Source organism: Rhizobium sp. 05L419 (genome assembly GCF_056397845.1).
Window position 1 is genome coordinate 1 of record NZ_JBFTOF010000004.1, and the last position, 56,528, is coordinate 56,528.

Sequence of the window (56,528 nt, forward strand, 5' to 3'; positions counted from 1 at the left end):
GTGAGGATCAATTCTTAGGCACCTTGTCGGTCAGAAATTTATGATAGGCAATAGCCGGATTCTCTACCGGGCACAGAGAAAGCGCAAGTGACGGGACAGCGAAAAGAAGCTGCCGTCTCGGTGCCGGTACTACTCTTCGTCCGATTCTCGCACGCGTCTGTTTCATTGAATCTGACCTCAGGCGGCGACGGACGGGGTTCAAACGACCGGCCGCATCAACGGAGCGAATGACCCCACAGGCTGGTCCGCGCCAACATCGTCAGTTCCCGGAGCCATCAAGAACTGGCGCAGTATATTTATAAATGCTAATACGTGTGGCTTGTGAATCCTGACAACCAGATCTCGTGGTTAGTCATCCGAGAAACGCGAATCGCATGTCGCCTAGTCGCCTGAGCCTTCGAGTGAACCGCTCGATCGGGAAAGCTGTTTTCAACGATATCATGTGGAGGAGGCACCAATGGCCAGCAATCTTGTTTCCTATATCATGCAAATACTGACACCTGACGTGGTTGGGCGTATTGCCACTGCGCTGGGGCTTGATAGCAGCAAGGTGCAGAGCGCCGTCAGCGCTGCGGTGCCGGCGGTTCTGGCAGGGCTCGGCAGCATTGCCGCGCAGCCAGGCGGGGCACAGAAAGTCGCCGACGCAGCGAAACAGCAGAGCGGATCGCTTGGCGATCTCGCCGGGATGCTCACGGCCGGCGGCCAGGGATCGCTTGCCCAGAGCGGGTCCCAGATCATTTCGTCGCTGTTCGGCGCCAAAGACGGGGGGTTGCTCGCGAATGCCATAGGGGCGTTTTCAGGCATCGATCAGAATGCAAGCGGGTCGTTGCTGGGAACACTTGCGCCGCTGGTCATGGGCGGCCTCGCGCAGCACAGTGGCGGCGACCTCAGCGCAAACGGCATCGCCGGATTGCTCGCCAGCCAGAAAGACAATATCGCCGCTGCATTGCCGTCGGGGGTGAGCGAGCTGCTTGGCGGCACTGGCCTGCTTGGGTCGCTCGGCGCTTCGGCGCGAACGACTGCGACCGCTGCTAGCCAAACCGTTCGCAGCGCCGCCTCGTCAGTCTCTTCCATCAGCGGCGCCGGGCAGCGCGCGCCAGTGACCGCGCCGCCCCCATCACGCAATTGGCTTTATTGGCTGGTTGCCGCCTTGGTACTCGCCGGCGTGCTTTTCTATCTTTTCGGCAGGCAAAGCGAACGGGTTGCCCCACAGGTCGCGACAGGTGAACAGAGCTTGACGGTCGGCGGGCTCGACGTCGGCAAGCAGATCAAGGACAGCCTTGCCAGCTTACAGACGACGGTCACCGGAATCACCGACGCGACCTCTGCCAGCGCTGCGTTGCCAAAGCTCCAGGATGTCGCGGGCCAACTCGACAAGGTCAGCGGAGTGGTCGGGCAATTGTCTGCCGGGCAGCGGGCTACACTGACCGCTTTGATCACGCCGATGATGCCGACGCTCAATGCGCTGTTTGACAAGGTCTTGGCCATCCCCGGCGTTTCGGAGATCCTAAAACCGACGATCGATACGCTGAAAACAAAACTGACAGCCCTGTCCACCTGACGTTTCGCCTGATGGCCAATTGTGCTTGTGAACCGAAATAAGCAAAGGAGTGCCAGTCATGGCTGACAGGTCGACGTTTTCAACAGACGAATGGAACCTCTTGCTGGAGAGCGCAATGATGGCCGGCATAGCCGTCACTGCAGCAGAACCGAGCGGCCTGTGGGGCATGCTCAAGGAAAGTATTGCCAACAGCAGCGCGCTCCTGCAGGCGAAGGCCGACGCTGCGGCAAACCCGCTCATCAAAGCGATCGTTGGCGACTTCGAAACGTCGGAAGGGCGAGGTGCGGCGCGCGATGGTTTGCAGGCGAAGCTCAAGGGAGCCAAACCACAGGAGATCAAAGCCAAGTGCATCGAAACGCTCCAGCAAGCCCGAGCGGTCGTCGAGACCAAGGCGCCGGGCGATTTGGCCGCCTTCAAAGCTTGGTTATATCAGATCAGCCAGAAAGTGGCCGAAGCCTCCAAAGAGGGGGGCTTCATGGGCATAGGGGGCGTTACCGTCAGTGAGGCGGAGAAGGCGACGCTTGGCGAGATATCGACGGCGCTGCAGCTTGGCTAGTGCACGGAAGGCATTCTCATTCGCTGGGGTCGGCATCGATCTCGGCGACCTGAAATCTGCGGTATCTTCCCGCGCCCCGGACGCTGATCTCGGCTATCTGCCGCGTTTCTCCTGATCAGGCATTACCATGACCACGATCTTCGTTTTCGATATTTTTGAGATGCAAAATCCGTTGTCTCCGTCGTGCCGGAGCCAAGTTGCATTCCATCCGATCTTATCTTTAAAATACTGCTTTATTCTGCCGTCCGCAGCCTTGTCACTAGCCTCCACAAAACGCCGTCTTGCACAAGTGCTAAAGGGCTTCACGATTTCTATTATCGGAAKGAAGTGTCTGAATTGATCGAAGTGAACAGAGGTATTCGGCCGTCGCGCCGTATGAATGGGTCGATTGATCGATTGCACATCGGTCGACGAGTGTAGGGGCCTAATCTGACGGCGAAGACCATGGCAGCCAAGACAACCCTCAACGCCAAAAACCTGGAAGCTCTCGGTGCAGAGCGCCTGTCTGAACTTCTAATCGAGATCAGCACCGGTAGTGCCGCCCACAAGCGGCGCCTTCGGATGGAGCTGGCTGGCAATCATAGCAGCGCCGAGGTTGGTCGCGAGGTGCGAAAGCGGCTGGCCAGCATCGCCCGTGCCCGCACCTTCATCGACTGGCGCAAGGTGAAAGCGCTCAAGGCCGATCTGGAAACCCAGCGGAAAACGATTGTCGACGTCGTGGCTGCCGATGATGCGAAAGAGGCTTTCGAGCTCATCTGGCAATTCCTCGCGATTGCCGATTCCATCTTCGAGAGATCCGACGACGGCAGCGGCTCGCTGATCCAGAGCTTCCATCAGGCGTGCATCGACGCAGGCTTCATCGCCAAATCCGCGTCTGGGAACACCGCCGTCCTTGCGAACAGGATATTTGCGGCGGTACAAGGCAACGGTTACGGCCAGTATGACAGGCTGATTACCGCCATGGTCCCAGCACTCGGCCAGCAAGGGCTGGAACAACTGAAGGCAGAGCTCGTGCAGTGGTCGAAGGAGCCACGGGAAAAGCCCATAGAGCGCGATCGCCAGGCTATCGGCTGGAGCAGCAACGGGCCAATATATGTCGATGATGTCTATGGCAATCATCGGGAGCTGACGGTGCGCATCGCCCTGCAGGAAATCGCGGACGCTCAGGGCGACGTCGATGCGTATATCGCCCTGCAGCCGGCAAAGACCAGGACGGTGCCGCCCATTGCCACAGAGATTGCCAATCGTCTTTTAGCCGCAGGCAGCGCGGCGCAAGCGCTGACAACTCTGGACGCGGCAGAGATGGCCGGGCGGGAGGCTCCTTTCGAATGGCAGCAGGCGCGTATCGATGCGCTGGAAGCGCTCGATCGTAATGAGGAAGCTCAGGCATTTCGCTGGCTGTGCTTCGAGCAGGCGCTCGATGACGAGCACCTACGTGAGTTCATCCGCCGCCTGCCCGACTTCGATGATATCGAAGCCGAGGACAAGGCTTTTGCCTATGTCCAGGCATTCTCGGACGTTCATGATGCCGTTGCTTTCTTCCTGCGCTGGCCCGCGCTTTCCGAGGCGGCAAAGCTCATCATGAGGCGACGATCCGAGCTGGACGGCAATCTTTATGAATTGATGACGCCGGCTGCCGAAGCTCTGGCGGAGAAGCATCCGCTCATGGCAACCATTGTCTTGCGGTCGATGATTGATTTCACGCTCGATATGACACGGTCAAGCCGCTACAAGCATGCGGCGCGGCATTTTGCTGAATGCGCGTCTCTTGCCCCTCGAATCGGCGACTTCTGCGACGTCGGATCCCACGATGCCTATGTCGCAGAACTAAAGCGCAGGCACGGCAAGAAGCATGGCTTCTGGAGCCTGGTGCCCTAGCTGGCGCGCGGACACGTCTTTGCCTGCCGGCGTTCGCACGCCCTCTAAGCTTCCGGATCGTCGCCATGTGATCTCCAATCGATATTGAAGATCACGCGTAGGATGCCCCCGGTGGGGAGCCAAGGGCTATTCCTAAAGGTTGCACTTCGTCACTTACTTGATGCCGGATAAGATGACAGGGCAACATTACCCCTTCCCGATCGCTTGAGAAGTCGTTAGCCATTGCAGCAAAAATTGAATCTATTTTGGCTATACGGCGATCTAAAGGATTGCCGGAATTCACAGCAGCTGGCATTTGGCCGCATACAATAATCAACCCGCAGATGTGAATATGCCATCAAATACTTCCAACGATGAATTGAAGCCACTCGCGCAAGAATACCAAATTGAGAAGGCAGAGGGGGGCCTCGAAATGGAGGAAAGCGTTGATTTGCCGGATGAGGGGTGCGCTCCGGCTACAGCTTCCCAACTGGAGTCATCGAATGAGCCGAAGCTCTTTCCTGACAAGGTTGCCGACTTCAATAAATCTGTGAATGATTGGGTGGGGTGCCTAACACGGATCGCGTTTTTACTTCTCGGCATCGGTGTGGCCGCGAAAATTCTAATAATGTTGCCGGCGTCAGCAGATCCATGGATCGTTCGATACCCTCTATCAGCAACGTTGATATGCCTAATAGTTCTTACATTTGTATTTATTGTATCCCTGAGCGCTCAGACCTTCTTCACAGCCATGAAATATCTCCCTGACGCGGTGTCTGAGAAGAACATACTTCTGCCTTTGACGTTTATTTACTACTTCTCCGTGAGTGTTATGATGCTTTTGATTTGGTGGGGCGCAATACATATGACCGTTTTTGCTTGGAGCGCGGACGCCATGGCCTGTATGAGTAGCCAGTCATCAACCGCATGTGCGACCGCCCGCGACCAATTTCGTTCCGATCTCCAAAAGTTGGATATCTGGTAGCCGAGGCGCTCCATCCTTTGGAGTTATCCTCAAGAAGCAGCGCCCTTCATCGAGACGGATCACATCCTGGCATTTCGGCGCAGCATGATGCGATGTTTCACCTACAGCTCGTCCTCGTCACCGCATGTTGGCTGCTAAAACGATTTGCCGCACCAGCGAAACTGGGCTTGCCAGCGTCGTCCGAGTTTTCGATCGTCGCAATGTGCTTCTCCAATAGTTGAAGATCACGAATAGGACGCCCCTGAAGGGGTGCCAAGGGTTATCCCGGCACGTTGCCACAGATCGGGATGGCGGGCCTTGATACCTGATCGAAATGCCTTCCGCGCTGGCGTCAATCCCGCGATCCTATTCTCCGCACGGATCGTTTACTCACCCCCTTCGCTCGCATGCCCGGATCAGCTAGAGGTTGATGAAAAATTAGGAGAACGAAGACATGCGGATTGTGCCTGAACATCCCAACAAGCTCGCGAGAATTGGTGCGTGCTTAGCAGTCATGGGCTCCCTCATCTGGGTGCAGTGACCGATTGACGTCGAGAATTTCAACCTGGCCGCTGGGATGATATTTGTTGCCTCATTCTTGACATGGGCGAGCATGGAGCTCGCCGACTTTGACGCCGAACGCAGCGCGCACGACAATGTCTTGGTTGATGACGTTAAAAAGATTAACTCGCTCCTGAAGATCATTGACCGCAAACAAGCTTACGTTCTGCGAGAAAATGCCATCCAGACATATGCTATGGATACCGACTACAATGGGCTTCGGGATCTCTTGTATTTTCGTGACGACGACATCTTCCCATTTCACAATGAGAAAATTCAGGCCGCCTATGAGCAGTTTTATAAAGACTCTAAGGAGTTCATCACCGATTTCTATAAGCTATACACATCTGATGGCCGCGATCGCATGACCTGGCGCATGAGTGGTCAGCATTGGGTGCCGCAGCCTCAATTCGATGCTGTCATGGTCCAGATTGCTAAATTAGATCAGCAAGCGTCTGGATTAAGCAAATCCTGGGAGGCGCTGATCGGCCTGGCGCGACAAGAGCTGAAAAGTGCGTCTTTGGGCATCGATCGCTATCAGCAGTGAGTTGACCTGCCATACCTGTTTGCCAGCACCCTCTGAGCTTTCTTATCGTAGCCATGCGATCTCCAATCGATATTGAAGATTGTGCGTAGAACGCCCCTGGAGCGGAGCCAAGGGTTATACCGGCCCCGAGAAGCGGTTGCTTGACAGCGTCCAACAGAGCTATTTCAGCGGTTAAGCGCTTCTGAAGATCTCCTTATGCAAGCTACCATGAATTATAATTGCTCGATCGTGTCGGAGGATTGCGTCGGATTGCGCATTGGAACCATTTCCATTTACGTTTGTTTCATTCATTGCGTTTATTGCGATTAATGAGTGACAATAATGGTCGAAGGTAGTATCACTGATTTGCACGAGGCTCACCACCTCGGCGACCACCACAGGAGATTGAAATGCTTGCACTCATGGACCAAACGCGTGAGCCGTTTGTCGCTGATGAGGCGGAAGCGGTTATCGCACGAAAGGCTGCCGATAAGCTGAAAGCTGTGGCAGAAGCTAATGAAGGCGTGAAGATCACGTTAGATGGAAAAGAGGACAAGAAGATCATTGTCCCTTTGCCAGCGCGTGCCGTGGCCCTCATTTACGAAGTATTGGAGGCTATGGCTAATCGCACGCCAATGTCTCTAATCCCACACGATGCTGAGCTTACAACACAGCAAGCGGCGGATTATTTAAATGTTTCGCGGCCGCACCTAATACGTCAACTTGAAGCAAACAAACTTCAGTATCGTAAGGTTGGAAGCCATCGTCGAGTTAGGTTTTCTGACCTGATCGAATATGAGAAGGCTTGCAAGCACGAACAGAAAAAGGCGCTTCTCGATCTAAATGAAGAAGCAAAACGGCTTGGGCTTGAATGATTTCGACCTTTACTGCGCTTATTGACGCGAACGTATTCTATGGCGCGAGGCTGAGAAGCCTCGTGCTTTTTATTGCGCAATCGAAGATATTCCGAGCCCGTTGGTCCAATGACATCCACGAAGAATGGGTCCGAAATCTTATAAAGAACAGGCCAGATTTGAAGCCGGCAGATTTGGATCGAACAAAACAGCTTATGAACGCTGCGGTCCCAGACTGTCTCGTCGAGGGACATGAGCCCCTAATAGCGGGCCTCCAGTTGCCCGACCCTGATGATCGCCATGTCCTTGCGGCGGCGATAATGACGCGCGCGAACGCTATCGTAACGTTTAACGAAAAAGATTTCCCTGCTGAAGTAATTGCACCTTTTCGACTGCACACGAAGCATCCTGACGATTTCCTCGTCGAGGCATACAGCCTCTCCCCCGAAGACTTCGCAGACGCAGTTCGGAATGACTTCATGCACTACGGAAATCCCCCACAGGTCTACGAAGATTATCTCGCGAGCCTTGCGAAAGCTGGCGTTCCAAAAATCGCTAAAATCCTGGAGCCGTTTAAGGTCCTCATGCCCTCTGAAAATAACGGTGCGTAAGCGCGTAGGTGATTATGTGCCTAGCCCATCCGGAAGCGGACCGAGCGCGTCGATCTCGGCGATCTTCTCAAATTCACCGAGATATTCCTGCCTGTAGTTTGCGAGCCAAGACTACCGGTGCTCCTGGCCTCGTCTGTTACCCAGAGTTATGATGTCGGCGTTTGGGGGGATGACATCCATGAACGAGATGACGCTGAAGGTCTGGCGCGAAAAACTTGCCGAAAGCCTCTCCAAGAGAGGAAATAGGTCCAGCATAGAACGATCATCGAATTATCGATGCTCGCCGCGACAGCTCTTTCTGCCCTGGCAACCGCATTTACCGGCGCTGTCGCAGACCGATCGGAAGACCGCGATATGAACCGTATTTTTGACGCTTACCTGAATCGTTTTAATCGAGTCAGCTCGCACGGGATCAACCACTGGCGAGACGACCCACACCAGGCGTCATCGTGGATCACCGGTCTTCTTAACGTGAAAGACGTCTGCCTCTCGGGAGGCAGAGAACAGTTGGTAATCCCCCCGGTAATTAACGGGCTTCAAAAGTAGAATTTTCTCGGGCTTTATGATCGAGGAGATTTTGATGAAGACGAGCAGATTCAGCGAACCCCAAATCCTTGCCATCCTGCGCCAGGCAGAAGGCGGCGTTCCTGTGCCGGAGTTATGCCGGGAACACGGGATGAGCACTGCTAGCTTTTACAAGTGGCGTTCGAAGTATGGCGGCATGGACGCCTCGATGATCAGCCAGATGAAGGCTCTGGAGGATGAGAACCGGCGGCTGAAGAAGATGTATGCCGAGATGAGCATGCAGGCAGAACTGCTGAAGGAAGCCTTGGGAAAAAAATAACACGGCCGTCTCAACGCCGAGAGATGGCCGGGAAAGCAGTGGCGTTGCACGGGGTGAGCATTGCGCTTGCCTGCCGCACCTTCGAGGTCAGCGAGACCTGCTATCGTTACAGCGCCAAGCTGAACGACGAGAATGAGCAGATCGCCGATCTCCTCATCGGACTGACGCGGGCAAAGAAGACCTGGGGCTTTGGCCTGTGCTTCCTTTACCTGCGGAATGTCCGAGGACATCGCTGGAACCACAAGCGCGTATACCGCATCTACCGCGAGCTGGAGTTGAACCTCAGGATCAAGCCACGCAAGCGTTTGAAGCGGGACAAGCCCGACGCTCTGACTGTGCCGGATGCGCCGAACCTGGTCTGGTCAATGGATTTCATGGCGGATCGTTTGGAGGATGGTCGGCAATTCCGACTGTTGAATGTCTTGGACGACTTCAACCGCGAGGGGCTGGGCATCGAGGTGGACTTTTCGCTGCCTGCTGAACGCGTCATCCGCAGCCTGAACCAGATCATCGAATGGCGAGGCAGACCATTCGCCATTCGTGTGGATAACGGACCTGAGTATGTCAGTGGCAAACTGATGGAGTGGGCAGCAACGCAAGGAATAGCCTTGAGCCATATCCAGCCCGGAAAGCCGCAACAGAATGCCTATGTCGAGCGCTACAACCGCACCGTCCGACATGAATGGCTTGACCAGTACATCATCGAAAGCATCGAGGAGGCGCAGGAATTCGCCACGCAGTGGCTCTGGACGTACAACAACGAACGGCCCAATATGGGCATCGGCGGCATAACGCCCGCACAAAAACTGAAAATGGCCGCGTGAATTCTACTGCCGAGCCCCGTTAAGAATGGGGGGATTACCAGTTGGTCAATTGGTTTCGGGATCATACGCGATACGAAGGATTTCAGTTCAGGGTGAACATCGTGGCTCCGGAACAATGGGCAAAAATAAAGGCGCTGCCGAGGCGCTAGGCCGTTTGTAAACCTGAATGAAAGGCGAACCGCAGACCGATGAGCATGTCGAGGCTAGACTCAAGGACCACCTCCTCGGAAATGTATGATATCGGTATCGAGCTAGGTCACGAGGAAGAGACATGGCCACATACGCAGAAATACAACAGTGGGTTAGAGACAGTTACGGCTTCACGCCCAAAACCTGTTGGATAGCGCACATCAAGGCTGAGAACGGGAAAACTGACAGGATCGCGGCGAACAGAATCGACAACGGTGCTCGCAAGCATCCCTGCCCGCTCGACAAACGTCCGGCAGTGGAAAATGCGCTTCGACATCTCTCGGTCATTTGATCAGCGGAACCGATCGACCCAGCTTCAAGTTCGCGTGCCCGTCTTCGAAACGGTTTCGCTGATCTCGTCATAATATGTAGCGCCTGCTGGACTGACACAGCCCGCGAGGCGAAGGACAGGAAGTTTATGGACGATGATATTTTGGTCGAGACGGAAATAGCCAAACCCTTTTCGCCATCGCTTGTTCAACACCTCGAAATGTTCAACAGAAAGGAGCGGTATTGGCTGCTCAGAAATGCACTCGGCGAACTGCATTCCAATCTCCCCCTATCCAGTTCGTTCCGGGAGCGTCTCGGTGCAGTTATCCAGCAGAACATCCCTGAGGATGCTTGGTGGGCGATGGACTTCCACATCGACTGGCTATTTGGAGCCCTCATTCTCGATCGAATGGGAAGCACCGATGGCGAACCACTCCAGAACCCTCAGCCAGAAGGTATGGAAAGCCCAGGCCGCCGCTTGATCAGAGGCACTCAGGAAGATTTCGATCTGATTGTTGCTTTCGACAGGACGATCATTCTGATCGAGGCGAAGGGCGTCACGAATTGGGGAAATGAGCAGCTCGCAAGCAAGTGCCGCCGGCTGCAAGAGTGGGATCAACTGTCGGAGAAGGTCGTCCCAAGCTCCAATGAGCATGTGCCTTTTGACATCTTCCTGGTGCTCACGTCGCCAAAGAGATCTCAACAACTGAAGCAACTTGACTGGCCAAATTTCGTCAGGCTGGACGGCGGCATCCCGTTCTTCCTACCCTTGGACATCTCTGCCGCACCGGAGTTCTTCTATGCACCCGAGCGCTGCGACCTCGAACGGGGGCGGCCTTCAGCCTCAGGAAATCACTGGCGGCTGAACCAAGTGCCTCGTCCTCGGCTCGACGAATCCTGAAACGGGACGTGCCGCAGTCGTGGCCCTTTGATCGCCTTGCCGATCTGGGACGATGGGGATATCGCGCATCTACGCCTGAATGAATCGGGGAGTGCTGGTAAATCAATGACAGCGTAATGGCGGAGAGGGTGGGATTTGAACCCACGATACCCTTGCAGGTATGCCGCATTTCGAGTGCGGTGCGTTCGACCACTCTGCCACCTCTCCGCAGTTTTGGTCGGCCCATTAGGGCGCGGGCTGTCTCATAGCGAGTGTTTGGCGGGCTGGCAAGACGAAATCTCAAAGCTTTTCATCCTTTTGCCTTGACAGTTTTTTTAGGCTCGCGTATCTGCGCTGCGCAATAGGTGTGGAAAAGTCCGTGCCTTGACCAGTCTCGCGCTCGCGTGGGGCATCACCGGCAGAGAGAGTTCTGGGCAAAAGCCTCTGAAAACCCTGCTTAACTTCGACTGATAAAAAGACGGCCACCTGTTTGATGCGGGTATGAGCCGGAACGAACATGAAAGGATAAAAAATGTTCGCAGTCATCAAGACCGGCGGTAAGCAGTACCGTGTGGCAGCAAACGACGTGCTGACCATCGAGAAGCTTGAAGTCACCGCTGGCGATTCGATCGAATTCACCGAAGTCCTCGTTATCGGCGAAGGCGCCGACGCTGCGATTGGTGCTCCCTTCGTCAAGGGTGCTTCCGTCAAGGCCGAAGTGGTCGAGCACAACCGCGGCAAGAAGGTCATCGCCTTCAAGAAGCGCCGTCGTCAGAACTCGAAGCGCACGCGCGGCCATCGCCAGCATCACACGGTCGTCCGTATCACGGACATCGTGGCTGCCAAGTAAGATCACGGGACTTAAGGTTTAAAGGAGAACTCCAATGGCACACAAAAAAGCTGGCGGTTCGTCGCGCAACGGTCGTGATTCCGAATCCAAGCGCCTTGGCGTGAAGAAGTTTGGCGGCGAAGCCGTCATTTCGGGCAACATTATTCTGCGTCAGCGCGGTACGCAGTGGCATCCGGGTTCCAACGTCGGCCTCGGCAAGGATCACACGATCTTTGCTCTTACCGCCGGCAATGTGAACTACCGAACGAAGGCCAACGGTCGCGTATACGTGTCTGTCATGCCGAAAGCGGAAGCAGCGGAATAAGCCGGTAGCGCTTTATAGCAGCCGGTGTCTCATCGACCCGGCTGAGCGTACAAGGTTCAGTCAAGAAAAAAGGGGAGATGGGGCACCACCCATCTCCCCTTTTTCTTTACCCTCAAGGAGGACTGAACCATGCAAGGCGAATTGTTACGGGAAGACCAATCGCGGTCTCCCAAGGAACGGCTGAGGCCGGAGCGGTTAAGGACCGATTGCCCCGTCTTATTATCGGAACGGCTCGTCATGCGCGCGCCGCACGAAGAAGACATCGACGCCCTTGCCCATCTCGCCAACAACGCCAAAGTCGCCACAATGGTATCGCGCATGCCGCACCCATATACGGCCAATGATGCCGCCGACTTCGTGCGCCGCACGAAAGATGGCGAGATTGGCAAGTGCGTCTATGCCATTACCAAAGCCGAAAACGGTGCCTTCATGGGCTGCTGCGGGGTGGAGCCGCATCTCGACGGGAGAACCGTCGAGATAGGTTATTGGCTTGGAGAACCTTTCTGGAATCAAGGCTTTATGACGGAGGCGTGCCACGCTCTCGTCGATATGGTCTTTCGCACAAGGCAGGATGTCGATCAGATCGACGCCCGTTGCCGGGTGATGAACGTCGCCTCGCGGCGGGTCATCCAGAAGTGCGGCTTCCAATTCCAGGGTTCCGGTCTGGCCGCGTCTCTGGCCCTCGGCAGCAACGTGCCGGTTGAATGGTACCGGCTCGACCGGAAGACCTGGATGTCGCTCAGAAGCTGGGGGAGCGTCCTATGAACGCGATCAGTGTCCAGCGACCCAGGAGCCAGTCGATGACACCCGGTCCACAGCCAGTGATCACGACGAACCGGCTGACGCTGCGCCCCCACAGGCTCAGCGACGCCGATGCCATTGCGCAATCGCTCTCCGATTTCGCGGTGACCCGGATGCTGGCGCGCGTTCCGGCACCTTATGATCGGCAGGACGCGCTCGACTGGCTCGTGCCTGCCACGTCAGGTGGTTTGCCGGATTGGCAGCTGGCAATCACGGCAGGCGACGACGCGCATATCGGCACGGTTGCGATCGAGCTTCGGCACGGCCGTTGGCACCTCGGATATTGGCTGAACCGCTACTACTGGCGGCGCGGCTACATGAGCGAGGCGGTGGCGGCAGCGCTCGAACGCTTCTCGCGGCGCATGCCGGAGATGCCGGTTCATTCCGGCGTCTTTGCCGACAACCCGGCCTCGTTGAGGCTGCAGGAGAAACTCGGCTTTCGCATGACCGGTTGCAGCGAAATCTACAGTTTCGCACGCAACACCATGGTCACGCATGTCGAGACGGTACTGAAGCCCGGCGCGCTGCAACTGGTCAAGACTGCCTGACCAAGCAGGAAGCGCCTCGAAATGCTTTCGGGGCGCTTCCTTCAACGCCCGATCTCAACCCAAACGGGGAAGTGGTCGGAACCTGTGGGTGTCGTGTCGACTCTCGCGGATTTCAGGCGGGGTTCGAGACCGCCGCTCACGAAGCAGTAATCGAGATGCATGCGTTTGCCGTGATCTGCAGGATCAATCCAGCTATAGCTTCCGGGAGCATAACCATTGAGCGAGGCAATCGCATCGATCGGCGTTCCTATGCGGGCCGTGCGGCCGTAGTAGCCGTCCTTGGTTCCGGCGAAGGAGCAATATTCCGGCGATTCCGGCAGCATGTTGAAGTCGCCCATGACGACGTAGTTTTCCGGCAGCGGAGGATCGCTCAAATCGAGTTCGACGGCGCCGGTCAGCGATCCACCTTCGTAGGTGAAAGCGTTGATGCGGTCGTTCAGATAGACAAGTTGGCGGATGCGCTCGTCGGCGGACATATGATCGAGGTGCACGGAATAGGCGCGCAGGGCGCCGTCAGGCGTGTCGATGACGGCTTCGGTCGCGCCACGCTGCAGGTTGAGCCTGGAAATGGTCCGGCTGCGCGGCAAAAGCAGCGTTCGCGTGGACAGTATCGGCCAGCGCGACAGCACCATATTGCCGAACTGGAAGCGGATTGGGCGCTGCCCAGGCGCGACCTCGGGCGGTTCCACATGCAGATCACAGGCCGGGCCATAGACCCAGAAGTGGTCGGGGAAAAAGGCGGCGAGATCTGCCACCATGTCGGCATATCGGTTCCTGGCGAAGCCTCTGGTGACTTCCTGGAGCGCGATGACATCGGCGCCCTGAAGGCTTTGGGCTATTCGTTCGAGATTGTAGAACCCGTCGAGACCGAAGCCGTACTGTATGTTATAGCTCGCAAACCTAACGATAATCTTTGACCTCCGGCTGAACGGCCTATATCGATCAGGCCAAGACGGGCGTCCAACTGACACCGAATGATGGAAGTAAAATGAAATTTCTCGACGAAGCAAAGGTCTATATCAAGTCCGGAGACGGAGGTGGCGGCAGCGTCTCGTTCCGACGCGAGAAGTTCATCGAATTCGGCGGGCCGGATGGCGGTGACGGCGGGCGCGGCGGTGACGTCTGGGTAGAGGCTGTCAACGGCCTCAACACGCTCATCGATTTCCGTTTCCAGCAGCACTTCAAGGCCACGATCGGCATGCACGGCATGGGCAAGAACCGCACGGGCGCCAATGGCGACCATGTGACCCTCAAGGTGCCGGTTGGAACGCAGATTTTCGAGGAAGACCAGGAAACGCTGATCTGCGACCTGATTGAGGAAGGGCAGCGCTTCTGCCTTGCTCGCGGCGGCAATGGTGGGTTCGGCAACGCCCACTTCAAGACATCGGTCAACCAGGCGCCCGATTGGGCCAATCCCGGCCTGGCGGGTGAAGAAAAGACGATCTGGCTGCACCTGAAGCTGATCGCCGACGCTGGTCTCGTTGGTCTGCCGAATGCCGGGAAATCGACCTTCCTCGCTGCGGTTACGCGCGCTCGGCCGAAGATTGCCAACTATCCCTTCACGACGCTGCATCCGAACCTTGGGGTGGCAACGATCGACGAACGGGAGTTCATTCTGGCCGATATTCCGGGCCTGATCGAGGGTGCTCACGAAGGCATTGGGATCGGCGACCGTTTCCTCGGGCATGTCGAGCGCACCCGCGTGCTGCTGCATCTCGTCTCCTCGCAGGAGGAAAATGTCGGCAAGGCCTACAAGACTGTGAAGCACGAACTGAAGGCCTATAGCGACGAGATCGGCGACAAGCCAGAGATCGTGGCATTGTCGCAGATCGACGTGCTTGACGAGGCAACGCTGAAGAAAAAGACGAAGGAACTGGCGAAGGCCTGCGGCAGCACGCCATTCCAGATTTCGGCGGCGACGGGCAAGGGTATGACGGAGGTGCTGCGTGCGCTTCGCGACATCATCGTCGATGCCAACACGGTCGAAAAGCCAGCCAAAACGCCGAAACTGCGTCATCGCGATATCGTGGTGGACGAGGGCGGGGCCAATGACTAGCCCAAAGCCGATCAGCAGATGCCGCCGTATCGTGATCAAGATCGGCTCTGCACTTCTCGTCGATCGCAAGACCGGGCTGAAGAAGGGCTGGCTGGACGCGATGTGCGCCGATATCGCCGGCCTCAAGGCCAAGGGTGTGGACGTGCTGGTGGTGTCCTCGGGTGCGATCGCGCTCGGGCGTTCGGTTCTCGACCTTCCTTCCGGAGCGCTGAAGCTTGAAGAAAGCCAGGCGGCGGCGGCTGTCGGGCAGATTGCGCTTGCCCGCGCTTGGTCCGAGAGCCTTTCGCGCGATGTTATCGTTGCGGGGCAGATTCTGCTGACGCTCGGCGATACCGAGGAGCGCCGCCGCTATCTCAACGCGCGTGCGACGATCAACCAGCTTTTGAAGATCGGCGCAGTTCCGATCATCAACGAGAACGATACGGTCGCGACGAGCGAGATCCGCTACGGCGACAACGACCGGCTGGCAGCGCGTGTTGCGACCATGACCGGTGCCGACCTGCTGATCCTGTTGTCGGATATCGACGGTCTCTATACGGCGCCCCCGCATCTCGATCCGAATGCGCAATTGCTCGACACCATTGCCGAGATTACACCCGAAATCGAAGCCATGGCCGGCGGGGCGGCGTCGGAGCTCTCGCGTGGGGGCATGCGGACCAAGATCGACGCCGGGAAGATTGCGACGAGCGCCGGATGCGCGATGATCATTGCATCGGGCAAGACCAACAGCCCGCTTTCGGCCATAGAGAACGGTGCGCGTTCCTCATGGTTTGCGCCTTCCGGTACGCCGGTCACTGCCCGCAAGACGTGGATTGCGGGTCAGCTGCAGCCGGCGGGCGAGCTTCACGTCGATGATGGCGCGGTTGTCGCCCTTGGCGCTGGCAAGAGCCTGCTGCCTGCAGGCGTGCGCAAGGTCGCGGGTCTTTTCAGCCGCGGCGACACGGTTGCGATCGTTGGTCCGAATGGGCGAGAGATCGCACGCGGGCTGGCGGGATACGATGCCGATGAAGCCCGTCGGATCACCGGCCGCAAGTCGGCAGAGATCGAAGCGATCCTCGGCTATGCCGGCCGCGCGGCCATGATCCATCGTGACGACATGGTGATGACGCAGCAGATCAATTCAAAATCTGAAAGGCAGAAGAAGGACGCAGCCCATGCTTGATACCGTTGCGCAAAGCCCTGACATTGATGCGCTGATGAACGACATCGGCGGCAAGGCAAAGGCTGCTGCGCGACCGTTGGGCTTTGCGTCCACCGAGGCGAAGAACGCCGCACTGAACGCCATGGCGAATGCAATCCTTGCCAACAAGGACCGGATTCTTTCCGAAAACGCCAAGGATCTCAATGACGTTGCCGGGACGGAAATGATCGCTTCGTTCATCGATCGACTGACGCTGAACGACGGCCGCATCGTCGAGATGGCAGAGGGAATTCGGGCGATTGCCGCTCTCAGGGATCCCGTCGGCGAAGTGATCGCGGCCTGGGATCGGCCGAATGGCCTCAAGATCGAGCGTGTCCGCACGCCGCTCGGCGTCATTGGCGTCATCTTCGAAAGCCGCCCGAACGTGACCGCGGATGCTGGCGCACTTTGCCTCAAGGCCGGCAATGCCGTCATTTTGCGTTGCGGTTCGGACTCGCGCCGTTCATCGCAAGCTATTCATGACTGCCTCGTTCAGGGGCTGAAGGCTGCCGGGCTTCCCGAGCACGCTATCCAGTTGGTGCCGGTGACGGATCGCGCCGCGGTCGGGGCGATGCTGCGCGGATTGAACGGCGCCATCGACGTGATTGTCCCGCGCGGCGGCAAGAGCCTGGTGGCTCGTGTGCAAAGCGAAGCGAGAGTGCCGGTGTTTGCCCATCTCGAAGGCCTCTGCCACATCTATGTCGATGCCTCGGCCGATCTGGATATGGCCAAGCACATCGTTGTCAACGCGAAGATGCGTCGTACCGGCATTTGCGGAGCTGTCGAAACTATCCTTGTCGACAGGGGGGCTGCGGATACCTGCCTCGTCCCACTGCTGGAAGCGCTTTCTGGCGCCGGTTGCGAAATTCGCGGATCATCCGCCGTCGTAGGCGCGGTGCCCGGGACGAAGGCTGCCACGGAAGAAGATTGGTCCACCGAGTATCTTGATGCCATCGTGTCCGTTGCCGTCGTTGATGGGATTTCGGGCGCGATCGCGCATATCCAGAAATATTCGTCGAACCACACGGAGGCGGTGATTGCGGAAGATCCTGATGTCGTCCAGCGCTTTTTCACCGAAGTCGATTCTGCAATCCTGCTGCACAACGCATCGACGCAATTTGCCGATGGCGGCGAGTTCGGAATGGGTGCGGAAATCGGTATAGCGACCGGTAAAATGCATGCGCGGGGGCCGGTTGGCGTCGAGCAACTGACTTCCTTCAAATACCGCGTGCACGGCACCGGACAAACCCGGGCCTGACGTGACCGCAGACGACATCGACCGACGCTTTCTTCGCATGCCGCACGCAGAGCGGGGCATGGTGGTCGGTCTTTTCGGCGGGTCCTTCAATCCACCGCATCAGGGGCATGGACTTGTCGCCGAGATCGCCATCAAGCGACTGGGGCTAGACCAGCTCTGGTGGATGGTGACGCCGGGCAATCCGCTGAAGGATCGAAGCCAGCTGTTGCCTCTATCGGAACGCGTCGAGCTCAGCGAGCGCCTTGCAAAGCACCCGGCCATCAAGGTAACGGCGTTCGAGAAAGACTTCGGGACCAGCTACACCGCCAACACGCTGGCGCGCGTCAAGGCCTGCAATCCGAATGTGCATTTCATCTGGATCATGGGCGCCGACAGTTTGAAGACGTTCCATCGCTGGCAGAAGTGGCAGGACATTGCTCGCACATTTCCGATCGCGGTCATCGACCGCCCGGGCGCGACCCTGTCGTTCCTATCCTCGAAGATGGCGAAGACGTTCGATTTCGCCCGTATCGACGAAGACGATTCACGGGCGCTATGGAAAAAATCTGCGCCGGCCTGGACCTTCATCCACGGACCGAGATCGCGCCTCAGTTCGACGGCGATCCGCGCCAAGAACGGAACGTAGTCGACGGCTTGGGGGTGGCAGACAGCGAAAAGCCCGACGGGGGAGGATCCGTCGGGCTTTTAAACTTGATCGACAACTGGGAGGAGGAGTGTTGTCGATCCACACCAAACGGCTTTGGGAGGAGGAAATCACCGTTTGATGGGGATGTTTTATCACAAATCGCCAAGACTGGAAGCTGGTTCGCTGCATTGCAGCAATGCAAATACGCATACCTGAACGCAAGGCGTCGTCTCCATGTGCTTGTTTCAATGGCATGCTGACCGATTTGCGCGTTTCCTGTCGATTGTGTGGTTGAATTATCCTGGAATTTGGTGGCCGGCGTTCGTTGCGGGTTCGTCAGGTCGCCAACACCTATGCACCTCACGAATGCGTGATGAGCGGCGCTCCGCGCATCGCCTTCCCGGTTGTATCGCGGCAAACATATCGCTGGCCAAGTCCGCGATCACGTTATATCTCTTGGGATATTTCGAAGCGCGGGAGTGAATTCATGCATAGCCGTCGTCAATGGATCAAATTTGCGGCTGCGGCCGTTTCAGCTGCCTGGCTGGGCATCGCCGCAACACCTGCGGTAGCTGCGGAGAAGGTCACGGTCTTTGCGGCCGCCAGCCTCAAGAATGCGCTCGACGGAGCCAACGCCGCCTGGGCGAGCGAAGGGGGCGAGGCTATCGCGTCCTATGCCGCAAGTTCTGCGCTGGCAAAACAGATCGAGAGCGGTGCGCCGGCCGATATCTTCATCTCGGCGGATCTGGACTGGATGGACTATGTTGCCAAAAAGGACCTGATCAAGGCGGACACCCGCTCCAATCTGCTTGGCAACCGGATCGTTCTGGTCGCCGCCAAGGATCAGGCCAAACCCGTAGAGATTGCCATGGGCTTCAACCTTGCAGCACTGCTCGGCGACGGCAAACTCGCCATGGGCGAGGTCAAGTCGGTGCCCGCCGGCAAATACGGCAAGGCGGCGCTCGAATCACTCGGCGTCTGGCCCTCGGTTGAAACCAAGGTTGCCGGGGCCGAAAGCGTTCGCGCGGCGCTTGCGCTGGTTTCGCGCGGCGAAGCACCCTATGGCATCGTCTATCAGACCGATGTCACGGCCGATCCCGGCGTTGCTGTCGTCGGCACGTTTCCGGCCGGTTCACACCCCCCGATCATCTATCCAGTCGCCGTTCTCGCCGAGAGCAAGAACCCCGCTGCCGCTGCCTACCTGGCGTTTCTGAAGTCGGAGAAGGCGGCTCATTTTTTCACGGATCAAGGCTTCACGATCTTGAAATGATTGCGGATTTAACATTGCGATAGAGCAGGGAGGCCCGCTTGGACGGGCCTTCTACTTTTGGGAGAGATGACGCTTGGAAGCACTCGGCCTGCGCAGCGACGAATGGACCGCAATCCTGCTCAGCCTGCGTGTGTCAGTTGTGGCGATGCTGGCCAGCCTGCCCTTCGGGATTGGCGTTGCATTCGTCCTGGCACGTAAGCATTTTTGGGGGAAATCCATCCTCAATGGCATCGTCCATCTGCCGCTCATCCTGCCCCCGGTGGTCACCGGTTTCGTCCTGTTGATCCTTTTCGGCCGACGTGGGCCGATCGGCGCATTTCTCGATCAGAATTTCGGCATCGTCTTTTCGTTCCGCTGGACGGGTGCTGCACTTGCCTGCGCGGTCATGGCCTTCCCGTTGATGGTGCGAAGCATTCGGCTCTCCATAGAGGCTGTCGACCGAAAGCTGGAGGAGGCGGCCGGGACGCTGGGTGCCAGTCCGTTCTGGGTATTTGTGACCATAACACTGCCGCTGACGCTTCCGGGGATCATTGCCGGCATGATCCTTTCCTTCGCCAAGGCGATGGGAGAATTCGGGGCGACGATCACGTTCGTTTCCAACATCCCCGGCGAGACGCAGACGCTTTCGGCGGCGATCTACTCCTTCACCCAGGTGCCGGGCGGCGATGCGGGCGCGTTGCGGCTGACGCTGGTGGCCGTCGTCATCTCGATGGTCGCGCTGCTGGCTTCGGAATACCTTTCGCGCTTTGCTGGCCGGAGGGCTGGCCGGAGGATTGATCCAGAATGACGCTCGTGGTGAAAGCAAAGCATCGGCTCGGCGCGTTTTTGCTTGATGCCGCCTTCACGTCGGAGCGCGGCATCACCGCGCTTTTCGGTCGCTCCGGCTCGGGCAAGACGTCCCTGATCCGCATCATCGCCGGCCTGACGCGGCCGCAGGAGGGGCGGGTCGCGCTGGACGAAGAGGTGCTGACCGACACGGATCGGCGGATTTTCGTCGCCAAGCATCGCCGGCGGTTTGGCTACGTGTTTCAAGAGGCGCGGCTGTTTCCGCATCTTAGCGTTCGTCACAACCTTTCCTACGGTCAATGGTTTGCCTCGGGCGGCGGCCCGACGGAGAGCCTCGATCGGATTGTCGCATTGCTCGGAATCGAGGCATTGCTCGATCGCGAACCGGAAAAGCTCTCCGGCGGCGAGAGGCAGCGGGTGGCCATCGGCCGGGCCCTGCTTTCATCTCCGCGCCTGCTTTTGATGGACGAGCCGCTTGCTGCGCTCGATGATGCCCGCAAGGCCGAAGTCATGCCTTACCTTGAACGCCTGCGCGACGAGATGGATATCCCGATTGTCTATGTCAGCCATTCGATCGCCGAGGTGGCGCGTCTGGCCGACCAGGTCGTGGTCATGCGGGACGGCAAGGTCGAGGCTGTAGGGTCTGCCGTCGATGTGCTCAGTCACCCATTGGCCTCTTTCGACCACCGCGAGGCAGGCGTGCTGCTTGAAGGCAAGGTGGAGAGCATCGATGAGCAGCATCGCATTGCCACGATCGCCTTGAAATCCGCGCGGCTCCATGTCCCCGATGCCAGGTTGCTGCTTGGCAGGGCGGTGCGCGTGCGCATTCCTTCCCGTGACGTCATGTTGGCAACGAAAAGACCGGAGGGATTGAGCGCACTGAATATTCTCGAAGCCATCGTCGGAGAATTGAAGCCCGCCGGCGAGGGGACGGTTGACGTCGTCCTCGACTGCGGGGGCGACGCGATCACTTCCCGCATCACGGGCTTTTCGGCCGAGCGCCTGGAATTGCGGGCAGGCACGCCCGTCTTCGCCATTATCAAGACCGTGGCGCTGGAACCGTGATCAGCGCTGTGCGGATCGATTGGCCTCCAGCCAGGCTAGATCGTCGGCAAGCGTTGCCCGCAGGGTTTGCTCCATTTGCCTGAAGCGGGCGAGCAGCGTTTCGCCGAATGGCGTCAGGACTGCACCGCCGCCCTTTTGGCCACCGCGCTGCGATTCGACAACGGGCTCTTTGAACATCCTGTTCATGTCGCTGACGAGCAGCCAGGCACGGCGGTAGGACATGTCCATGGCGCGCCCTGCCGCAGAGATGGATCCTGTCTCCCTAATGTGTTCGAGCAGTTCCATCTTGCCGCGCCCCAGGCGATCTTCCTGCGGAAAGCTGATACGGAGAATGGGAACAAGGGTGTTGTCGGCGTCGCTTTTCATCGGCGGTCTTTGCATTCGGAGGCAAGCCATGACTTTACGCAGGGCCGCATCAACTGTACACAGCCGCCTCAACGCAGTCTTGTGACAAAGCTCCTCTCCCGCGCCAAATCCGGCATTCACGCATTGTGATCGCCCGTGTCTTGAAACGTTGGTAGTTTGGTGCCTATCTTAACCACGATTTGGTTTGCCAAATCAGTGATGTGCATAGTCTGTCATTCCGAGAAAGGGAAAGCACTGACAACAGTACACGCCAAGGGAAGAACGCTTGCCGTTATCCCGAAGAGCCCGGAACGTGGCGTCGATGCCGCCGCCCGCGCCCTGCACGCCGTCCTCGTAAGCCTCGAGGACTCCAAAGCTGAAGATATCGTCACGATCGACATCGCCGGAAAATCGGCGCTCGGAGACTTCATGGTAGTCGTCTCCGGCCGTTCGAGCAGGCATGTCATGGCGATTTCGGACCACTTGCTGACTGACCTGAAAGATGAGGGCTTCGGTACGGCCCGTGTCGAAGGTCAGGAAGGCGGCGATTGGATCCTGATCGATACCGGCGATATCATCGTGCACGTATTCCGTCCTGAAATTCGCGAGTTCTACAACATCGAAAAGATGTGGGCGGCTCCGGACATGGACGAAACCGTGCACTAACCAGACCGTCTGGACGTCATGTCCGGCGCCTGCTAGACGGCAACTGATTGAGCCGGAGTGATGGCACCCGGCTCGCGACCATTCTTGTGTCGCCGGGTGCTGAATGGCGGGAGCGAGCGGATGCGTATTGGTCTTTTTGCGGTGGGACGGCTGAAATCCGGCCCAGAGAAAGATCTTGCGGCCCGCTATTTCGATCGTTTTGCCAAGGTCGGTCCTGCGGTTGGCCTGGAATTTTCCCGCGTTGCCGAAGTTGCGGAAAGTCGCGCCTCGAACGCAGAAACCCGCAAGCGCGAGGAAGCGGCCATGCTGCAGAAATCGCTTGCCGAGGGAAGTATCCTCATTCTGCTGGATGAGCGCGGCAAGGCGCTGGACAGCGAAGGCTTTGCCAACCTCCTTGGACACTATCGCGACCAAGGCAAGCGCGACGTGACCATTGCAATCGGCGGCGCCGATGGACTGGATCCTTCGCTCTATGATCGGGCCGACGCGACGATCGGCCTGGGGAGGATGACATGGCCGCACCAACTGGTGCGCACGCTCATCGCAGAGCAGTTGTACCGCGCCGTGACCATCCTTTCCGGGCATCCCTATCATCGTGTCTGAGCTGACTGGATCGCTCACGCCGGCGTGGTTCGCGTCGCGGTCCATTGTGCCTCGATCTTTCTGGCAAAGCATGCCAAATCAGCTTACTCTCCGCGCGATTTTAGAGGACTCCCCGACGCGCATGCCAACCCCTGCCTTCAAGCGAAAGTATGTGATCCTGCCTGCCCTGGCTGCGGGGCTGAGCGCGTCCTTGATTGCTGCTGCGGGCCGGGTTGATGCGTTCGCACAAGCAGCACCCACTTCGCTCACGGGTGCGGGCGCGGAAATCGCGCCCATTTCTCCCGATCCCTCCGCAAAAACGACAGAGGCGCCGGCCCCGCCCGCAGATCCCGCTGCCGAACTGGAAAAAAAGCGGGATGAAACCCGCATCGAGCTCGAGGCCCTGTCCAAGACCATCAGCCTTTCCTCCGATAAGGTCGGCGAACTGCAGAAGAGCATTTCAGATCTGGACAAGAGTACCAGCAGCGTTCGACAGGCGTTGATCGATTCAGCTGCACGGCGCAAATCGCTGGAGAAGCAGATTCTGGAGAGCGAGAAGAAGCTTTCGGATCTCGGCGTGAAGGAAGACGCCGTTCGCCGTTCACTGCATGAGCGTCGCGGCCTGCTTGCGGAGGTGCTTGCGGCGTTGCAACGCATGGGGCGCAATCCACCGCCGGCCCTTCTCGTAACGCCCGACGATGCGCTCGGCTCGGTCCGCAGCGCCATTCTGCTTGGTGCCGTGGTACCCGGCATCCGCAAGGAAACCGACAAGCTTGCCGCTGACCTCGGCAACCTTTCCTCGCTGCAGGCCGCAAGCGCTGCAGAAAAGACCAGCCTGACCGCGACGATGACCAACAGCCTCGAGGAAGAGCGGCGCATGGATATGCTGCTCGCCGAAAACGACAAGCTGAGCCGCAGCAGTGCTGCGGAACTGGACGCCGAGCGGAAACGCTCGGAAGAGCTTGCGGGCAAGGCGACCAGCCTCGAGGGCCTTGTCGCGTCGATGGAAACCGAGATTTCCTCGGTCCGTCAGGCCGCTGCGGCGGCCCGCCAGGCAGAGGAAAACCGCAAGCTTTTGACCGATGAGCAGCGAGCCCAGGCCAAGGCGCTTGCCGACGGCGGCGTGCCTGATAAAAACCGCATTGCGCCCGCATATCCATTTTCAGATTTGAAGGCGAAGCTGGAATTGCCGGTGACTGGAGAGACCCTTCGCCAGTTTGGCGATGCCGATGGAACCGGCCACGAAGCCATGGGAATGACGCTTGCCACCAATCCGGAAACGGTGGTCACTGCGCCCGCAGACGGGCTCGTGGTTTACGCCGGCTCATTTCGTAGTTATGGCCAGATGATCATCCTTGATGCCGGCGACGGCTACCACCTTGTTCTCTCCGGAATGGAGACAATCAGCACGCGTCAGGGCAAGTTCGTTTTCGCCGGTGAGCCGCTTGCCGTGATGGGCGCAAAAAGAGTGGCRAGCGCAACTGCATTGGCGCTGGAAACCRGYCGGCCAACGCTTTACATTGARTTTCGAAARGACGGGAAACCGGTCGATTCCCGACCRTGGTGGACCGCCAAAGACACTGGAAAGGCACGCAATGATTCGTAGGGCTTCTCTTGTTCTGGTTGGCGCATTGATGGGTGCGACTGCCATGAGCGTCATTTATTCCGCGGGCGTGCCTGCGGAAGCGGCGGGGGCGTCCACCTACAAGGAGCTGTCCGTGTTCGGTGACGTATTCGAGCGGGTACGCGCGCAGTACGTAACGCCGCCTGCCGAGGACAAGCTGATCGAGAACGCCATCAACGGCATGCTCTCCTCGCTGGATCCGCATTCGAGCTACATGAATGCGAAGGACGCTGCGGACATGCAGACCCAGACGAAGGGTGAATTCGGCGGTCTCGGTATCGAGGTCACCATGGAAGACGAGCTCGTCAAGGTTATCACTCCGATCGACGACACGCCTGCGGCAAAGGCCGGCGTTCTCGCGGGCGACTATATCTCCGAAATCGATGGCCAGTCGGTGCGCGGCCTGAAGCTTGAGGACGCGGTCGAAAAGATGCGCGGCCCGGTCAACACGCCGATCAAGCTGACGCTGATCCGCAAGGGTGCCGACAAGCCGATCGAACTGACGATCGTGCGCGACGTCGTCGCGGTTCAGGCCGTCAAGTCGCGTGTCGAGGATGATGTCGGCTACCTGCGCGTCATCTCCTTCACGGAAAAGACCTACCCGGATCTGGAAAGGGCGATCGAGAAGATCAAGAAGACCGTCCCGGCAGACAGGCTCAGGGGCTATGTGCTTGACCTGCGCCTCAATCCGGGCGGGCTGCTCGATCAGGCTATCCAGGTTTCCGATGCGCTGCTGCAGCGTGGCGAAGTGGTCTCCACCCGCGGCCGCAACCCTGACGAAACCCGCCGCTTCAACGCCGGTCCAGGCGATCTGACGGATGGAAAGCCGGTGATCGTGCTGATCAACGGCGGTTCGGCCTCGGCTTCTGAAATCGTCGCTGGCGCGCTGCAGGATCTGCGCCGCGCCACGGTTCTCGGCACCCGTTCGTTCGGCAAGGGATCTGTCCAGACAATTATCCCGCTTGGCGAGAACGGTGCGCTGCGTCTGACGACGGCGCTCTACTACACGCCGTCGGGCCGCTCGATCCAAGGCACGGGTATCACGCCTGACATCAAGGTCGAAGAGCCGCTGCCGGACGCTCTCAAAGGCAAGATGGTGACTGAAGGCGAATCCAGCCTTCGCGGCCACATCAAGGGCCAAAGCGAGACCGACGAAGGTTCTGGCTCCGTTGCCTATGTTCCTCCGGATCCGAAGGACGACGTGCAGCTCAACTACGCGCTCGACCTTCTGCGCGGCAAGAAGACGGATCCGTCTTTCCCGCCCAATCCAGACAAGGCCGTCAGCGCCAAGTGATGATCGAATGAGGCGTCAGGCCGGATTTAGCGTCCCGCCTGACGCCTTTTTTCTGTCCTGATTTCGGAAACAGGCAAGAATGAGCACGGATCTACACGCGCCCCTCGGGCAGAATCGCAAACCCGGCCGAAAGCGGCCGGGCATTTTGCGGACGGGCCGCGTGCTTGCCGGTATCTGCCTCATCCTCATTGGCGGATTTTCGCTCTATACCGCATTTCGCGGCGACGGCGTGAAACGCGACAAGCCGTCCCCACAGGAAGAGGCCGCTGTGCCTCCGACCGACACGGTGCAGACACCAGCTGAACCGCACGCTTCGCCTGACGGCGGGATGCCGAGATCCGATCCGCAGTCGGGTGCGAACGTCGAACAGATGGTTGGGGGCGACGGCTCTGTTGTGACCAAGTACAGTCCGAAGACGCGCGACGGCAACGGTCCGGTTCTGGTCGATGCCATGCAGATGGGCCAGGATCCGCGCATGGCAGCGATCCCGAACGAAGCCTTGTTGGAAGATACGCCGGCTGGGCGGCTGCCGATCGTCGGACCGGATGGCCGTCGGCCGATGGACCAATATGCGCGCCCTTGGTCTGGTGCGCACGGGACGCGGATAGCGATCGTCGTCAGCGGGCTCGGTCTCAGCCAGACTGGCACGCAGCGCGCTATCCAGCAGTTGCCGGAAGAGATCACATTCGCTTTTGCGGCCAGCGGCAACAGCCTGCAGCGGTGGATGCAGGATGCGCGCCGGGCCGGGCACGAGATCCTCCTGCAGGTACCCTTCGAGCCGTTCGATTACCCGGCAAACGATCCGGGCCCCGATACGCTGCTCACCTCGAAGTCCGCCGCCAGAAATGTCGAGAGCCTGCATCGGGCGATGGGCGAGATTACGAACTATACCGGTATCATGAATTATCAGGGCGGGCGGTTCTTGTCCGACCCCGCCGCCCTGGAGCCGGTCATGCGCGATATCAGCAAACGGGGCCTGCTGTTTCTCGACGACGGAACCTCGGCGCAGTCGAAGACGGCTGTTGTCGCCAAGGGAACGGAACTGCCCCATGCCTTCGCCGACGTTCAGCTCGACAGGCAGGTCGATGTGAATGCCATCCTGCAGAAGCTGGACGAGCTTGAGCGGGTTGCAAAACGCAACGGCCAGGCGATTGGCGTCGCAGCCGCCTTCGATGAAAGCATCGACGCAATTTCCAAATGGACGGAAGAAGCAGCTATGCGCGGCATCGAGATCGTCGGCGTTGCCGCATTGACAAATGATCCGAGGAAACCGTGAGCAAAGACAAACCGGTGCGTAAGCCCATTGTGAAGGCCGAAGATCTCCCCTATCGCCCCTGTGTCGGGGTGATGGTTCTCAATCCCCATGGGCTTGTATGGGCGGGACGCCGCATTCCGCAGGAGAACTCCGAGTATGACGGATCGCCTCAGCTCTGGCAGATGCCGCAGGGCGGCATCGACAAGGGTGAGGACCCGCTCGAGGCGGCTTATCGCGAGCTCTACGAAGAGACCGGCATGCGAACCGTGACGCTGCTTGCGGAAGCCAGCAGGTGGATCAACTACGACCTGCCGCCGCAATTGCTCGGGATCGGGCTCAAGGGAAAATTCCGGGGTCAGACGCAGCGCTGGTTCGCATTCCGCTTCGACGGCGAGGAGAGCGAGATCGCGATCAATCCACCACCGGGTGGCCATTCGGCCGAATTCGATGCCTGGGAGTGGAAACCGATGGAAAGCCTGCCCGGCCTGATCGTGTCGTTCAAGCGGGCCGTCTATGATCAGGTCGTCGGTGAATTTCGCCATTTGGCAGCTTGAACGCCGCCGAATATGACCGGCCGCGGGTTTGATGCGGCCGGTTGTGAGTTGGTGTTTACTCGGCTTCGTCGGCGGAGTCGGCGTTGAGTTGGCCGTACTTGGATTCGCCAATCTTGCCCAGGAGTTCCAGCTGGGTTTCGAGGAAGTCGATATGGCCTTCTTCGTCCGCCAGCAGTTCCTCGAACAGCTTCATGGAAACGTAATCGCCGGCCTCATGACAGATGTCGCGCGACTTCTTGTAGGCCGTGCGAGCGTCGTATTCGCCGGCGAGATCGGCTTCCAGAACTTCCTTCACGTTTTGACCGATACGAAGCGGTGCGAGTGTCTGCAGGTTGGGGTGGCCTTCGAGGAAAATGATGCGTGCCACCAGGCGGTCGGCGTGATGCATCTCTTCGATGGACTCGGCCCGCTCCTTCTTGGCTAGCTTCGTGTAGCCCCAATCTTCGAGGAGTCGGTAGTGAACCCAGTACTGATTGACAGCGCCGAGTTCCAAAAAGAGGGCTTCGTTAAGCCGCTCGATGACTTTTTTGTCGCMTTTCAATGTCCGCTCTCCTGTTTTCTTCATGGAAGTTTCTGAGGCGGGACATGAAATCAAATATCTCGGCTTCCGTCGAGTGGTGACGGGCGTGATATTCCTCGGTGGTCTTGATGATGATGTCGACGACATTGGGGAAACAGCCGCAGCAACGGCCGCGTTTCTCCATAGCGTGGTACACCTTAGCCGGTACGATAAGCTGCCAACAGTCCTGCTCGAGAAGCTCGTTGATGACTTCCCGGATCTCCGTGTCGGTTATGTAGTTGCAGCTGCAAACAAGCACGTTCTCATTCCAAACATGACAGTCACTATCGTCTTTTCTGCTAAAGAAGACGGTGACTGTCAAGAAAAAATTGTCATCTTGCCGACGTCACCGTTTCACATTTCCTTGTCAGTTCGGTGAGAAGAATGCCGCCCTCTCCAGAGGCGGAATTGCGATAGCGCCATGGGATGATTGCGGATTGGAAGATGCAATCGAAAATTCGCGGCCGCTTCGATCGGTATTGTGACCGGCTTCCCTTGATTTTATGGTGGATTCTTGCCTCAGGCGGGGATCCGGCTTTAGTGAAAGTTACGTCCTTTCGGCATGACGCGTGCCGTTTTTGAAGCAGTCATATGATCGCCTTCCGACCGGATCCGCTTTTCCATCGCGGCCTTCTCCAGGATGCCAGCGATTTTTTTCTGCCGGGGATCTGCCGTCGGCTTCAGAACTTCGTCGGCACGGGTGCATGCGCCGAAGCGTCGGGCTTCCTTCTGCAAGAGCCCCAGGCAGGGTGTCATGTCCTCGATGTGGTCGACGACAGTATGAATGACGCCGCTCTGTTTTTGGAGTTTGCCCCTGATTTTGACCAGTCGGGCTCCCATGACGATCGAACGATATTTCTCGAATGTTTTCGGCCAGACAATCGCATTGGCTACGCCCGTTTCATCTTCCAGAGTCATGAAGATAACGCCCTTTGCCGAACCCGGCCGCTGGCGCACCAGCACGAGACCGGCGATCGTCACCCTTCTGTCGTTCTCGACCTGGAGAAGATCGACACTGCGGGTTATGCCGATTTTATGAAATTCCTCGCGCAGGAACGAAACGGGATGCGCCTTGAGCGACAGGGACAGGTATCGATAATCCTCGATCACCTGCTCTCCCGGCAGCATCTGGGGGAGTTGGGTCCGAGGCTCAACCTGCAAATCGACATGGCTGACCTGGTCGAACAAGGGCAGCCCCTCGGCGGCACTTTTCACATCCAGCGCCCGCACCGCCCATAAAGCCTCGCGCCGGGACAAGCCGATTGTGCCAAAGGCGTCGGCATCCGCCAGTCGCTCCATATCCGGTTTGCCGAGGCCGGAGCGCAGCCAGAGATCGCGGATGGATGTATAGCAATCTCCCCGATTTGCGATCAGCTTTTCTCTTATCGTCTTTTCAGAAAGACCTTTCACCTGCCGGAAGCCAAGACGGACAGCTCTTCTGGTCTTGATGACGTCCTCCATCTCGCGATGCCGAAAGTCGATCTTGTCCTTGGCGAAGACGGCGTCTTCCAGCAGGCAATCCCAGTCCGAACTGTTGATATCGACCGCACGGATTTCCACTCCGTGTTCCCGGGCGTCGCGGACCAACTGCGCCGGCGCATAGAATCCCAAGGGCTGAGAATTGAGCATGGCCGCGCAAAAGACATCCGGATAGTAAGCCTTCACCCAGCACGAGGCATAGACGAGAAGTGCAAAAGAGGCGGCATGACTTTCCGGGAAGCCGTATTCGCCGAAACCCTTTATCTGGTTGAAACACTGCTGAGCGAATTCACGGGAGTATTTCCTATTGACCATTCCCTCGATGAATCTCTGTTCAAATGTTCCAATGGTTCCTGTTCGCTTGAAGGTTGCCATCGCTCGCCGCAGCCGATCGGCCTCGGCGGGCTCAAATCCGGCGGCCGTGATCGCGATCTGCATGGCCTGTTCCTGAAAAAGCGGAACACCCAAAGTCCGCTCCAGGACCCCTTCCAATTCCTTGCTCGGATACTGGATTGGTATGCCTTTATGCCGTTCTTCCCTTCGCTTCAGATAGGGGTGAACCATATTGCCTTGGATGGGGCCTGGTCTTACGATTGCGACCTCAATGACGAGATCGTAAAACCTTCTCGGCCGCAGGCGCGGCAGCATGCTCATTTGCGCCCGGCTTTCAATCTGGAAAACGCCAAGCGTATCTGCACGGCACATCATGTCGTAAACCGGCTCGCCATCGTCATGGTCCCGGTTGCCCAGATCGGCCAGCGTCTTCTTCACGTCGTAGTGAAGCTGCAGCATATCGAATGCTTTTCTGAGGCAGGTCAGCATTCCGAGCGCCAGGATATCGACCTTGAGGATTTTCAGATTGTCGAGATCGTCCTTGTCCCACTCGATCATGTAGCGACCCGGCATCGCCGTATTCATGATCGGCACGACTTCGTCGAGCCGATCCCTGGTGATGACGAAGCCCCCGACGTGCTGGGTAAGGTGGCGGGGGAAGCTGAGAAGCTCGGCGGCATACTTCAAAACGTTCTTCGTCGTGGGGTCGAGAATATCGAGGCCGGCAGATTTCGCCTCCCGCTCGGACAAATGGTCTTCCGACCAACCCCAGACCAGACTGCCGATCGCCGACTGAATATCCTCCGAAAGACCGAAAGCCTTGGAGACTTCGCGGCCGGCGGAACGGGTGCGATAGGTCGTGACCCCTGCTGTCAGCCCGGCATGCTCCCTGCCGTATCTCTTGTAGATATACTGGATGACCTCTTCGCGCCTGTCGTGTTCGAAATCGACATCGATATCCGGTGGCTCGTCGCGGTCCATGGACATGAACCGGTCAAAGAGAAGGGTGCTTTTCTCTGGATTTACTTCCGTTATTTCCAGGCAGTAGCAAATGACCGAATTTGCCGCCGAGCCACGGCCCTGGCACAGAATATCCAGTTCATACCGGGCGTGGTGGATAATCCTATGGACCGTCAGGAAATACGGCTCGTATTTCTTTTCTCGAATGAGGCCTAACTCGTACTCAATCTGGTCCTGGACCTTTGAAGGGACGCCTGTTGGAAAGCGCTTTGCGGCCCCCGTCCTGGTAAGGCGCTCAAGGGTCTCGTAAGGGGTCTGCCCCTCATCATTTTCAGATGGATAGTTGTGCTCCAATTGGTCGAGCGAAAATGAAAGCTTGCCGAAGAATTTTCCCGTATTGGCGATCGCATCCGGATAATCCCTGAAGAGGCGGGCCATTTCGCGCGTATCCTTGAGATAGCGCTCGGCATTCGGCGCCAGAAGAAAGCCCGCTTGGGCGATCGGCACATGTTCCCGGATCGACGTCACGATATCGGCCAAGGGACGGCGGGCAGTATCGTGGTAAAGCGGCTGGTTGGTGGCGATAAGCGGCACCCTGTTACGGCCGGCAAGCATGGAAAGAACCGCAAACGTGCGCCTGTCGCGGCCATCATAGGCTGGCGCAAGCGCCATATGGAATGTCTTCCCGAAGCGTTTCTGCAAGCGCGCCAGACGGGCCTCGAAATCCGCGTGACGAAGCGTATCGTCCGCAGTCGACGGATCCGGGACCAATGCAAGCAGCATCCGATCGCCCCATTCCATCAAATCTCCTTCGGTGAGGATGCAGTCTCCCTTTTCCGCCTTGAGGTTGCCGGCGCTCAACAGGCGACAGAGATGCGCCCAGCCTTTCCGGTCTTGCGGATAGGCGAGGATATCGGGCGTCTCATCGCAGAAGACGAGGCGGGCGCCTGGCTGGATCCGGATCGCGTCAAGAACGCCTTGCGCCTTCTCGTCCTTTTCTAGGAGCCCGAGTTCCTTCCTCCTGAATTTCTTGCTGATTTCCTTGGATTGAGCATGAGCCCTGACGACCCCGGCAACCGAATTCCGGTCGGCAATGCCGAGGCCGCCAAGCCTAAGGATTGCCGCCTGTATCACCATCTCTTCAGGCTTTGATGCGCCTTCCAGAAAAGAGAAATTCGTCCTGGCGCCGATTTCGAAGAAGGCGGGGGTCATGGCAAGACCCCGTGCATGAACCAACGCGGTGTCGTGTCACCGGTGTAGCGGCCTTCACGGTAGATCCAGAAGCGGTGCCCCTGGTCGTCCTCGACGCGGAAATAATCCCGATCATCCGCATCCGCTCCATCGACCCACCATTCCATGGCGAGCCGTTCCGGACCCTCGCTTCTGAGGACGCGGTGCCGCATTCGTCGCCAGTGAAAATTGGCGGGGGCGCCATCGGGGACTTCGATTGCGAATGCGTCCATCAACTCAGGCCTCTGAAGCAGGCGCAAGGGCCTCTCGCTCCTTGATGGGGGAGGGTTGCCTTGCTGCGCGTTATGGACCGACAAGGCATCGATTGCCGGAACGGCAATCGATGCTCTTTCCGGTACATGGCTTTCACGCAACTGAAAGGACTGCAGGCAATCTGCACCAAGTCTTGCGGAGACACGATCGACGAAGGCGGCGAGTGATACGTCCTTCTGCCGGTGGCCGTCGAAATCGCCTTGCGTCGTATCGAAGTTCTCGTGACGGAGCACATTGATACGAAGGATCTCGAACCCATAGCCGGCATCGAGATCGTCGTGCACAGCCTGCAGACGCTCGGAAAAGAGGGCGGCAATGCGTTTGGGTTCCCGCAACGGCTGGGCGGTGCCTGCCGAAATACGAAACACCCTGCCATCGACGCGGAAGAGAACGAGTTCGAAGACGCGGCCTCCGGCGCCGCGGGCTTCGAGCGAGGGCTTCAAAGAGGTGGCGATCTGGCCGGTGAGTTCGAGGATGTCCTCTTCCGCTCCGATCGGCTCGATCAGGCGCCGTTCAGCCGAGAGGCTGGCGACCGGCAGGCGTGGCGATACCGGTTCCTCATCCGTGCCGAGTGCCTGGTCCAGCCGCAGGAGCAGGCTGGCTCCGAAGCGGCGGGCAAGCGGCGCGCGCGGTGCGCCCAGCAGATCGCCGACATATTTCAATCCCATCTTCGTCAGGGAATCGACTGTTTCGTCAGCGAGGCGAAGGCAAGCAACCGGAAGCGGTGCAAGAACCTGTCCGGCCTCATCCGCCGCGATAACCCCGCCCTGGCCAAATCGGCTGACAGCCCAGGACAATCCGGGAGATGAAGAAATGGCGCCGCGTGCATCCAGTCCCATCTGCAAGAGCCTGCAGAGGATATCCTTGAGGAGGGCCCTTTCACCGCCGAACAGATGGGCGCAGCCGGTAATGTCCAGAAACAGGCCGTCCATCCCGTCGAGCGCGACCAGCGGCGTATAGCGGTCGCACCAGTCGGCGATCCCCTCGAGGAAGCGCCGGTCGGCAACAGGGTCCCCCTCGATCACGTCGATCGTCGGAAAGATGGCGCGGGCTTCGGCCACGCCGAGGTTTTTCTTCAGCCCGATCGCTTCTGCCGCCTCGTCGAGCGCCGTCAACCGCATGGCATTGTTGAGGCGAGCGGAGCAGACGATCGGTGGTGCATCAGGACGGCCGCGCGAACGCCAGGAAAGTCCCCATCTCTTTCTGGCGATCCTGTCGGTCGGGAGATATGGGAAATTGAGCGCCAGAATGCGCTGCGCGTTCATCTGGAAAGCGAGTGTCGGCTGATTGGCGGACAGGGAAAAACCGGCGGTCATGGGGGTTCCATTCCAGAAAAAGGGAGAGGGGGGCCGGATTGCGGCTCTTCTCCAGGGTAAGGCGAAAGACCGGGTTGCCGATGCTGCCGCCCAGCATCGAACCATCCGGCAAGAACCGCGCCTGGGCCGGCGCGGGTTCGGCAAGGAAGCGGAAGAAGGCGCTGCTTGCCTCTTCCTCTCCAGCTTGGCGCAATAGGAAAAGCGGGCGCTTGGAGGCCTTTGCTCGCAGGTTTAGTCGCCGGCTTTCCGTCAGGCCGAAATGCTTCGGATTGCCGCGAACCTCCAGAATTGTTGCTGGAAATACGCCGCTTTCGACTGCTGTTTCCGCAAGCCACAGCGCGTCCTCCAGCTTGCGGGGGCTTGCATGCAGGAACAGTTCCGGCTTCAGGCCTAAATCCCTGATGCCAACGGCATAGGGCAGCCCTGCCTCCAGGCAGGAGACGGTGTCGGAGATCCAAAGTATTGGCAGAGAAGCGCGCTGGTTTTCTTCATCCTGCCGCTGCAGCATGGAGGCCAGTGCCAGCACGAAGCCGCTGCTTGCGCCTGCATTGCGCAGCAAATGCGTGCGAACCTCGGTGAGGCCATCCAGCGGCATGCCGCCCTCCATGGCTTCATCGAGTGCGGATATTCCGAGCGGAAGACGCAGCGCATTTTCGCCTCCTTCTCCAACAAAGTTTTGCTCAGCCAAAGCCTGGCTTTCCGCCGCCGCCAAGGCCGGCGCGGGCTTTCCTTCAAGTTTTGCAATGGTTTCGCGGAGCGCAAAAAGTCGCTCGCGCGTCACGGCCGGTTGTGCCATGACGTTCACTCCACATTCCGATGTTCCTGTTATGTTCTTATGGATTCCAGAGCGTGGCCGAAGAGTCAACAGCCATTTCCTGTGAATTTATTCCTGTCCTTGATTCCGCTCTCGAAAATCGAATGCGAAGGTTCTATATGGGCCACAAAGGAAGGGAATTTTTATGGCCCGCGTAGACCAGAGCGATGATTGGCAGGACCGCCACGCGCCGACGATCAGTACTTTCGAGTCCTTGGCAATGGAGGCCTATAGCCATCTACCGGAAGAGTTCCGTGCGCTGACCACCAACCTGACGATCGAGATCGAGGATTTTCCTGACGACGACGTGTTCGAGGACATGGCGCTGGAAACGCCGTTCGACCTGCTCGGCCTCTTCGAAGGCCGTGGCATTTCGGAGCGCTTTACCATGGAAACCGGCGAGTTGCCGAACCGAATCCGCCTCTATCGACGGCCGATCCTGGACTACTGGGCTGAAAATGACGAGACGCTCGGCGATATCATCACGCACGTCCTGATCCACGAGATCGGTCACCATTTCGGCCTCAGTGACGACGATATGGAACGGATCGAGGAGAGTGCCGAAGAGGCGGCCGAGCGTTAAACGCCAGCCTTACTGCTCCGACAGCTTCATGTCCGGATGGTAGTCCTTGCCTTCTACGTCCTTGACGATCGCCTGAGCGGCAATCACTTGACCTGTCTGCGCGTTGAAGGTCAGGGACGGCGAGCCGTGCAGCGCCCAGCCCTTGTTGAGGGCATCTGTTACGCGGTGGCAGAAAGCGGCATCGTCCTGGCCGGTCAGAAGGCGGTAAAGCTTCATAAAATCGTCTTTCACTTCGCCGTTTGGCGTTCTGCAATCAGGCGGGCTTTATGAACCAGACTTTCAGCCTGGACAAGATGCAGCCGCTCGATCATCCGGCCATTGGCAGTGATGACGTTGAGACCTTCGGCGGCCGGATCCGCAAAGGCGGCGATAACAGCTTTCGCCTCGGCAATCGCGGCCTCGTCCGGCCCCAAATGCCTGTTGGCGGCTTCGATCTGCGTCGGGTGGATCAGCATCTTGCCGTCGAAGCCCATGGCACGCGCCTCAGCGCATTCGGCGCCGAAGGCATCCGCATCCCTGAAATCGTTGAAGACGCTGTCGATGGCGTCAAGGCCGTAAGCGCGCACGGCAATGATGACCTGCATCAGCCATGGCACGAGATAGGTGCGGCCCGGTTGTGGCAATACGCCAGTTTCCTTGCGCAGGTCGTTGAGGCCGACGACGAAACAGTCAAGCCTGGAGCCCGCGGTTCGTCCCGCTTCGGCGATTGCCGCAGCGTTCAGAATGCCGCGAGGCGTCTCGATCATCGCCCAGATGCGCAGATTTTCGGGTGCATCGGCATCGGCGAGAAGATCGCTGACCGACATGACATCCTGCGGTTCGTCCACCTTCGGCAACAGCACGGCATCGGGTTCCAGCGCCAATATCAGCTCCATATCGGCCCGGCCGAACGTGGAGGAAGAAGCGTTGATGCGGATGATGCGTTCTTTGCCCTCAAGCGGCTTGCCGGAGAAGAAGGCCCTCAGGTTTTCTCTTGCTTGCGCTTTTTTCTCGGGCGCGACCGAATCTTCCAGATCGAAGATCACGGCGTCGCAGTCTAGCAGATGGGTTTTTTCCAGAGCGCGGACATTGATGGCAGGAACACTCAACACCGAGCGGCGCAGATTCATGGAACGGGTCAGTGGATTTTGGCTCATAGCGAATGTGTGCCAAGCTTTAGCGCAGGTGGCAAGACAACAAAAAGCCATGCTTATCTTGCAGAGAAGGGAGCGAAGGACCACATTCCTTTCCGAAGAAAGGTTTACACACATGCAGAATATCCGTTCCATCTTCCTTATGCTCTCAGGCGTCACCGTCTTTGTCGCTTTGGCGTTCCTCACCTTTTCGGTGACGCTCGCTGTCGGCGGCATTCTCACGGTGCTCATGGTGGGCCGCGCGCTTTCGCTGAAGATGAAACCGGCTCCGGTCCGCGCCCAGGCACGGAGCAAGCCTCATTCCGGCGCCGAAATGCGCATCTGGAATGACGGGCGCGGCACGATCATCGATCTCTGATCTTGGTTCGTATCTGCATTTAAATTTTCCGATGCTGTCGGCTCGATTGCTTCTCATGCGTCTTTGAAGCGGCAAGGTTTTTGCCTGCTTCAAATATCAAGCGAATGGAGAACAGCATGGATACTCAAACGCAAACCAGCCAAGTGGCGTTGCCACCGGTCAAAAACGGTTTGTTGCCTTACGTCACGGTCGATGGCGCCCTGAATGCAGCGGAATTCTACAAGCGTGCCTTTGGCGCAGAAGAAGCATTCGTCGTTCCTGTCGATGAAAATGGCAGGACGATGCATGTCCACCTTTATGTGAACGGCAGCTCGCTCATGCTGAGCGATGCCTATCCCGAGCATGGCCATCCCTTTCAGAAGCATCAGGGCTTCACGTTACAGCTCGTCGTCGATGACATCGATTTCTGGTGGGATCGTGCGGTTGCAGCGGGGGCCGAGGTCGTCATGCCTGTTGAACTCATGTTCTGGGGCGATCGTTATGGCCAGCTTCGCGATCCGTTCGGCGTCAGCTGGGCGATCAACGCGCCAGTAAAGGCGAGATAGCTTCAAGGCGGCCGGCCGCGTCGAATTCGCGCGTGGCCGGCCGCTTCATGCAAATTTCCGGAATTCGATGGAGTTGGTTTGTATGGTGTCGGTCGTCGAGGAGTTGAAGGGCAAGCTGGCTGAGCTGGAAGCCAGGCTTGAGGAGATCAAGGCAGAAGCGCTCGTCTTGGAAGTGCAGAAGGCCGCTTTCGCGACCGTGATTAAAGTCTTCGACCCCTGCGTGACGTGCGTAGCCGTGTCCTTGAACTTCTCCGAGATGCGAAAGAGCCGATTCTCGCAGGCGATCTGTCAAAACAGTTTGCCAAACGCGAAGGCTTCGGGGCCGAGATTGATGGGATCGGCCCTAACCTGGCTGGAAGGTTTTCTGGCTTGCTCGAACGTATGGAGCAGACAGGGCTGGTCCGCTCGTCAGGTGCTCCCGATGGCCGTCGTAGATTGTGGGAGATCGCCAGGTAAGCACCCGAAGCTTAAACCGTGCCGATCACTCAGGCTAACTGTCTTTGAATGACCAAAATATCGACAGAGGAAGCGCGAATATATTCTCGCCGAAACTGAGTACGCGTTCTCCCATATAGATGACGATGCCGACGAAGGGACGGTTCGTGCCTGGGCCTTCGTCTCGAAACCATCGCAGATGTTGAAAGTCCTTTGCTTCAACCGTAGTCGATGTCTTCATCTCGAAGCCGATTATCGTTCTGTCTGACTCAGCAAGGATGTCTATCTCGCGTCCTCGTTGATGCCTCCAGTGATAAAGTCGCCACTGACGCATCTGATGGGGAAGGGATTTCCACATTTCATTGAAAACGAAATTTTCGAACATGCCGCCAAGCGCTGTGGGATTCGCGCCGATATTGAAGCTCTGGGCGTTCATACTCCTCAAAGCCGCGACGATCCCGGTATCCACAAGATGGATTTTTGGTTGGCGTATGTCGCGTCCGGACTCTCCAGAGGTCCACGCTGGCAATCGTCGCAATAGGGAGAGCTTGGTTAGAATATCGAGGTAGGTCTCGGTGGTATTCCGTTGTAAACTGATGTTTGAACACAGTTCATCTATATTCAGTTCGTTTCCGACACGCGTAGCTAGTTGATCGATCATTCGCCTCATGGCGTCTGACTTTCTTATTTTTAAGATGTACGCAACGTCGCGTTCGACGACACTGTCAACGTAGTCGCTGTATCGATTTTGCCTCCAGCGCTCTTCCAGAGTTCGTATCTCGGGGAAACCGCCTGCGACTATCAAGTCGATGTATTGTGTCCGGGACAACGTTTCTGCTTTAGGCAGGTCTAGCGGATCGGGACGGTCATTCGCCGATGCCCAGTCGAGAATTTTCGCAGGCCCCATGCGCTGTGTTTCGGCGACACTCATTGGAAGCATCGTCATCGTATGGACCCGACCTGCCAACGAGTCCGCCACGTGCGCGGAAATGAAAACGTTGGATGAGCCTGTCAGGACGAACTGACCCATTGCTCGGTTCTCGTCCACGATTCTCTTCAACGCCAAAGCTAATTTCGTTGATCGTTGGGCTTCGTCGATAATGAGGGGGCCCGCTTTCGTCTCAGCCAACAGGGCATCCAGCTGTCCTTTTGGATCGGCCTCAATAGCTGCAAGCACACCCTCGTCATCTAAGGTGATGAATTTTCCAACGCTCAATAGGTCGCGTACCAGTGTCGTCTTCCCGACCTGGCGCGGCCCAACAATGTTAACCACGCGCGCTGATGTGAGTGCAGCCCTTAGCTGGGGCTGCAGATGACGCGGGAGGAGACTCTCGTCCATGATGGGCACTTCATTTTCTCAGCAAGGCATTATGGGGAAAGTTGTAATAGAGTTTCGGTGAAAGTGTCAATAGGATTCCGGTGAAAGTATCAATAGCGGTCCGGTGAAACCGTCAATAGCATCCTGGTGAAACTGTCAGTACGCGTTGGAGAAATTGACGAAGCCCAAATCGGTCATCGCAGGTATCGTTGCATCTCCACCGCGGTCTTCTCGGTCCAGACCTGGTCCTCGATGCGCTCTGCCGCCCCCTGCCAATAGCCGCATAGGTTCGCGGAGGTCGTGCGGTGCGTGACCGTGCGCAGCACGTCGGCAAGCTGCCAGCGCAGCCCCATGTAGCGGGTATCTTCCTTCCACGCGACCATCGCCATGTACCAGTCCAGGTATTTCACCGAGAAACGGTGGTGAATGCCGACGTAGGAGCGCTCGGCGCGGGCGAAGAAACTCTCAATCCTGTTGGTGTCGGTACCGTCATCGGTCTGGTAGGCCTTGCTATGGTTCACACGCTTGAGGATCGCCAGCCCGACGAGATCGTCGTAAGAGCCGTGTTCGTCAGCAGTCAGCACGTGGTCCCGCCCGCGCCAACGCCCGGCTGAGTGTTTCTTAGGAATTCCGCAAATTTTCCTTCATTTCGGCGGAAAACTGGACTAAACGCTGATCAACAAAACTATGTCTGCTGATATTGGAGGCCAGGCCATGGACAAATTCGTAAAGCTGACGGGGGTTGCCGCCCCTCTGCCGGTCGTCAACATCGACACCGACATGATCATCCCGAAGGACTACCTGAAGACGATCAAGCGCACCGGTCTCGGCAAGGGCCTCTTTGCGGAAGCCCGGTACAATGAAGACGGATCGCTGAACCAGGATTTCGTGCTCAACAAGCCGGCCTATCAGAACGCCAAGATCCTCGTTGCCGGCGATAATTTCGGCTGCGGCTCCTCGCGCGAGCATGCCCCGTGGGCGCTTCTCGATTTCGGTATCCGCTGCGTCATCTCGACGAGCTTTGCCGACATTTTCTACAACAACTGCTTCAAGAACGGCATCCTGCCGATCATGGTCAGCCAGGAAAACCTCGACAAGCTGATGGACGACGCTTCGCGCGGCTCCAACGCGATCCTGACGATTGATCTCGAAAACCTGGAAATCACCGGCCCGGACGGCGGCTCGATCAAGTTCGATCTCGACGAGTTCAGGCGCCACTGCCTGCTGAATGGTCTCGATGACATCGGCTTGACGCTTGAAAAGGGCAAGTCGATCGACAGCTTCGAAAAGTCGAACGCCGCATCGCATCCGTGGGCGGCATAAGCGGTCCGCATAGCATTGTATTGTCAAAGCCGGGTTTTCGCCCGGCTTTTTCTTTGGCTGGCCTTCAGAGCAGCCTTTCCTTCCACATCGTCAGCTTTTCCAGCGAAACGCCGATGCCGCCGCAGACTTCGATCAGCGGATTGTCGAAGCGGTCGAGAATGCCGGGATGGGCATCCGCCACCGCCAGTGCCGCGCCGCAAGCGGGCTCTACCAGGATGCGATAGGTATCGGCAAATTTCAGGCAGGCGGCGACGGCCTGCGCATCGGTGACCGTCACGCTTTCGACCGGGTGATGCTTCGGCAGATCGAACACATGCTGCGCAACCTGGCGCGCGCCGAGAGAATTGGCGATCGAGGTGATGGCGGGCAGGGTGATGCGCTCACCTGCCGCGATGCTGGCATGGAACGATGCGGCGCCCTCGGTCTCGACGGCGATAACAGGCACATGCGAGAGCCCGTTTCTCTTAAGTCCGGCGACAATCCCCGCAAGCAAGCCGCCGCCACCGACGCTGGCGATGACGCAGTCGAAGGCGGCGCCCTTTGCCACAACCTCATCGATCAGCGTGCCGTGGCCTTCCCACAGAAGCGGGTGATCGAAGGGGTGCACGTAAGCTGCTTTTCGCGCATCGGCGAGCTTGATCGCGTAGGCGTTCGCCTCATCGAAGACGGATCCATGCACAAGAACCGCCGCCCCAGTCGCTTCGATCGATCGCCGGACCTCTTCAGACGTCGTTTCCGGCACGACGATCGTGACCGGTACGCCAAGGGCGCGCCCGGCATGGGCGGCAGCGATGCCGGCATTGCCGCCCGATGCGCAGAAGATCTCGCGGGCGCCGTTCTCGACCTCGTGCTGGCAGAGCCTGCCGACGCCGCGCAGCTTGAAACTACCGGCAGGCTGCAGGGCATCGAGCTTCAGCCAGAGCGGCTTGTTGCTGGCGCTATAGCTCGCCGTGGCGCGAAAGAGCGGGGTGTCGAGATGGAGGGGCGAAGCGGGCATTGGCGATATCCAGATAGCGGTCAACGATGATTTGTTGTTACCCGCGCGCGTCCTTCGGTCAACTCACGTATATTGAACGCCTTGTGGTCGCTAACCGTACCGAATCGGCCCGTTGCTCGCTTGAAATGCCGTTTCCCGGGGGCTAATAAGCCGCAACTTGTTTTTCTGCGGAGGGTTTCATGACAGCGCGTAATCTTTTCCTGCTACCGGGCGACGGCATCGGTCCCGAGGCCATGGGCGAGGTCCGCAAGATCATTGCCTATATGAATGAGGCGATGAATGCCGGCTTCGTCACCGAGGAGGGTCTTGTCGGCGGTAGCGCCTATGATGCGCACGGTGCCGCGATCTCCGAATCCGACATGCAGAAGGCGCTCGCCGCCGATGCGGTTCTGTTCGGCGCCGTCGGCGGTCCGAAATGGGATAGCGTTCCCTATGACGTTCGCCCGGAAGCCGGCCTTCTGCGCCTGCGCAAGGACCTGCAGCTGTTTGCAAACCTGCGTCCGGCCATCTGCTATCCTGCGCTCGCCGAGGCTTCCTCGCTGAAGCCGGAGCTGGTCGAGGGTCTCGATATCCTCATCATCCGCGAGCTCACCGGCGGCGTCTACTTCGGTGAGCCGAAGGAGATCATCGATCTCGGCAACGGCCAGAAGCGTGGTATCGATACGCAGGTCTACGATACCTACGAAATCGAGCGTATTGCCGGCGTCGCCTTTGAAATGGCGCGCACCCGCGGCAATCGCGTCTGCTCGATGGAAAAGCGCAACGTCATGAAGTCTGGCGTGCTCTGGAACCAGGTCGTCACCGAAATACACAAGGCAAAGTATTCCGACGTGCAGCTCGAGCATATGCTGGCGGATGCCGGCGGCATGCAGCTCGTTCGCCAGCCCAAGCAGTTCGACGTCATCGTCACCGACAATCTCTTCGGCGACATGCTTTCCGACGTCGCCGCGATGCTGACGGGTTCGCTCGGCATGCTGCCGTCCGCTTCGCTCGGTGCACCCGATGGAAAAACCGGCAAGCGCAAGGCGCTGTACGAACCCGTACACGGTTCGGCGCCTGACATCGCCGGCAAGGGCATTGCCAATCCGATCGCGATGATCGCCTCCTTCGCCATGTGTCTGCGCTACTCCTTCAATCTCGTGACGGAAGCCGACAATCTGGAAAAGGCGATCGCCAACGTGCTCGACAAGGGCATCCGCACCGCCGACATCATGGCCGAAGGCGCCAGGAAGGTCGGCACCGTCGAGATGGGCGAAGCGATCCTCGCGGAGTTCAAGGCGCTTTCTGCCTGATATTTCACGTGAAACAGGTTTCAGGCCCTCCGCATCAGCAGATACGGAGGGCCTTTGCATTGAAGCAATCGGCTGTCGCGCCTATGTCCATTTCTGCATCGGCGTGAAACCAGCAGGAGTGGCATGAGCGAGACTGTCGAGCGCAAGACCAATATTTGGACCAAAATGCGCAATCGCTATGAGGCGAGGCGCACGATCCATCGACGGGTTCCCTKGAAGGGTTTTACGCTGTCGGCCGTCAATATCGTTGCCATTGCCTTTTTCGTCTTCGATCGCCCACTCGGACAGGCGGCCAAAAGTCTGGCGCCGCCGCTGGTCTCGATCGCCGGCGATGTGACCGACATCGGCAGGCTCGCCTGGATTCTGGCCGGACTGTCTACCATCTTGGTGACCGGCTATCTCGTTCGTCGGCGCTTGTGGAAGGTCCGCAGACGTTTTCGCATGGTCTATTTTGCGCAGATGGCGGCTTATGTCGGCGCGTCCGTACTTCTCGCTGCCCTCGTTGCCAATGTCCTGAAGTTTGCGATCGGCCGGGCGCGGCCACTCCTTTACGAGCAGGAAGGCATCTTAAGTTTCGCGCCCTTCAACATGGACTTCCTTCATCAGAGCTTCCCCTCCGGCCATTCGGCCAATATCGGGGCCCTCTTCACGGCGCTGGCTCTGCTCTTTCCACGGTTCCGGCTGGCTTTCATCGGCATTGGTCTTTGGCTCGGCGCCACCCGCATCATTCTCGGGGTGCACTATCCCAGTGACGTCGCCGCCGGTCTTTTGCTCGGCGCCTGGTTTGCCTTTGTCACATCCATTCTTTTTGCGCGTTTCGGCATGGTTTTCTCGATCGGTCGCGACGGCGGCTGGCCGACGCCGAGGTTGAGTCGTCTCATTTGAGCCTCCCTGAAACGAAAAACCCGGCGCCTTTCGAGCGCCGGGCCAATGTTGCGATGTTTCAGTCGTCTCAATCCATAGCGTTGATATCGCGATCCTTCGTTTCCGGCAGGAAGATGAGACCGATGACCAGCGTGATTGATGCGAAGATAATCGGGTACCAGAGCCCATAGTAGATATCGCCCGTAGCGGCGCTCATTGCGAAAGCGGTGGCAGGCAACAGGCCGCCGAACCAGCCGTTGCCGATATGGTAGGGCAGCGACATGCCGGTGTAGCGGATGCGGGTGGGGAAGAGTTCGACCAGCAGTGCTGCAATCGGTCCGTAGACCATCGTCACGTAGAGAACGAGGACGAAGAGAATAGCAACCGTTCCAATCCAATTGACGCGAGCCGGGTCGGCAGACATTGCGAAACTGCCACCACCGGCGACGGTGTAGACCGCCATGTCGGTGACGCCTTTTGCCTCATCGGCCGTCAAAAGCTTGCCGGCAATGAGCTTGTCGGCAGGCATGGCTTCCTTCTGGCTGGCGCGAATAGCATCGGCGTTCAGCGCAAGCTCCGGATTGGCGGCAACGAAGGCGTCCAGCTTTGCATCAGGAACCTTGATGGCGCCGCGGTTCAGCGGATAGCCGCCGTCATGAAGAGCGGTATTGACACTCTTTTCGAAAGCGGACGCCATGCCCTTTGCCTTGTCGCCGGCGGCGACGGTGTCGAAGCTGACGATGGTTTCGTTTCCGATCTTGACCGTTGCCGCCTGGCCGGCAGGGCCGGGCACGACATCATAAGGCACCGAGTTCTTGGTCAGGAACGCAGTTGCGACGTCGCAGGAGCTGGTGAACTTCGATGTTCCGGTCGGGTTGAACTGGAACTTGCAATCAGCCGGATCGGCCGTCACCGTCGCACGAACCGAAGCCTGGGCTTCAGCAAGGGCGGGGTTTGCAGTCCATGTCATGGCCTTAAACAGTGGGTTGTAGGTGACGGCCGCGATCAGCAGGCCAGCCATGATGATCGGCTTGCGGCCGATCTTATCCGACAGCCCCCCGAAGATCACGAAGAAGGGCGTACCGAGGATAAGCGCCACCGCAACCATGATGTTGGCCGATTGGAGCTCGACCTTCAGCACGTTCTGCAGGAAGAACAGCGCATAGAACTGTCCACCGTACCACACGACTGCCTGGCCCATCGTTGCGCCGAAAAGCGCGATCAGGGCGATCTTGGCGTTTTTCCACTGGCCGAAGGCTTCGGTCAGCGGGGCTTTCGAACCCTTGCCTTCCGCCTTCATCTTCTGGAATGCCGGCGACTCGTTCATCTTGAGACGAATCCACACCGAAACGCCGAGAAGCACCACGGATACTAGGAATGGAATACGCCAGCCCCAGGCGGCGAAAGCTTCCTTGCCCATCAGGAACTGGACGCCGACGATAACGATCAGCGACAGGAACAGGCCCAGCGTGGCGGTTGTCTGAATCCAGGAGGTGAAGTAGCCGCGGCGCCCGTTCGGCGCGTGCTCGGCCACGTAGGTCGCCGCACCGCCGTATTCGCCGCCGAGCGCGAGGCCCTGCAGAAGACGAAGGCCGATCAGGATGATCGGGGCAGCGATGCCGATTGAAGCCGCACCGGGAAGGACACCGACCAGGAAGGTCGAGAGACCCATGATAAGAATCGTCACCAGGAAAGTGTACTTGCGTCCGACAAGGTCGCCGAGGCGACCGAAGACCAGGGCGCCGAAGGGACGCACCAGAAAGCCTGCCGCAAACGCGAGAAGCGTGAAAATGTTACGCGTAGCTTCCGGATACTGGGTGAAAAAGGTGGCGCCGATATAGGTTGCGAGCGAGCCGTAAAGATAGAAGTCGTACCACTCGAAAACGGTACCGAGCGACGAGGCGAAGATGACCTTCTTCTCCTCTGATGTCATCGGGCCGGCTTTTGCACCGTCGACGCTTGCGACATTTGCCATTGTTGTCCTCCACAATGTGATGTTCATAGCGGTCGCGACCATGCCCTCCTCAAAGCATACCCCGGGTCGCGGCTCATCTGACGAGATTGTGGCAGAAAAGATCCCCCAAAAAGAGAGCGGCTTTGGGATTATGACTTTAGTCTAACGCCTTGGCGCAAATTGCCGCATCCGGAAGGTCGTCAGAGAAACCCGGTCGTGCTGGCGAGCGATCGATTTTGTGTGACACACTGTTGACGAGCGTTCCAAACGGATCGCGGACATAGAAGCGTCGTCCCCCAGTGCCGGCCAAGAAAAAGCCGGATGGCAGGACCATCCGGCTTGATATCGGGTTGCGCAGATTTGATTTCTCAGGCGGCTTCGGTCGTGTGTGCCTTGCGGACCTCCTCGTCCGTCAGGATGCCGCTGGCGCGCAACAGTGCGGCGAAGCGGCCGTTGCTCTGGCTGAGTTCATCGAAACTGCCTTCTTCGACAACGCGGCCGTTATCAAGGAAGAGAACCTTATCAGCTTCGCGAACCGTCGACAGGCGGTGGGCGATGATGAAGGTGGTACGGTTTTGACGCAGATTGTCGATCGCAGCCTTCACGCGGTTTTCCGTTTCAACATCGAGCGCGCTCGTGGCCTCATCGAGCACCAGGATCGGCGCGTCCTTGAGGATGGCGCGGGCGATGGCCACGCGCTGGCGTTCACCACCGGAAAGCCTGTTGCCGCGCTCGCCGACATGGGTGTCGTACTGATCTTCGCGGGTCTCGATGAAGTCTGCGGCGGCGGCAGCTTCGGCTGCACGGCGCATTTCTTCTTCGCTTGCGCCCTCGCGGCCCAGGCGAATGTTATCGCTGATCGAACGGTTGAGCAGACCGGCGTCCTGAAACACCGTGGCAATGTAGCGGCGCAGCGACTTGCGGGTGACCTTCGTGATGTCATGGCCGTCCACAAGGATCTTGCCGCTATCGGGATCGTAAACACGCTGCAGCAGGTTGACGAGCGTCGTCTTGCCGGCGCCGGTCGGGCCGACGATTGCAACCGTCTGGCCGGCCTTGACCGTAAAGGAGACGTTGTGCAGGCCCTGTGACGAGTTGCCGAAGCCGAAGGAGACATCACGGAACTCGACTTCACCCTTCACATCGGAAATGTCGGCATTGCCAGCCGGCTCTTCGCGATCACGCACGGAGTCTTCGAGGTTATAGAAGTCCTCAAGCTTCGAACGAGCTTCGAAAATCTGGGTCGCAAACTGGCGCATCTGGTCAAGGCGCGAGATCAGCAGGTTCGCAAAACCAATGAAGGCAATGACGTCGCCGATCCTGAGTTGGCCGGACTGAACCATCAGCGTGCCAATCACGAGAATGATCATCATCGCAATGGTCGATGCCATGCGGTTCATCGCACCGGCAATAGCCCACCAGTCGAGAACCGGATACTGGGCCTGCAGCAGGCGGTCGGCAAATGACTTCAGCGCCTTGGTTTCCGCTTCGATACGGTTGTAGCTATGCAGAACCGAAACGTTGCTGATCGAGTCGCTGACATGCGAGAAAACCGTGTGGTAGTGGTTTTCGACCGATGCCTGGCCATCCTTGGTTCGGCTCATGACGAGGCGGCCAATCAGCCAGTAGGCGATGCCGAGCACGACCAGCACGCCAGACAGGCGCATGTCCATCGCCATTGCAGTCGGAATCAGAATGACGATTGCGACGGCTGTTGCCAAGTGATTGCGCATGAACTCAAGCCAAAGGCCGAACAGTGTTTCGCATGCGCGCAGCAGCGTATGCAGAGCGTTGGACGTTCCGCGCTGTTGGTGCCAGGAAAGGGGCATCGAAATGATGCGGCCGAAAGCTTCCGTCAAAAGCGTGGCGCGGCGGCCATGCGCCAGCCGGTCCGCCTCACGGGCGACCAGAACGAAGGCTATGGTGTTGAAAACGGCAAATCCGGCCCACATGAAGAGTATGGGCTTGACGTCCCCCTTGCCGGAAATTGCATCGATAATACGTCCGAACAGGATAGGCTCGGCGATTGTGATCGCTGCGAGCACGATGTTCGCGACAACGACCAGGGATACGCGGAGCTTGTAGGCGCCGAGATAGCGCAAAGCTCTTGCATAGACCTTGAATAGCGACACGGCGATACCTCTTGTGCATCTGCGAAATATTCGATGTTGCGAGGCTACAAAAAGCTATCTGAACCGGCGATTAACGGCGCGTTCATTCCGGCATTCCCGGCCCATTTTGATGGCGATATCGTATAGTAAATGCGCGATGTATAATGTTGGAATCTTCAATGAAGCGCTGGAGTATTGCAATTACCACTTGCGTTTTGACGCCTGAATGGCACACCATAAACTATATTATGAACTGTAGTTTCGATTGCATCGATCGCTGCTTCGATAACCGGGGCAGGTCCCGGGAGGGGCTTCGCCGGAAGCCCCTAGCGCCGGAACAGGGGCTTTTTAGTGAATATTCATTCTTTAATTCAATTGCTTGTCTTGCTGGAAGAGTGTCGGAAACCCGAGGCGGTGATCGACGAGCTTGGACATGTCATCACTTCTTATGGGTTCTCTTATTACGGCGTTCTTCGGTATCCGAAGCAAGCTGAGGATCCGGTGGGCCTGATGCTGGCCGGCCGATGGCCGGACATGTGGCCACAGATCTATCTTTCCAAGAAGTACCACTTGAGTGATCCCACCGTGCGCTATCTCGCATATGCACAAAGGCCATTTCGCTGGACGGATAGTCTCGCCGCGTTCGGCGAGGATGCGCATCACCGCCGGATGGAGCAGATGATGGCCGATGCGAGCAGCCATGGCCTGCGGGACGGCTATACCTTTCCCATATACGGACGAAACGGCATCCTCGGCTATATGACTGTCGGGGGGCGGCCCGTGGATCTTTCCCCGGTCGAAATTTCGTTGTTCGATGCAGTCGCGCGCAAGGCCTTCTGGCGCCTTCTGGAATTCAAGGGAGAGGCGCAAGCGCTTCTGGAAGTGTCCGGTGCAGACACGCGTCTGACCCGCCGCGAACTGGAAATACTGCAGTATCTGGCCGAAGGCATGACCTCGGTCGAGATTGGCAGGCATCTTAAGATCTCCAACCATACCGTCGACTGGTATATGAACGGCCTGCAGAACAAGCTGAAGTCCAAGAACAGGCAGCATGCCGTGGCGGTTGCCTTCCGCCATGGGCTGATCGCGTAGCTCCGAGAAATTCGATTTGCGGGCCGCGGGGAAATTGAACTTTCCGTGACAGCACGTTAAGACTCTTCTTCGCGGGTGCAGCATTGCCCGTTTCGATGCCGTGAGGAGACTGCATTGCCTATTTCGAAGATACTTGTTGCCAACCGTTCCGAAATTGCCATCCGCGTGTTTCGCGCGGCCAACGAGCTCGGAATAAAAACGGTCGCGATATGGGCAGAGGAAGACAAACTCGCATTGCACCGTTTCAAGGCGGATGAGAGTTATCAGGTCGGCCGCGGCCCGCATCTTGCCCGCGATCTCGGACCAATTGAAAGCTACCTGTCGATTGACGAAGTCATTCGTGTCGCCAAGCTGTCTGGCGCTGACGCGATCCATCCGGGCTACGGCCTGCTGTCGGAGAGCCCGGAATTCGTCGACGCCTGCAAGCAGGCCGGCATCATCTTCATCGGCCCGAAGGGCGATACGATGCGCCAGCTCGGCAACAAGGTCGCGGCGCGCAATCTGGCGATTTCGGTCGGCGTTCCCGTCGTGCCCGCCACCGAGCCATTGCCTGATGATGTGAACGAAGTGGCCCGCATGGCCGAAGAAATCGGCTACCCGGTGATGCTCAAGGCCTCCTGGGGCGGCGGCGGTCGCGGTATGCGCGCCATCCGTGACCCGAAGGATCTCGCCCGCGAAGTGACCGAAGCCAAGCGCGAGGCGATGGCTGCTTTCGGCAAGGACGAGGTCTATCTTGAAAAGCTCGTCGAGCGTGCCCGCCACGTCGAAAGCCAGATCCTGGGCGACACGCATGGCAATGTCGTGCATCTTTTCGAGCGCGACTGCTCCATCCAGCGTCGCAACCAGAAAGTCGTCGAGCGCGCGCCGGCACCCTATCTTTCGGAAGCGCAGCGCCAGGAGCTTGCCGCCTATTCGCTGAAAATCGCCAAGGCAACAAACTACATTGGCGCCGGTACCGTCGAATATCTGATGGATGCCGATACCGGCAAATTCTACTTCATCGAGGTCAATCCGCGCATTCAGGTCGAGCATACCGTCACCGAAGTCGTGACTGGCATCGATATCGTCAAGGCGCAGATCCATATCCTCGACGGCTTTGCGATCGGTACACCGGAATCGGGCGTTCCCAAGCAGGAGGACATCCGCCTCAACGGTCATGCGCTGCAGTGCCGCATCACGACGGAGGATCCCGAGCACAACTTCATTCCGGATTACGGCCGTATCACCGCTTACCGTTCGGCCTCGGGATTCGGTATCCGGCTCGACGGCGGCACGTCCTATTCGGGTGCGATCATCACCCGCTACTACGACCCGCTGCTGGTCAAGGTCACCGCCTGGGCGCCGAACCCATCCGAAGCGATTGCCCGCATGGACCGTGCGTTGCGCGAATTCCGCATCCGCGGGGTCGCGACGAACCTGACCTTCCTTGAAGCGATCATCACGCATCCGAAGTTCAGGGACAACAGCTACACCACGCGTTTCATCGACACGACGCCTGAGCTGTTCCAGCAGGTCAAGCGTCAGGACCGCGCGACCAAGCTGCTGACCTATCTCGCCGATGTAACGGTCAACGGCCACCCGGAAGCCAAGGACCGGCCGCGCCCGCCCGCCGATGCTGCGGTACCGGTCGTGCCATACACCAACGGCAGCGGCATTGCCGACGGCACCAAGCAATTGCTCGATACCCTCGGCCCGAATAAATTCGGCGAATGGATGCGCAATGAAAAGCGCGTTCTGATGACCGACACCACTATGCGCGACGGTCATCAGTCGCTGCTCGCCACGCGCGTGCGCACCCACGACATCGCCCGCATCGCCGGCACCTATGCGCACGCCCTGCCGAACCTTTTGTCGCTTGAATGTTGGGGCGGCGCGACCTTCGACGTCTCGATGCGCTTCCTGACGGAAGATCCGTGGGAGCGCCTGGCACTGGTGCGTGAAGCGGCTCCGAACCTTTTGCTGCAAATGCTGCTGCGCGGCGCCAACGGCGTCGGCTACAAGAACTATCCTGACAATGTCGTTAAATATTTCGTCCGCCAGGCGGCCAAAGGCGGCATCGATCTCTTCCGCGTCTTCGACTGCCTGAACTGGGTGGAGAACATGCGTGTCTCGATGGATGCGGTGACTGAGGAGAACAAGCTCTGCGAAGCGGCGATCTGCTACACGGGCGACATCCTGAATTCGGCTCGCCCGAAATACGATCTCAAGTACTACACGGATCTCGCCGTCCAACTTGAAAAGGCCGGGGCTCATATCATCGCGCTGAAGGATATGGCGGGCCTCTTGAAGCCGGCTGCCGCCAAGGTGCTGTTCAAGGCGCTGCGCGAAGCGACCAGCCTGCCGATCCACTTCCACACGCATGACACGTCGGGCATCGCTGCAGCGACCGTGCTTGCTGCGGTAGACGCCGGCGTCGATGCGGTGGATGCTGCGATGGATGCGCTGTCCGGCAACACGTCGCAGCCCTGCCTCGGCTCGATCGTCGAAGCGTTGCGCGGCTCCGAGCGCGATCCGGGCCTCGATCCCGAGTGGATCCGCCGCATTTCCTTCTACTGGGAAGCGGTGCGCAACCAGTACGCCGCCTTCGAAAGCGACCTCAAGGGACCGGCGTCGGAAGTCTACCTGCACGAAATGCCGGGCGGACAGTTCACCAACCTCAAGGAACAGGCCCGCTCGCTTGGCCTCGAAACACGCTGGCACCAGGTGGCGCAGGCCTATGCCGATGCCAACCAGATGTTCGGCGACATCGTCAAGGTGACGCCGTCGTCCAAGGTCGTCGGCGACATGGCCCTGATGATGGTGTCTCAGGACCTGAGTGTTGCTGACGTCGTCAACCCAGACAAGGAAGTCTCGTTCCCGGAATCGGTCGTCTCGATGCTCAAGGGCGATCTCGGTCAACCGCCGTCGGGATGGCCGGAAGCGCTGCAGAAGAAAGCGCTGAAGGGGGATCAGCCCTACACTGTGCGCCCCGGTTCGCTGCTTGAAGATGCCGATCTCGATGCCGAGCGGAAGACGATCGAGACCAAGCTCGAACGCGAGGTCAGCGATTTCGAGTTTGCGTCCTACCTCATGTATCCGAAGGTCTTCACCGACTTTGCGCTGGCTTGCGATACCTACGGTCCGGTCTCGGTGCTGCCGACGCCGTCCTACTTCTACGGCCTTGCGGACGGCGAGGAGCTTTTTGCCGACATCGAGAAGGGCAAGACGCTGGTCATCGTCAATCAGGCAATGAGCGGCACCGACAGCCAGGGCATGGTCACGGTCTTCTTCGAGCTCAACGGTCAGCCGCGCCGCATCAAGGTTCCGGATCGTGCGCATGGCGCTACCGGCGCTGCCGCTCGCCGCAAGGCCGAACCCGGCAATGCCGCACACGTCGGCGCCCCGATGCCGGGCGTCATCTCCCGCGTTTTCGTCTCTGCGGGTCAGGCGATCAATGCCGGCGACGTGCTGGTTTCGATCGAAGCCATGAAGATGGAGACGGCGATCCACGCGGAGAAGGACGGCACCGTGGCAGAGGTGCTTGTCAAGGCGGGCGATCAGATCGACGCCAAGGATCTCTTGGTCACCTACGCGAGCTGACGACCCATTCAAAGACAGAGGGCGGCTTTCGGGGCCGCCTTTTGATGTTTTGCGCATGAGGAAGGGTGATATGAGTAAGCTCAAGATTGCGGTCATCGTCGGAAGCACGCGTATCGGTCGGTTTGCCGATCATCCTGCAAAGTGGATCGCCGATATTGCCGGGAAGCGACCTGAACTGGAGGTCGAGGTCCTTGATCTGCTGGACTATCCGATGGCCCTGTTTGGCGAGGCGCGGACGACAGATGCCGAATCCGAGACGGCGGAGCGGTGGAAGAAGAAGCTGCGGGAGTTCGACGGCTACATTTTCACCGTTGCCGAATACAACCACGCACCGACAGCGGTGCTGAAAAATGCGATCGACCTTGGCGACTTCAACCGGAAGCCGGTCGCTTTTGTGGGTTACGGCGGTGTCGGCGGTGCACGTGCTGTCGAGCACCTGCGCCTGATTTTTGTCGAGATGGGTGCTGCCTCGGTCAAGACGGGCGTGCACATCTCGCTTGCGGAATACATCGGCGTCGCCAAAGACGGGAAAAGTCTCAGCGACTATGCTCACCTTGGCGACGCCGCCAAGAACCAGCTGGACCAGCTCGTCTGGTGGGGCAATGCGCTGAAGGCTGCGCGCTCAGCTTGAGTTAGCGGCGGCCGCGCCCCGCCTATATGTCGTAGGTGTGGGCGGCGTTGATCGTCGAAATGAAGCGCTTTGTGCGCTCGCGCTCCGGCGCGGTGAAGATGTTTTTCGCGCTGCCCGTTTCGACCACGCTTCCAGCTTCCAGGAAGACCACGTCGTTGGCGATCTTGGAGGCCAGCCGCAGATCGTGGGTGGCCATCACCATGGTCGTGCCCTCCCTGGCGAGACGGCCCAAGACATCAACGACCTCTGCGGAGAGTTCCGGGTCGAGTGCCGAAGTCGGTTCGTCGCACAGGAGCACGCGCGGCGACGGGGCGAGGGCGCGGGCAATCGCGACGCGTTGCTGTTGGCCGCCCGAAAGCGTCGCCGGCCAGGCGTCAGCCTTGTGAGCCATGCCGACCTTGGTAAGCAGCTCCATGGCGCGGTCGCGGGCTTTCTCCTTCTGCCACTTCAAGACAGTGACCAAGCCCTCCATCACGTTTTCGATCGCCGTCTGATGCGGGAAGAGCTGGAAATTCTGAAACACCATGCCGGTCTGCCGGCGGATCTTCTGAATGGCCTGCCACTTGGTTTTCTGACCGGGCGCGAAGGTCAATTTCTCGTCGCCGATACGGATCGCGCCTGCGGTCGGAATCTCCAGCAGGTTGATGCAGCGAAGCAACGTGCTCTTGCCGCCGCCTGACGGGCCGACGAGTGCGGTGACGCTGCCTTCGGGAATGCGGATGCTGATGTCCTTCAGGATGACGGCATCGCCGAAACGTTTCTCGATGTTGGAAAGCTCGATCATGCGTTTGCCTCCAGCATGCCGCCATAGCGCGCGAAACGACGCTCGAGCCTGACCTGTAGCGCGGACAGAACGGAGCTTAGCGCAAGATAGATCAGCGCTGCCTCGATGTAGAGGATCAGTGGCTCGTATGTCGTCGCAACGATACGCTGCGCAGCCTGAAAAAGCTCAGGCACGGTAATCGCCGCGGCAAGCGAGGTGTCCTTTACGAGCGAGATGAAGGTATTGGAGAGCGGTGGAACCGCAACGCGGGCTGCCTGGGGCAATATGGTCCGCGTCATGGACTGGCGCCAGCTCATGCCAATCGAGTAAGCGGCCTCCCACTGTCCTTTGGGCACGGACGAAATCACGGCGCGGATGATTTCGGAACTGTAGGCGCCGATGTTGAGCGTGAAACCAATGAGCGCTGCCGGGAAGGCATCGAGCAGGATGCCGATGCTGGGCAGGCCGTAGAAGATGACGAAGAGCTGGACAAGCAATGGCGTGCCGCGAATGACCCAGACATAGAAGCGGGCGACCGCGACCACCGGCGTTGCGCCGAAGAGGCGCCCGATTGCGGTCGCCAGGCCAAGGGCAAGGCCGAGCACGAAGGACAGCAATGTGAGCGGAATGGTGAAGACCAGCCCGGCCCAGAGAAGCGGCGCAAGCGAATCGGCCATCAATTGAAGCCATTGCGGCACGGGCATTTCCCTCAAAGAAAGAGGCGTTCAGCGAGGTTTCGCTGAACGCTTTCAATGGCACATATAGTGGATGTTGCGGCGGCGGGAAACTGCCGCCGAAGGCTGATTACTTACTGCCGCCGAAGGCTGATTACTTGGAGACGTCCTGACCGAAATACTTGTCGGCGATCTTCTTGTAGGTGCCGTCCGCCTTGATGTCGGCGAGCGCCTTGTTGATCGCTTCCAGAAGTTCCGGTTCGCTCTTGCGGATGATGATGCCTGAATAGTCGGCATTTTCCTGTTGAGCGACGATCTTCACCGGGGCGTCTGGCTTGTGCTTCTTGAAATCGAGGAAGGACAGGCTGTCGTTGATCGTCGCGTCGGCGCGCTTTGTCAGCACGAGCTGGATCGACTGATCGAAGCCGTCGGTGCCGACGAGTTCGGCGCCCGCCTGCTCGGCAAGCTTACCGAAGTTGCTGGTCAACGATTGCGCTGACTTCTTGCCCTTGAGGTCGGCAAAGGATTTGATGCTGTCATCGCCGTCGCGGACGATCAGCACGGCCTTCGAAGCGATATAGGGCTCGGAGAAATCGTACTTCTGCTTGCGCGCCTCGGTGATGCCGACCTGATTGATGACGGTGTCGTAGCGCTTGGCGTCGAGGCCGGCGATCAGCCCGTCCCATTTGCCTTCGACGAACTCGGCCTTGACGCCGAGCTTGGCTGCGACGGCTTCACCGATCTCGACGTCGAAGCCAACAAGCTTGCCGCTTTCGTCGTGATAGGTGAAGGGCGCATAGGTTCCTTCGGTACCGACCTTGAAGACGCCGGCCGATTTGATCGCGGCAAGATTGTCGCCGGCAAGGGCGGGCATGAGCGCGGCAGCCTGGATCAGTGCAGCTGCGGCGATGGTCTTCAGGAGGTTCATTTTTCTATCCAATTCACCAGATGTGGTCGATGCAGGGGAAAATCGCAGAAAAGCCTGTGTGAAGATGCGTAGAAAACTGCAAATAGAAACGGCAGCTGCAAATATTTTTCTCATTTTTCACGAATTCGGCGCCGCTTGTTTCACGCCGTGAAAAAATGTGTGCGGCCTCCCGCTTGCGTGCACGTTTGTATCCATTTATGCATGTTTGTATCGATTTTGACCCAAGCAGGCGGATCAGCCCGACATGAACATGAGCGAACTTCTTTTGCAGGAGCGGCAGAGTGCCATCCTGGGCAAGTTGAACATCCATGGCCGGGTTCTGGCTGGTGAACTTGCGGCGGAATTCGGCGTATCCGAAGACACGGTTCGCCGGGATCTCCGCGAGATGGCCGCGGCCGGGCTTTGCGAGCGCGTCTACGGCGGCGCGCTGCCGGTTTCGCCTGTTGCCACGAGCCTGAACCAACGCATGAGCATGGCACGGGATCGCAAGCAGGCATTGGCGCTTGCCGCCGTGTCTGAGATTTCGCCCGGAGCAACAGTCTTTTTCGATGCCGGAAGTACAAATCTCGCCATCGCGGCGGCCCTGCCTGACGACATGGCGTTGACAGCGGCAACGAATGCGCCGGCGATCGCTGCGGCGTTGATCGACAAGCCTTTGGTCAACGTGATTCTGATCGGCGGCCTCGTCGACAGACAGGTTGGCGGCGCGCTGGGTGCCAAGGCCAGGCGCGACATGGAATCGTTGTCGCCCGACCTTTGTATTCTGGGCGCGTGCGGTATCGATCTTGCGGCCGGGGTCACCGCCATCGGCTTCGAGGACGCGGAGTTCAAACGCTTCGCGGCATCAAGAAGCAAGACGGTCCTGGTTGCCGTCACCTCGGAAAAGTTCGCAACGGCCGCACCGCACAGCGTCCTGTCGGTGGCGCATTGCGACTGTCTGGTGGTGGAGCGAGACGCCGATCCAGACATGCTGGTGCGCTATCGTGATCAAGGATGCAGAACGATCGTGGCCGGCGAGGCGATATAATTCAAGTTCAGTCAGCAGCGGGGCAAGATACGCGCCGCGCGCGCATATTGGGAAGAATCATGGACCATCAGGTGAATACAGCTCCGGTTACCAGGAGCGGCTTCGTGACGAAAAGCAGGGCGGCCGTTTCGCTGCTGTTCCTCATGAACGGCTTCTTCGTCGGCTGCTGGGCCCCGAAAATTCCGGAATTCGCCGAGCGGCTGCAGCTCAGCAAGTTCCAGCTCGGGCTGATGATCCTGGTCTTCGGCGTCGGCTCGCTGACGCTTATGCCGATCGCCGGCGGGCAGATCGCCCGCCACGGTTCGCGGCTCGTGGTTCAGGTCGCCGCCGTCTGCCTTTTGCCGTGTCTGCTCGCGCTGACGATTTCGCCAAATGTCGTCACCGGCGCAATCTCGAT

At 58.6% G+C, this 56,528-nt stretch carries 55 protein-coding genes and 1 tRNA gene (1 of these 56 running past the window's edge); 38 read left to right on the forward strand and 18 right to left on the reverse strand.

All coding sequences use genetic code 11. From position 1 onward, the window contains the following. Positions 1-457 precede the first annotated feature (457 nt). The 9 genes from AC1DMK_RS06030 (at position 458) to AC1DMK_RS06070 (ending at position 10,518) form a co-directional block, all read left to right on the forward strand. The gene (locus AC1DMK_RS06030) at positions 458-1,561 is read left to right on the forward strand and encodes a DUF937 domain-containing protein (RefSeq protein ID WP_477857720.1); all 1,104 of its coding nucleotides are present in this window, start codon (positions 458-460) and stop codon (positions 1,559-1,561) included. A 115-nt stretch (positions 1,562-1,676) separates the two neighbouring features. Then, entirely contained in the window at positions 1,677-2,117 is a 441-nt protein-coding gene (locus tag AC1DMK_RS06035) for a hypothetical protein (protein WP_477857721.1), read from the forward strand. 444 nt (positions 2,118-2,561) lie between these two features. Further along, positions 2,562-3,995, forward strand: a complete 1,434-nt coding sequence (locus AC1DMK_RS06040) for a DUF6880 family protein (protein ID WP_477857723.1) — start codon at positions 2,562-2,564, stop codon at positions 3,993-3,995. A 295-nt stretch (positions 3,996-4,290) separates the two neighbouring features. Next, on the forward strand, positions 4,291-4,959 hold the full coding sequence (locus tag AC1DMK_RS06045) for a hypothetical protein (protein WP_477857725.1): 669 nt from the start codon (positions 4,291-4,293) through the stop codon (positions 4,957-4,959). 592 nt (positions 4,960-5,551) lie between these two features. Beyond that, on the forward strand, positions 5,552-6,046 hold the full coding sequence (locus AC1DMK_RS06050) for a hypothetical protein (RefSeq protein WP_477857727.1): 495 nt from the start codon (positions 5,552-5,554) through the stop codon (positions 6,044-6,046). A gap of 389 nt (positions 6,047-6,435) precedes the next feature. Continuing rightward, positions 6,436-6,900 (forward strand): helix-turn-helix domain-containing protein, encoded by a 465-nt coding sequence (locus AC1DMK_RS06055; RefSeq protein ID WP_349436417.1) that lies wholly within the window; start codon positions 6,436-6,438, stop codon positions 6,898-6,900. Then, positions 6,897-7,490: a PIN domain-containing protein gene (locus AC1DMK_RS06060; protein ID WP_477857729.1), complete on the forward strand. Its 594-nt coding sequence runs from the start codon at positions 6,897-6,899 to the stop codon at positions 7,488-7,490. Before AC1DMK_RS06055 ends, AC1DMK_RS06060 begins: the two co-directional genes overlap by 4 nt. Before the next feature lie 580 nt (positions 7,491-8,070). Then, positions 8,071-9,158 (forward strand): IS3 family transposase gene (locus tag AC1DMK_RS06065; protein ID WP_104891200.1). Its coding sequence is split into 2 segments (ribosomal slippage): positions 8,071-8,332 and positions 8,332-9,158, totalling 1,089 coding nucleotides; the frame shifts between segments, so codons are not numbered across the junction. 607 nt (positions 9,159-9,765) lie between these two features. Next, positions 9,766-10,518 (forward strand): hypothetical protein, encoded by a 753-nt coding sequence (locus AC1DMK_RS06070; RefSeq protein WP_477857731.1) that lies wholly within the window; start codon positions 9,766-9,768, stop codon positions 10,516-10,518. A gap of 117 nt (positions 10,519-10,635) precedes the next feature. On the opposite strand, the gene AC1DMK_RS06075 is transcribed toward AC1DMK_RS06070, so the two are convergent. Beyond that, positions 10,636-10,725 (reverse strand) — tRNA-Ser (locus AC1DMK_RS06075). A 304-nt stretch (positions 10,726-11,029) separates the two neighbouring features. Between AC1DMK_RS06075 and rplU the strand changes: the two genes are divergently transcribed. The 4 genes from rplU (at position 11,030) to AC1DMK_RS06095 (ending at position 13,000) form a co-directional block, all read left to right on the forward strand. Further along, positions 11,030-11,347: a 50S ribosomal protein L21 gene (rplU, locus tag AC1DMK_RS06080; protein WP_037067978.1), complete on the forward strand. Its 318-nt coding sequence runs from the start codon at positions 11,030-11,032 to the stop codon at positions 11,345-11,347. Between the two features lie 34 nt (positions 11,348-11,381). Then, on the forward strand, positions 11,382-11,651 hold the full coding sequence (gene rpmA / locus AC1DMK_RS06085; protein ID WP_037067980.1) for a 50S ribosomal protein L27: 270 nt from the start codon (positions 11,382-11,384) through the stop codon (positions 11,649-11,651). A gap of 129 nt (positions 11,652-11,780) precedes the next feature. Then, positions 11,781-12,416, forward strand: a complete 636-nt coding sequence (locus tag AC1DMK_RS06090; protein ID WP_037067982.1) for a GNAT family N-acetyltransferase — start codon at positions 11,781-11,783, stop codon at positions 12,414-12,416. Between the two features lie 35 nt (positions 12,417-12,451). After that, positions 12,452-13,000: a GNAT family N-acetyltransferase gene (locus AC1DMK_RS06095; RefSeq protein WP_477857734.1), complete on the forward strand. Its 549-nt coding sequence runs from the start codon at positions 12,452-12,454 to the stop codon at positions 12,998-13,000. A gap of 41 nt (positions 13,001-13,041) precedes the next feature. On the opposite strand, the gene AC1DMK_RS06100 is transcribed toward AC1DMK_RS06095, so the two are convergent. Further along, positions 13,042-13,908 (reverse strand): endonuclease/exonuclease/phosphatase family protein, encoded by an 867-nt coding sequence (locus tag AC1DMK_RS06100; RefSeq protein WP_477858123.1) that lies wholly within the window; start codon positions 13,906-13,908, stop codon positions 13,042-13,044. An 80-nt stretch (positions 13,909-13,988) separates the two neighbouring features. Between AC1DMK_RS06100 and obgE the strand changes: the two genes are divergently transcribed. From obgE to modC, 7 genes are all read left to right on the forward strand, one after another. After that, positions 13,989-15,056, forward strand: coding sequence for a GTPase ObgE (gene obgE / locus AC1DMK_RS06105; protein ID WP_477857736.1), 1,068 nt, complete (start codon positions 13,989-13,991; stop codon positions 15,054-15,056). Beyond that, on the forward strand, positions 15,049-16,218 hold the full coding sequence (proB, locus tag AC1DMK_RS06110; protein WP_477857738.1) for a glutamate 5-kinase: 1,170 nt from the start codon (positions 15,049-15,051) through the stop codon (positions 16,216-16,218). The genes obgE and proB overlap by 8 nt, the downstream gene beginning before the upstream one ends. Continuing rightward, complete coding sequence (locus tag AC1DMK_RS06115; RefSeq protein ID WP_477857740.1) at positions 16,211-17,494, forward strand: glutamate-5-semialdehyde dehydrogenase; 1,284 nt, start codon at positions 16,211-16,213, stop codon at positions 17,492-17,494. The genes proB and AC1DMK_RS06115 overlap by 8 nt, the downstream gene beginning before the upstream one ends. Positions 17,495-17,531: 37 nt before the next feature. After that, a complete protein-coding gene (locus AC1DMK_RS06120) occupies positions 17,532-18,119 on the forward strand; it encodes a nicotinate-nucleotide adenylyltransferase (protein WP_477858125.1) in 588 nt (195 codons plus the stop codon). Positions 18,120-18,606: 487 nt separating this feature from the next. Next, entirely contained in the window at positions 18,607-19,389 is a 783-nt protein-coding gene (modA, locus tag AC1DMK_RS06125; protein WP_477857742.1) for a molybdate ABC transporter substrate-binding protein, read from the forward strand. 73 nt (positions 19,390-19,462) lie between these two features. Continuing rightward, on the forward strand, positions 19,463-20,176 hold the full coding sequence (gene modB, locus AC1DMK_RS06130) for a molybdate ABC transporter permease subunit (RefSeq protein ID WP_477857744.1): 714 nt from the start codon (positions 19,463-19,465) through the stop codon (positions 20,174-20,176). Then, entirely contained in the window at positions 20,173-21,240 is a 1,068-nt protein-coding gene (gene modC, locus AC1DMK_RS06135; RefSeq protein WP_477857746.1) for a molybdenum ABC transporter ATP-binding protein, read from the forward strand. The genes modB and modC overlap by 4 nt, the downstream gene beginning before the upstream one ends. Here the strand turns inward: modC and AC1DMK_RS06140 are convergent, their stop codons facing one another. After that, positions 21,241-21,606 (reverse strand): winged helix-turn-helix domain-containing protein, encoded by a 366-nt coding sequence (locus AC1DMK_RS06140; RefSeq protein ID WP_477857748.1) that lies wholly within the window; start codon positions 21,604-21,606, stop codon positions 21,241-21,243. A gap of 198 nt (positions 21,607-21,804) precedes the next feature. Here AC1DMK_RS06140 and rsfS point away from each other — a divergent pair, with 198 nt between their 5' ends. From rsfS to AC1DMK_RS06170, 6 genes are all read left to right on the forward strand, one after another. Continuing rightward, positions 21,805-22,251, forward strand: a complete 447-nt coding sequence (rsfS, locus tag AC1DMK_RS06145) for a ribosome silencing factor (RefSeq protein ID WP_196246823.1) — start codon at positions 21,805-21,807, stop codon at positions 22,249-22,251. A gap of 120 nt (positions 22,252-22,371) precedes the next feature. Then, positions 22,372-22,854: a 23S rRNA (pseudouridine(1915)-N(3))-methyltransferase RlmH gene (gene rlmH / locus AC1DMK_RS06150; protein WP_477857750.1), complete on the forward strand. Its 483-nt coding sequence runs from the start codon at positions 22,372-22,374 to the stop codon at positions 22,852-22,854. 121 nt (positions 22,855-22,975) lie between these two features. Beyond that, on the forward strand, positions 22,976-24,439 hold the full coding sequence (locus AC1DMK_RS06155) for a murein hydrolase activator EnvC family protein (protein ID WP_477857752.1): 1,464 nt from the start codon (positions 22,976-22,978) through the stop codon (positions 24,437-24,439). Further along, on the forward strand, positions 24,429-25,751 hold the full coding sequence (locus AC1DMK_RS06160; RefSeq protein WP_477857754.1) for a S41 family peptidase: 1,323 nt from the start codon (positions 24,429-24,431) through the stop codon (positions 25,749-25,751). Before AC1DMK_RS06155 ends, AC1DMK_RS06160 begins: the two co-directional genes overlap by 11 nt. A 79-nt stretch (positions 25,752-25,830) precedes the next feature. Continuing rightward, a complete protein-coding gene (locus AC1DMK_RS06165; RefSeq protein ID WP_477857756.1) occupies positions 25,831-27,027 on the forward strand; it encodes a divergent polysaccharide deacetylase family protein in 1,197 nt (398 codons plus the stop codon). A gap of 14 nt (positions 27,028-27,041) precedes the next feature. After that, positions 27,042-27,560, forward strand: a complete 519-nt coding sequence (locus tag AC1DMK_RS06170) for an RNA pyrophosphohydrolase (RefSeq protein ID WP_037068046.1) — start codon at positions 27,042-27,044, stop codon at positions 27,558-27,560. 55 nt (positions 27,561-27,615) lie between these two features. On the opposite strand, the gene bfr is transcribed toward AC1DMK_RS06170, so the two are convergent. The 5 genes from bfr to AC1DMK_RS06195 all read right to left on the reverse strand — a co-directional run bounded on the left by bfr (position 27,616) and on the right by AC1DMK_RS06195 (position 34,506). Further along, positions 27,616-28,101, reverse strand: coding sequence for a bacterioferritin (gene bfr, locus AC1DMK_RS06175; RefSeq protein WP_477857758.1), 486 nt, complete (start codon positions 28,099-28,101; stop codon positions 27,616-27,618). Then, a complete protein-coding gene (locus AC1DMK_RS06180) occupies positions 28,067-28,441 on the reverse strand; it encodes a (2Fe-2S)-binding protein (RefSeq protein ID WP_477857759.1) in 375 nt (124 codons plus the stop codon). Before AC1DMK_RS06180 ends, bfr begins: the two co-directional genes overlap by 35 nt. A 215-nt stretch (positions 28,442-28,656) precedes the next feature. Beyond that, entirely contained in the window at positions 28,657-32,103 is a 3,447-nt protein-coding gene (locus AC1DMK_RS06185) for an error-prone DNA polymerase (protein WP_477857761.1), read from the reverse strand. Then, entirely contained in the window at positions 32,100-33,659 is a 1,560-nt protein-coding gene (locus AC1DMK_RS06190) for a Y-family DNA polymerase (protein WP_477858127.1), read from the reverse strand. Before AC1DMK_RS06190 ends, AC1DMK_RS06185 begins: the two co-directional genes overlap by 4 nt. Beyond that, positions 33,556-34,506, reverse strand: coding sequence for an ImuA family protein (locus AC1DMK_RS06195; protein WP_477857763.1), 951 nt, complete (start codon positions 34,504-34,506; stop codon positions 33,556-33,558). Before AC1DMK_RS06195 ends, AC1DMK_RS06190 begins: the two co-directional genes overlap by 104 nt. A 163-nt stretch (positions 34,507-34,669) precedes the next feature. On the opposite strand from AC1DMK_RS06195, the gene AC1DMK_RS06200 reads away from it, so the two are divergent. After that, on the forward strand, positions 34,670-35,107 hold the full coding sequence (locus AC1DMK_RS06200) for a metallopeptidase family protein (RefSeq protein WP_037068024.1): 438 nt from the start codon (positions 34,670-34,672) through the stop codon (positions 35,105-35,107). A gap of 9 nt (positions 35,108-35,116) precedes the next feature. Here the strand turns inward: AC1DMK_RS06200 and AC1DMK_RS06205 are convergent, their stop codons facing one another. Further along, positions 35,117-35,323, reverse strand: a complete 207-nt coding sequence (locus AC1DMK_RS06205; RefSeq protein WP_037068027.1) for a DUF1737 domain-containing protein — start codon at positions 35,321-35,323, stop codon at positions 35,117-35,119. Between the two features lie 11 nt (positions 35,324-35,334). Further along, positions 35,335-36,243, reverse strand: a complete 909-nt coding sequence (locus AC1DMK_RS06210) for an HpcH/HpaI aldolase/citrate lyase family protein (RefSeq protein WP_477857765.1) — start codon at positions 36,241-36,243, stop codon at positions 35,335-35,337. A 112-nt stretch (positions 36,244-36,355) separates the two neighbouring features. Between AC1DMK_RS06210 and AC1DMK_RS06215 the strand changes: the two genes are divergently transcribed. The 3 genes from AC1DMK_RS06215 (at position 36,356) to AC1DMK_RS06225 (ending at position 37,651) form a co-directional block, all read left to right on the forward strand. After that, positions 36,356-36,598 (forward strand): hypothetical protein, encoded by a 243-nt coding sequence (locus AC1DMK_RS06215; RefSeq protein WP_037068031.1) that lies wholly within the window; start codon positions 36,356-36,358, stop codon positions 36,596-36,598. A gap of 116 nt (positions 36,599-36,714) precedes the next feature. Continuing rightward, a complete protein-coding gene (locus AC1DMK_RS06220) occupies positions 36,715-37,143 on the forward strand; it encodes a VOC family protein (protein ID WP_037068033.1) in 429 nt (142 codons plus the stop codon). An 82-nt stretch (positions 37,144-37,225) separates the two neighbouring features. Then, positions 37,226-37,651, forward strand: coding sequence for a hypothetical protein (locus AC1DMK_RS06225; protein WP_477857767.1), 426 nt, complete (start codon positions 37,226-37,228; stop codon positions 37,649-37,651). Here the strand turns inward: AC1DMK_RS06225 and AC1DMK_RS06230 are convergent. Together AC1DMK_RS06230 and AC1DMK_RS06235 are read right to left on the reverse strand one after the other, a co-directional pair. Then, on the reverse strand, positions 37,634-38,917 hold the full coding sequence (locus AC1DMK_RS06230) for an ATP-binding protein (protein WP_477857769.1): 1,284 nt from the start codon (positions 38,915-38,917) through the stop codon (positions 37,634-37,636). The two genes, AC1DMK_RS06225 and AC1DMK_RS06230, sit on opposite strands and share 18 nt — an antisense overlap. A gap of 173 nt (positions 38,918-39,090) precedes the next feature. Further along, a complete protein-coding gene (locus tag AC1DMK_RS06235; RefSeq protein ID WP_477857771.1) occupies positions 39,091-39,480 on the reverse strand; it encodes a transposase in 390 nt (129 codons plus the stop codon). 130 nt (positions 39,481-39,610) lie between these two features. Between AC1DMK_RS06235 and leuD the strand changes: the two genes are divergently transcribed. Further along, on the forward strand, positions 39,611-40,219 hold the full coding sequence (gene leuD, locus AC1DMK_RS06240; protein ID WP_037059433.1) for a 3-isopropylmalate dehydratase small subunit: 609 nt from the start codon (positions 39,611-39,613) through the stop codon (positions 40,217-40,219). Between the two features lie 64 nt (positions 40,220-40,283). Here leuD and AC1DMK_RS06245 read toward each other — a convergent pair whose 3' ends face one another. Next, a complete protein-coding gene (locus AC1DMK_RS06245) occupies positions 40,284-41,216 on the reverse strand; it encodes a pyridoxal-phosphate dependent enzyme (protein WP_037058962.1) in 933 nt (310 codons plus the stop codon). Positions 41,217-41,395: 179 nt separating this feature from the next. Here AC1DMK_RS06245 and leuB point away from each other — a divergent pair, with 179 nt between their 5' ends. Together leuB and AC1DMK_RS06255 are read left to right on the forward strand one after the other, a co-directional pair. Further along, complete coding sequence (leuB, locus tag AC1DMK_RS06250; RefSeq protein ID WP_477857774.1) at positions 41,396-42,508, forward strand: 3-isopropylmalate dehydrogenase; 1,113 nt, start codon at positions 41,396-41,398, stop codon at positions 42,506-42,508. Between the two features lie 123 nt (positions 42,509-42,631). Then, on the forward strand, positions 42,632-43,393 hold the full coding sequence (locus AC1DMK_RS06255) for a phosphatase PAP2 family protein (RefSeq protein WP_477857776.1): 762 nt from the start codon (positions 42,632-42,634) through the stop codon (positions 43,391-43,393). A gap of 67 nt (positions 43,394-43,460) precedes the next feature. Here AC1DMK_RS06255 and AC1DMK_RS06260 read toward each other — a convergent pair whose 3' ends face one another. Both AC1DMK_RS06260 and AC1DMK_RS06265 read right to left on the reverse strand, forming a co-directional pair. After that, positions 43,461-45,347 (reverse strand): MFS transporter, encoded by a 1,887-nt coding sequence (locus tag AC1DMK_RS06260; RefSeq protein WP_477857778.1) that lies wholly within the window; start codon positions 45,345-45,347, stop codon positions 43,461-43,463. A gap of 347 nt (positions 45,348-45,694) precedes the next feature. Further along, the gene (locus AC1DMK_RS06265) at positions 45,695-47,458 is read right to left on the reverse strand and encodes a glucan ABC transporter ATP-binding protein/ permease (RefSeq protein ID WP_037058968.1); all 1,764 of its coding nucleotides are present in this window, start codon (positions 47,456-47,458) and stop codon (positions 45,695-45,697) included. 330 nt (positions 47,459-47,788) lie between these two features. On the opposite strand from AC1DMK_RS06265, the gene AC1DMK_RS06270 reads away from it, so the two are divergent. The 3 genes from AC1DMK_RS06270 (at position 47,789) to AC1DMK_RS06280 (ending at position 52,739) form a co-directional block, all read left to right on the forward strand. Further along, a complete protein-coding gene (locus tag AC1DMK_RS06270) occupies positions 47,789-48,529 on the forward strand; it encodes a LuxR family transcriptional regulator (RefSeq protein WP_037058969.1) in 741 nt (246 codons plus the stop codon). Between the two features lie 114 nt (positions 48,530-48,643). Then, positions 48,644-52,108 carry a pyruvate carboxylase gene (pyc, locus tag AC1DMK_RS06275; RefSeq protein WP_477857780.1) on the forward strand — a complete coding sequence of 1,155 codons (3,465 nt, stop codon included), beginning with the start codon at positions 48,644-48,646 and terminating at the stop codon, positions 52,106-52,108. 70 nt (positions 52,109-52,178) lie between these two features. Further along, the gene (locus AC1DMK_RS06280; RefSeq protein ID WP_477857781.1) at positions 52,179-52,739 is read left to right on the forward strand and encodes an NADPH-dependent FMN reductase; all 561 of its coding nucleotides are present in this window, start codon (positions 52,179-52,181) and stop codon (positions 52,737-52,739) included. A gap of 22 nt (positions 52,740-52,761) precedes the next feature. On the opposite strand, the gene AC1DMK_RS06285 is transcribed toward AC1DMK_RS06280, so the two are convergent. The 3 genes from AC1DMK_RS06285 to AC1DMK_RS06295 form a co-directional block, all read right to left on the reverse strand. Next, the gene (locus AC1DMK_RS06285; protein WP_037058973.1) at positions 52,762-53,523 is read right to left on the reverse strand and encodes an amino acid ABC transporter ATP-binding protein; all 762 of its coding nucleotides are present in this window, start codon (positions 53,521-53,523) and stop codon (positions 52,762-52,764) included. Further along, positions 53,520-54,200: an amino acid ABC transporter permease gene (locus AC1DMK_RS06290; protein ID WP_477857784.1), complete on the reverse strand. Its 681-nt coding sequence runs from the start codon at positions 54,198-54,200 to the stop codon at positions 53,520-53,522. The genes AC1DMK_RS06285 and AC1DMK_RS06290 overlap by 4 nt, the downstream gene beginning before the upstream one ends. A gap of 130 nt (positions 54,201-54,330) precedes the next feature. Then, positions 54,331-55,104 (reverse strand): amino acid ABC transporter substrate-binding protein, encoded by a 774-nt coding sequence (locus AC1DMK_RS06295; protein WP_037058976.1) that lies wholly within the window; start codon positions 55,102-55,104, stop codon positions 54,331-54,333. Between the two features lie 250 nt (positions 55,105-55,354). Between AC1DMK_RS06295 and AC1DMK_RS06300 the strand changes: the two genes are divergently transcribed. Beyond that, a complete protein-coding gene (locus AC1DMK_RS06300; protein WP_037059434.1) occupies positions 55,355-56,131 on the forward strand; it encodes a DeoR/GlpR family DNA-binding transcription regulator in 777 nt (258 codons plus the stop codon). 59 nt (positions 56,132-56,190) lie between these two features. Beyond that, positions 56,191-56,528, forward strand: partial view of an MFS transporter gene (locus AC1DMK_RS06305; RefSeq protein ID WP_477857786.1) — the start only. Its footprint extends 856 nt past the window's final position; the window shows 338 of its 1,194 coding nt (coding positions 1-338); its start codon is at positions 56,191-56,193; the stop codon falls past the right edge of the window.

What these genes read in the sequence shown, in the direction of transcription:
- AC1DMK_RS06220 (WP_037068033.1), top strand. Translation starts at nt 36,715, where the DNA reads ATGGATACTCAAACGCAAACCAGCCAAGTGGCGTTGCCACCGGTCAAA.
- modA (WP_477857742.1), top strand. Translation starts at nt 18,607, where the DNA reads ATGCATAGCCGTCGTCAATGGATCAAATTTGCGGCTGCGGCCGTTTCA.
- AC1DMK_RS06245 (WP_037058962.1), bottom strand. Translation starts at nt 41,216, where the DNA reads ATGCCCGCTTCGCCCCTCCATCTCGACACCCCGCTCTTTCGCGCCACG.
- AC1DMK_RS06090 (WP_037067982.1), top strand. Translation starts at nt 11,781, where the DNA reads ATGCAAGGCGAATTGTTACGGGAAGACCAATCGCGGTCTCCCAAGGAA.
- AC1DMK_RS06280 (WP_477857781.1), top strand. Translation starts at nt 52,179, where the DNA reads ATGAGTAAGCTCAAGATTGCGGTCATCGTCGGAAGCACGCGTATCGGT.
- AC1DMK_RS06070 (WP_477857731.1), top strand. Translation starts at nt 9,766, where the DNA reads ATGGACGATGATATTTTGGTCGAGACGGAAATAGCCAAACCCTTTTCG.
- AC1DMK_RS06095 (WP_477857734.1), top strand. Translation starts at nt 12,452, where the DNA reads ATGACACCCGGTCCACAGCCAGTGATCACGACGAACCGGCTGACGCTG.
- AC1DMK_RS06050 (WP_477857727.1), top strand. Translation starts at nt 5,552, where the DNA reads ATGGAGCTCGCCGACTTTGACGCCGAACGCAGCGCGCACGACAATGTC.
- leuB (WP_477857774.1), top strand. Translation starts at nt 41,396, where the DNA reads ATGACAGCGCGTAATCTTTTCCTGCTACCGGGCGACGGCATCGGTCCC.
- AC1DMK_RS06205 (WP_037068027.1), bottom strand. Translation starts at nt 35,323, where the DNA reads ATGAAGCTTTACCGCCTTCTGACCGGCCAGGACGATGCCGCTTTCTGC.
- AC1DMK_RS06115 (WP_477857740.1), top strand. Translation starts at nt 16,211, where the DNA reads ATGCTTGATACCGTTGCGCAAAGCCCTGACATTGATGCGCTGATGAAC.
- AC1DMK_RS06230 (WP_477857769.1), bottom strand. Translation starts at nt 38,917, where the DNA reads ATGGACGAGAGTCTCCTCCCGCGTCATCTGCAGCCCCAGCTAAGGGCT.
- obgE (WP_477857736.1), top strand. Translation starts at nt 13,989, where the DNA reads ATGAAATTTCTCGACGAAGCAAAGGTCTATATCAAGTCCGGAGACGGA.
- AC1DMK_RS06030 (WP_477857720.1), top strand. Translation starts at nt 458, where the DNA reads ATGGCCAGCAATCTTGTTTCCTATATCATGCAAATACTGACACCTGAC.
- AC1DMK_RS06295 (WP_037058976.1), bottom strand. Translation starts at nt 55,104, where the DNA reads ATGAACCTCCTGAAGACCATCGCCGCAGCTGCACTGATCCAGGCTGCC.
- AC1DMK_RS06160 (WP_477857754.1), top strand. Translation starts at nt 24,429, where the DNA reads ATGATTCGTAGGGCTTCTCTTGTTCTGGTTGGCGCATTGATGGGTGCG.
- proB (WP_477857738.1), top strand. Translation starts at nt 15,049, where the DNA reads ATGACTAGCCCAAAGCCGATCAGCAGATGCCGCCGTATCGTGATCAAG.
- rlmH (WP_477857750.1), top strand. Translation starts at nt 22,372, where the DNA reads ATGCGTATTGGTCTTTTTGCGGTGGGACGGCTGAAATCCGGCCCAGAG.
- AC1DMK_RS06040 (WP_477857723.1), top strand. Translation starts at nt 2,562, where the DNA reads ATGGCAGCCAAGACAACCCTCAACGCCAAAAACCTGGAAGCTCTCGGT.
- AC1DMK_RS06285 (WP_037058973.1), bottom strand. Translation starts at nt 53,523, where the DNA reads ATGATCGAGCTTTCCAACATCGAGAAACGTTTCGGCGATGCCGTCATC.
- AC1DMK_RS06120 (WP_477858125.1), top strand. Translation starts at nt 17,532, where the DNA reads ATGCCGCACGCAGAGCGGGGCATGGTGGTCGGTCTTTTCGGCGGGTCC.
- AC1DMK_RS06185 (WP_477857761.1), bottom strand. Translation starts at nt 32,103, where the DNA reads ATGACCCCCGCCTTCTTCGAAATCGGCGCCAGGACGAATTTCTCTTTT.
- modC (WP_477857746.1), top strand. Translation starts at nt 20,173, where the DNA reads ATGACGCTCGTGGTGAAAGCAAAGCATCGGCTCGGCGCGTTTTTGCTT.
- AC1DMK_RS06165 (WP_477857756.1), top strand. Translation starts at nt 25,831, where the DNA reads ATGAGCACGGATCTACACGCGCCCCTCGGGCAGAATCGCAAACCCGGC.
- AC1DMK_RS06225 (WP_477857767.1), top strand. Translation starts at nt 37,226, where the DNA reads ATGGTGTCGGTCGTCGAGGAGTTGAAGGGCAAGCTGGCTGAGCTGGAA.
- AC1DMK_RS06060 (WP_477857729.1), top strand. Translation starts at nt 6,897, where the DNA reads ATGATTTCGACCTTTACTGCGCTTATTGACGCGAACGTATTCTATGGC.
- AC1DMK_RS06260 (WP_477857778.1), bottom strand. Translation starts at nt 45,347, where the DNA reads ATGGCAAATGTCGCAAGCGTCGACGGTGCAAAAGCCGGCCCGATGACA.
- AC1DMK_RS06200 (WP_037068024.1), top strand. Translation starts at nt 34,670, where the DNA reads ATGGCCCGCGTAGACCAGAGCGATGATTGGCAGGACCGCCACGCGCCG.
- AC1DMK_RS06210 (WP_477857765.1), bottom strand. Translation starts at nt 36,243, where the DNA reads ATGAGCCAAAATCCACTGACCCGTTCCATGAATCTGCGCCGCTCGGTG.
- rplU (WP_037067978.1), top strand. Translation starts at nt 11,030, where the DNA reads ATGTTCGCAGTCATCAAGACCGGCGGTAAGCAGTACCGTGTGGCAGCA.
- AC1DMK_RS06195 (WP_477857763.1), bottom strand. Translation starts at nt 34,506, where the DNA reads ATGGCACAACCGGCCGTGACGCGCGAGCGACTTTTTGCGCTCCGCGAA.
- AC1DMK_RS06300 (WP_037059434.1), top strand. Translation starts at nt 55,355, where the DNA reads ATGAGCGAACTTCTTTTGCAGGAGCGGCAGAGTGCCATCCTGGGCAAG.
- rpmA (WP_037067980.1), top strand. Translation starts at nt 11,382, where the DNA reads ATGGCACACAAAAAAGCTGGCGGTTCGTCGCGCAACGGTCGTGATTCC.
- leuD (WP_037059433.1), top strand. Translation starts at nt 39,611, where the DNA reads ATGGACAAATTCGTAAAGCTGACGGGGGTTGCCGCCCCTCTGCCGGTC.
- AC1DMK_RS06190 (WP_477858127.1), bottom strand. Translation starts at nt 33,659, where the DNA reads ATGAACGCGCAGCGCATTCTGGCGCTCAATTTCCCATATCTCCCGACC.
- AC1DMK_RS06215 (WP_037068031.1), top strand. Translation starts at nt 36,356, where the DNA reads ATGCAGAATATCCGTTCCATCTTCCTTATGCTCTCAGGCGTCACCGTC.
- AC1DMK_RS06055 (WP_349436417.1), top strand. Translation starts at nt 6,436, where the DNA reads ATGCTTGCACTCATGGACCAAACGCGTGAGCCGTTTGTCGCTGATGAG.
- AC1DMK_RS06140 (WP_477857748.1), bottom strand. Translation starts at nt 21,606, where the DNA reads ATGAAAAGCGACGCCGACAACACCCTTGTTCCCATTCTCCGTATCAGC.
- AC1DMK_RS06035 (WP_477857721.1), top strand. Translation starts at nt 1,677, where the DNA reads ATGATGGCCGGCATAGCCGTCACTGCAGCAGAACCGAGCGGCCTGTGG.
- rsfS (WP_196246823.1), top strand. Translation starts at nt 21,805, where the DNA reads ATGTGCATAGTCTGTCATTCCGAGAAAGGGAAAGCACTGACAACAGTA.